The organism is Cupriavidus sp. HPC(L) (assembly GCF_000307735.3).
Classification (GTDB): domain Bacteria; phylum Pseudomonadota; class Gammaproteobacteria; order Burkholderiales; family Burkholderiaceae; genus Cupriavidus.
Map to the genome: position 1 here is coordinate 1 of NZ_AMPR02000334.1, position 57,671 is coordinate 57,671.

Here is a 57,671-nt window from a genome sequence, read left to right on the forward strand (position 1 = left end):
GCCAGTTGCGGGGCGTCAGGGTGCCATGCCGGCCGCCGCGAACGTCCCGGCCACCGTCCCTGGCGCGATCGGGGCCACGTCGGTTTCCGGCGCTGCAGCCGGAACCGGCCCGAACGGTGCGCGGGCGCGTATTGGCGCCCAGCTCGGTGGCCGCTTCGACGAACGCTGGCTCGCCAGTCCGCTTGGCAAGGCCATCGTCGGCCCCGAGGAGATCCGCTTGCTGGAGCAATGCGGCTGGTATGGCCCGAAGGCGCGCGCCATGTTCGGCGGGCTGCGTCTGTGCGTGCCGCTGCTGATCGCCGTGGTGCTGATGCTGTGGCGGTTGCCCGAATCGCTGCAGGGCGCGGTGTTTACCGCGTTCGGCGGCTTTGCGGTGTCCTTTCTCGCGTTCAAGTCGGTGCTGCGCCGGCGTGCCGCCGGCCGGATGCGCCAGCTTGACGACGAACTGCCGGTGCTGGTCGACATGCTGCGGCTGCTGCAAGGCGTTGGCATGTCGATCGACCAGAGCCTGCAACTGATCGTCACCGAGTTCGGCAGCATGCTGCCCGTGCTGGGGCCCGAACTGAAGCGCGCCAACGATCAATTCGCCTCCGGCCGTTCACGCGAGCAGACGCTGCAACGGATCGGCAAGCTGTTCGAGAGCGAGGACCTGCGCAATCTGATCATGCTGCTGAACCAGGTGGATCGCTTCGGCGGCGCGGTGCAGGAGCCGCTGAAGCTGTTCGGCCTGCGGCTGCAGGAGGCCCGCAAGATGCGCCTGAAAGAACAGGTCGGCCGCCTGACCGTCAAGATGACCGGCGTGATGGTGGTCAGCTTGCTGCCGGTACTGCTGATCGTGACCGCAGGGCCGGGGTTTCTCGGGGTGATTCGGATGCTGGCGAAGTTTGCGGGAGATGTGCAATGAAGGGCTTTATTCGGGAAATCCGCTCGGCAGCATGTTTTCTCCCCTCTCCCGCTTGCGGAAGAGGGGCAGGGGGAGAGGGCAAGGGCGCTCGTCATGCTTCCGACGGTTGCGATGCGGCCGCCGTCCCCTCTCCCCCGACCCCTCTCCCGCAGGCGGGAGAGGGGAGCCTTCTGCGGGCGGCGGCAAGAATTAAGTGGCGCCAGGCAATGACAGCCGGAACGATCGCCGGCGCCGGCTGGCTCGCGGCCGGCTGCGCCACCAGCGATCCGGCCGCGCTGATGAGCAAGCAGGCCGACGCGCAGATCGCGCTGTCCAAACTGCAGGACAAGCAGGCGCAGGAGCAGTACGACGATCGCGCGGTGTACCGCGGCCTGATCGAGCGGATGCAGCAGCAAGGGCTGTACTACGCCTCGCTCGCGCATCTCGATGCCTACCAGCAGCGCTTCGGTGACAGCGCCGACGTGGCGATGCTGCGCGCCGATGCGCTGCGCGAAACCGAGCAGGACGAGGCCGCCGCCATCGCCTACCGGAACCTGCTCGGCAGCAGTTACGCCGCCCGGGCCTATCACGGCCTCGGCCTGCTGGCCGGCCGCAGCGGCGATTTCGGCGAAGCGGTGACGCAGCTGGAGGCATCGTTGTCGCGCGATCCGACCAATGCGCTGGTGGCCAGCGATCTCGGCTATGCGCTGATGCGCGCGGGTCAGTTGCAGCAGGCCCGCGTGCCGGTGATGCAGGCCCTGCAGCTCGATGGCGCCAATCCTCGCATCGTCAGCAACGCCGCGGTGTGGATGCTGGCGACCCGCCAGCGCGAGCAGGCGACGGCGTTGATGGAGCGTGCCTCGATGTCGGCATCGACCCGCAAGGCGATCGCCCAGGAGGCGGACCGCATTGCACGCGAGGCAGCGCGGCAGGAGCGCGCGGCGTCGCGTACCAACGGCACGCGGCCCAAGCCCCAGCGCGTCGCGCTGACACCGCCGCGCAGCCCGGCGAGGCCGCGGCAACGAACACGAGCAGCGCGCCATGACGAGCGCTGGACGATCCCCGATCGCCTCCAGGCGGAACAGCAACAGGAGAAGGGCATGAACTTCAGTAGACCGCCGCGGCTATTGCGCATCGCCAGTACGGCCGCGGTCGCCTTGTGCGCCGCGAGCTGGATGCCCGTTGCTGGCGCGCAGACCACGGCCCCGGCCAACACGAATGCGAGTACACCCACAAAGGCGCGGAAGCCCGCGAACGGCGCGATCGGCACCGACACGCGCAGCCTGCTGGCGATCCAGCGCGACGGCAGCCAGGCCGGCGCCACGCTGCAGATGCCCGGCGAGCAGGCCGCGCTCGCGCATGCCCGTTATCTGAAGAGCTTCGAGCATCCGATTCCCGAGCGCTTCGTCGGGCAGTCGAGCGGCGGCGGCAATGTCAGCCTGCCTGGATTGACGCCCTCGAAGTAATGACGATGGCTCGGCGTAGGCGGACACACCGGACACGCGCGCAAGCGCGCGGTGCGGTCAGCATCCTGATGGTGGTGTTGCTCGCCACCATCGGCATGGCCGCGCTGGTGTCCATCGACGTCGGACATGTCTTCTATCGGCAGCGGCAATTGCAGTCCGTTGCCGACATGGCGGCGCTGGCCGCTGCCCAGCAATTGCGGCGCGCCGATAGCAACGCGGTGATGACCGAACGGGCGCTGGCGGCAGCGCAGGCGTCCGGGACCCAGAACGGCTTCAGCGGTGCGGCGCGTGAAGACTGCGGCGCCAGCCCCGGCGGCGAAGACGGCATGGCGGTATGTGCCGGAGTCTGGGACCCGAACGATGCGGCAGCGGCCGCTGGCGGCCGCCATTTTCGCGGCAGCTACGATCCGGCCCGAATGTCGCCGAACGCCGTGCGGGTCGTCGTCTCCCAGACCGTGCCGATCCTGTTCGGGATACCAGGCGGTGAAGGGCGGCGCCTGCGCGCCGAGGCGATCGGCAATGCCAGTCCCCCTGTGGCGGCGTTCTCGGTCGGCAGCGGTCTGCTGAACTTCGAATCGTCGAGAAGCGCGCTGGCGCTGTTGCTCGGCAATACCATCAGCCTGTCGGCATCGGATTGGCAGGGGCTGGTCAATACGACGGTCACGCTCGACCAGCTGCGATTGAAGGCCGGTGTTGGCACGGTCGACGAATTGCTGAACGCCGGCCTGTCGCTGTCCGAGTTCTATGCCCTGGTGCTCGGCGCGGCAAACAAGGAGTCGCTGCTCAACGCAATGCTGGGCGGGATGCCGGCGATCATCGATGCCAGGGCGCTGGCGGCGGGGCTCAATGTCGGACGCGTACTCGACCTCGGCGTGCTGGCCCCGGCAATGTCGTCAGCGGCGGACGTTGGGCTGAATGTGGCTGAGCTGTTGATGCTGGCGGCGCAGGTGGCGAACAGGGGCGCAGCGGTTGATCTGGCTGGCGCGGTGCCTCTGCTGCCAGGCTCGCAACTGGCGCTGCGGATCGTCGAGCCGCCGCGCATGGCGGTAGGGCCGGTGCGGCCCTCCACGACGGATCCGATGGGGTGGGAGACGACTGCGAGGACGTCGCAGATGGATCTCGGTATTCAGTTGCAACTTGGAGCGAACCTGGTCGATAGTCGCGTGCTGTCGGCACTCACACCGACATTGGTTCTGCCACTGCGCGTGCAACTTGCAACTGCGCAATCCGCGCTGACCGGACTGCGATGTGCCGCAGCACCCGCGGATCGACGGGCAACGCTCAACACCGTGACGACGGTGTCCAGCATCTGCCTTGCGCGCAAGAACGACCTGGGCCAATGCGCCGGTTCCGACGTGGAACTGGCCAACGTTCCTCTGGGGGTGGCACACGTTGCCGTCATGGCCAGCCCGAGGCAGCAAACGGTGCCGGGAAACAGTATTACCTCGGTGCTCGCGCCCGGCGATCATCAGGAGGTCAGCTCTCGTGGCCAGCTTGCCGCGCTGGTCGAGGATCTGGCGCGAAACCTCGACCTCAAAGTGACGGTCAGCCTGCTCGGCATTCCGCTGACGACCGAACTCAAACTCGGCGGCATCGTCAGCGCCCTGAGCTCCGTGATATTCGGCCTGCTTGGCCCCACCCTCGACGGCCTGCTCGCCGCCCTTGGCATCCAGTTAAGCAACGCAGACCTCTGGGTTCACGACGTCGATTGCGACAACACCAGACTCGTCTATTGACCCGCGAGAACCGCGACATGAATACGACCAGCCGCCGTGCGGCCATTGCAGCATCGCCATGAAAACAGACCGCTGGGCCTACGAAAATCTCGAAGTCTACGTATGGGAGGGCAAATACGAATTTGCCGACCGCGTAGCCCGCTTTCTCGCGCCGCTCGGCGCCGAAGTGATCCGCGCCGGCGGGCTCGAAGGCCTGCCGACCGAGCCGCGCCTGAAACTGTCGGTCGCGATCATCAGCGTGTCGGTGATCGGCGCGGCCAAGTTCACCGCGCTCGATTGGGAGGCGGTGCACGGCATGCCTGTGATCTGGGTAGCCGCACCGACGAGGGACAATGACCCCGGCCGCTTCCCGCCGGAATACGCGCACATCCTGTCCGACGATTTCACCGGCGCCGACCTGCGCGCCCAGCTCGGCAAGCTGCTGCCGCAACTGCTGGCGGCCAGTGAGGTCCAGCCGGACATCGCCGAACTGGTGGCCGGCTCGCCGGCGATGCAGCAGTTGATGTCGCACGTCGATACCTATGCGGACTTCGACAGCAACGTGATGCTGTATGGCGAGACCGGTGCCGGCAAGGAACGGATCGCGCGGCTGTTCCACGAGCGGCACAGCCTCTATGGCAAGGGACCGTTCGTCGCCGTCAACTGCGGCGCGATTCCCGATGGACTGTTCGAATCGCAGTTCTTCGGCCACGCCAAGGGCGCGTTCACCGGCGCGATGTACGCGCACCGCGGCTACTTTGAGCAGGCCAACGGCGGCACGCTGTTCCTCGACGAAATCGCCGATCTGCCGCTGTTCCAGCAGGTCAAGCTGCTGCGCGTGCTCGAGGAGAACGTCGTCACGCGGCTCGGCTCGACGCTGCCGGTCAAGCTCAATTTCCGCCTTGTTGCGGCCACCAACAAGGACCTGCGCGAGGCGGTCGGGCAGGGCAAGTTCCGCGCGGACCTGTATTTCCGGCTGGCCGTGATCGAACTGCGGATTCCCAGCCTGGAGGAGCGCGGCGCCGCCGACAAGGTTGGACTGCTCGAGGCCTTCCTGCGGCAGATACTCGGCCGGTCCGGCTACGACGCGCTGCCGCCGATGCCGGATTGGCTCAAGGGCGCGGTCGGTACCGCTTACTTCGCTGGCAACGTACGCGAGCTGCGCAATCTGGCCGAGCGCGTCGCGATCGTCGTCCAGCACGACGGCCTGTGGGACCAGGATCGCATCCGCCCGTTGTTCCGCACGCTGCGCCCGGGCGCGTTCGAGGGCAACGATCGCGGCGTCGACTGGCGCACCGAGGTCGAAGAACGCCGCCGCATCATCGCCGCCCTCGATGCCAATGGCTGGCGTCGCCAGGACACGGCCGCCAGCCTTGGCATCAGCCGCAAGGTGCTGTGGGAGAAGATGCGCAAGTTTCAGATTGCCGATAACGAGGCGGAACCGGCCTGACGAAGTGGGCTGCGGTCTGCGTCGCCGCGCAGCGAAATTGCGCAGAACTTCGCAGCCTTGGCGAACCCCTAGCGGTTCCGCTTCGCCGCCTCATGCTCGAGCAACTGACGCAACTCCGCCCGGATCGTCCGCAACAGCATCACGCGCTCCTCCGGCGTGGGATCGCGCAGAAAGGTGTACGCGTGCAGCGTCAGAGGATGCAGCTCAAGGACGCTGGCGATCTGCGCCACCTTGTCCAGCGTCGGACTCTTCTGCCCGCGCTCCAGGCTGCTGACATAGGTGCGGCTCGACACGGTGCCGAACTCGCCCTGCGACAAGCCTCTGGCAGTGCGCGCCGCCCGCAGCGCCGCACCGAAGTGCAAACGCAACCTCGTCTTTTCCGGGTTCAGGGGGACGTCTGAGTCTGAGCCTTGCTGCATCTTCAATCACTGTCATCACATTCATCGTGCGCCCGCCGTCGGTTCGCGCACGGTCAGTCCGCCGCCGAAGGCGAAACCCTGTCCGAAGGGCAGGGCCGGTTGCTCGGGCGCCTGCCGCGGGCGGGAGGCCGTGTCGGAAACCCGGTGGCCTTCTGCCGATGAACCGGACAGGATCTGCCGGATACGCGCCAGATACCGCTCGCCGACAGCCCGATTGGTCCGGGCCGCTTCCATGCGGAAGGCGCTGCGTGTCGGCGGACGGATGTCCAGCGCACGGCAGACTTCGGAGACATAGGGCTTCGATTCGCCGTTCAGGCGCCTGGCAGCCAGCCGCACCGCGTCGTCACCGACCTGTTGGCGCAGCCACCGAAGGACAAGACGGTCGTATTCGTTCTGAATCCGGATCAGGTCTTCCATGGGCACTCCCGCAACTGTATGTTTGTACAGGTACTGTAAGGATATACAGTATCAGCGGGGATGCAAGAAAAATGTTGTGAACGGGTCCCCAAGGGAGCGTTGCTCGGGTTTTTCACTCGTGATGCGTTGTATTCTTGTTTTACTGGGAATGACGAGTATCAGGGAAATACATAAGATACGAAGTAAATGCAAAACACAACGAACTTGCTGTAAATGCACACAGCCTCGAGGGAATGTATGAGCAACTTCACCGTCCGCACCGCGGAGCAACTGCCGCAACTGCTGCAGGCCTTTCGCAAGGAGGCGGGCCTGACGCAGGCGGAGGCGGCGCTGCGCATGGGGGTCAGCCAACAGACCTTGTCCGCGCTGGAACGTAATCCGGCACGGGTCAGCGTCGACAAGCTGATGCGCGTGCTCAGCGTTCTCGGCGTCGAACTCGTGCTGCACAAGCCGGCTCCGCAACCGCGTAAGACCGCATCCTCCAGCCCGCAGGTCTGGTGATCATGGGACGGCGATCCCACACCCGCACGCTGACGCTTTGGATGAACGGCGCATTCGTCGGCACCTGGCACTTCAGCCCGCGTGCCGGTGATGTGCTGCAGTACGCGCCGGAGTGGGTGGCCTCCGAAGCCGGGCGGCCCTTGTCCCTGTCGCTGCCTTTCACGCCGGGCAACGCGCCGCATCGCGGAGACAAGGTGCGGGCCTACTTCGACAACCTGTTGCCGGATACCCGGGAGATTCGCGAGCGCATTGCGCGGCGGTATCGCACCGGTTCGACCGATGCCTTCGACCTGCTCGCCGAAATCGGCCGCGATTGCGTGGGCGCGCTGCAACTATTGCCGGACGGCACCGTGCCTGAAGGTGTGCAGCCGGTCGAGGCGGAACCGCTGACCGAGGCTCAGGTCGCGCAGGTGCTGCGCGGCACGCTGCGATCCGCGCCGCCGGGCTTCGTGGACGAGCAGGACGAGTTCCGCATCTCGATCGCCGGTGCCCAGGAAAAGACCGCGCTGCTGTACGACAACGGCGCCTGGTGCCTGCCGCACGGGCAGACGCCGACCACCCACATCCTGAAGCTGCCGCTTGGCCTCGTCGGCGGGCTGAAGCTGAACATGACGGAATCAGTAGAGAACGAGTGGCTGTGCTCGCTGATCCTGCGCGAGTTCGGTCTGCCGGTCGCGCACTGCGAACCGGTGCAGTTCGAGGACCTGAAGGCGCTCAGCGTGCAGCGGTTCGACCGCATGTGGTGGCAAAGTCCGGACGGCGATCGTCGCCTCGTCCGGCTGCCGCAGGAGGACATGTGCCAGGCCAAGGGCGTGCCGCCGGCGAGCAAGTACGAAGCCGATGGCGGACCCGGTATCGACACCATCATGGAAACGCTGGCGGGGTCCATGACGCGCGACGAGGACCGCCGAACGCTCTTCCAGGCACAGGTCCTGTTCTGGATGCTGCGGGCCACCGATGGCCACGCGAAGAACTTCAGCCTGTTCCTGCGCCCGGAGGGCCGGTATCAGCTGACGCCACTCTACGACGTGCTCTCCGCATACCCGATCATCGGGGAGACGCCCGGCAAGCTGTCGCCGTTCCGGGTCAAGATGGCGATGGCCGTTCGGACGCGCAATGCGCATTACCAGATGCGGGAAATCCAGCGCCGCCATTGGGTCGCCGTCGGCGAGCGGCATGGCGTGATCACGCCCGACGGACGTCCCGCACGGTACGTGGTCGACGATCTGGCCGAACGCGCACCGCGGGTGGCACAGGCGATACGGCAAGCGCTGCCGAAGCGCTTCCCGGAACCGCTGGCCGACTGCATTCTCGATGGAATGCTGGCCGAGGCGGAACGGCTGGCCGGCTGATCCGCGGGCGGGCCATGCCAGGCCAAGCCGACGTTCCACCGCAGCCGCTCTGCCTCTCCTAGAAGTCCACCGTCATCGCAACCTTGAACGTGCGCGGCGCACCCATCGTCAGATAGCCGCCGTATGCGGATGCCCAGTACGCCTTGCCCGCCACGTTCTCGATGCCGGCGCGCAGCGTGTAGCGCTGCTGCGCCGCCTTGAAGGTGTAGCGGGCGCCCAGATCGAAGCGGCGCCATGACGGCAGGCTGACCCGGTTCGCCACGTCGAGATACTGGCGTCCCGTCTGCAGATAGCGGCCCGAGACCGTGAAGCCCGGCACGCCGGGGATGTCCCATTCCGCGCCGACATTGAGCGTGTAGTTCGGTACGCCGACGGCCTTGTTGCCGTCGGTCGCCGGTGAAGCGGTACGGTCCAGCTTGGCGTCGATATAGGCCACGCCAGCCAGCAGACGTACGCCAGGCAGCGGCTCGCCGAACCCGCTCAGTTCGATGCCACGATTGCGCTGTTCTCCGACCATCGAATAGACATTGCCCTGCAGGATGCCGGACGGTTGCTCGATCTGATAGACGGCGAGCGTGGTGCCGAACTTGCCTGCGTCCCATTTGACGCCGGCCTCGACCTGCTTGGACTTGATCGGCGGGAACACTTCGCCGCGGTTCACGGCGGTATTGGGCGCGGTCGGTCCCTGCGCCAGGCCCTGGATGTAGTTCACATACAGCGAAACGTTGCGCACCGGCTTGACCACCAGGCCGAAGGCGGGCGACGTGGCCGAGTCGTCGTAATTCGATTGCTGCACGCCCGTATAGCTGTAGCCACGCACGCTCAGGTTCTGCTGCCGCACGCCCGCGGTCAGCAGAACGCGATCGTCGAGGAAGGACAGCGTGTCCGAAATCGCGAACCCGCTCAGGTTGGTCCTCCCGGTGACACCCGGGTGTGCCATGTCGCCGCCGATCAGCGTCGTCGCCGGCCTCGGCGTCTGCACCGGGTCGTACAGATCCGTAGCGAAACGGCCCGTCATCTCGTAAGCGGTGCGCTTGACCGTCTGCATGCCGGACCACGCCAGGTTGACGCGATGCTTGATCGGCCCGGTATGGAAGGTGCCGCGCACGCCCACTTCCTCGGCCGTGGTGTTGGACTTGTACGGTACCGTCAGCCGGGCAGCGGTACCGGCGCCGCTGCCGTCCACCGTCAGCGACGAATAGTTGCCGAACTCGTTGGTGTGGTGGGCGCCGACCGCGAGATAGGTCGTCCAGTCCGGCGCCACCTCATATTCGGCGCGCAAGGTCCCGTAGGTGTCCTCCAGCATCGAATCGGTCCACGCCTGCGCGAAGTTGGCGCTTGCCGATGGCACCGCGGGCAGCGTGGTCCCGGTCAGCGACACCATGGGCCGCCCCTGGCGAATGGTCTGCTTCTGGTAGCCGAAGTCCGCCGACACGCGCAGCTTGTCGCCCTGGTAATCGATCCCCGCGGTGAACAGCCGCTGCTGGCGGCGCTCGTCGTCGATGGCGGTTTCACCGCCGCGCGCCAGCGCGTTGATGCGCACGCCCCAGCGCTGGTCCTCGCCGAAGCGGCGGCCGATATCGACATGGCCGCCGGCCTGGCCCTGGCTGGTGTAGTCGATGGTGGCCTGGGTCAGCGGCTGGTATGGCGCGAATTTCGGCACCAGATTGATGCCGCCGCCGATGCCCGAACCGGTCGGCGTGACGCCGTTCAGGAACGCGCTGGCGCCGCGGAACACCTCGACCCGATCGAGACCCTCGACCGCCACGAGCTGGCGCGGTGCGATGCCATACAGGCCGTTGTAGCCGATGTCGTCGCCGTTCAGCTGGAAGCCGCGGACCACGAAGGTCTCGGAGAAATTGCCGAATCCCAGGCTGCTGCGTACGCCCGGATCGTTGGCGAGGACATCGGCGACGCTGCGCGCCTGCTGGTTCTGGATCGCTTCGGCCGTGTACGCGGTGATGCTGAACGGCACGTCCATCATGTCCTGGTTGCCGAGGATGCCGAGCCGGCCACCGCGCGCAACCTGGCCGCCGGCATAGGCTGCGGGCGGCTGGTCAGGGGCCGACTCCGCGCGTACGGTCACCTGGGGTAGCGTTTCGGCAGATTGGGCGGCTTCGCCGGCGGTGTTGGACTGCGCTTGCGCCAGGGCCGTCAGCGGCAGGGTGCCGGCAACCGCCATGGCCAGCAGATTCGGCCGGATTCGGCGTGGGCGGTATGGGCAGGACGGCGCGGCGTGGCGGGCCGAGGTTCCGGGAGAAGGGAGGCGGCGGGGAAGACGGAGCGGAGACACAGTGCGGCAATGTCATATTGAAAGCAAATAATGATAATCGTTTTCATTATCATTTGTGCCGACATAGCCGCGTTGTGCAAAGGGTCGTCGTCAGGACTCCACAGCCCGCGGCTTACTGCGCCTCGAATCCTTCCTTCAACGCTTCGCGCAGATAGTCCACCAATAGCCGCACCGGCCGCGGCAGCAGCGGGCTATATGGGCGGATCGCATAGATCGCATCGCCAAAGGCCCCCGAAGGCCGCCAGCCGGGCAGCACGCGGACCAGCTTGCCCGCATACAGATCGGCCTGCGCGGTGAAATCCGGCACCAGCGCGATGCCGAGGCCGCCCAGCGCCGCATCGCGCAGCGCCTCGCTGTTGTCCGCCGCGAAATTCCCCCGGATGCCGACGCTCTGCCGGGCCGCACCGCCTCGGACCGGCTCGAAGCTCCAGGTCGGCTGCTCGCCGCGGCGGAAGTAGTGCAGGCAGTTGTGCGCCGTCAGGTCGGACGGCGACGCGGGCGTGCCGTGGCGCCGCAGATAGGCGCGCGTCGCCACCAGGACGGTACCGGTGCGGCACAGCGTCCAGGCGATATGCGTGTCGGGTGCCCGCGAGGCGTGGCGTACCGCCAGGTCGAACCCTTCGCGCGCCAGCGAGGCGAAGCTGTCCGACAGTTCCAGCTCGACGCGGATCTGCGGATACATCGCCAGAAACGGCGGCAGCCGCGGCACGATCTGCTGGCGGCCCAGCGCGACCGGCGCCGTCATCCGAACCAGGCCGCGTGGCTCGCCGCCCATGTCCTTGACGTCGCCGAAGCTGCGTTCGATCGACTCGAACGGTACCCGCGTCGCGTCCACCAGCCGCTGGCCTGCCTCGGTCAGCCGGACACTGCGCGTGGTGCGCTGCACCAGCGGGATGCCCGCCGCGCGCTCGAGTTCCGCAATGCGCTGGCTCATCGCGCCCTTGCTGATGCCGAGCTGCGTTGCAGCAGCGGTATAGCTGCCGACGTCGCCGAGCACGACCAGCGAGTGCAGATGCACCCACAGCGATTCAATCTTTTGCTTGTCCATCGGGCGATTGTTTAGTTCATTGAACAGTGAGTCAAGCGTGGCGCTATTGAATGGGCCGGGGAGCGACGCCTACACTGGGCCCATTCCACCGATTCCAGAACTGATTCCGGAACTGAATCCCGGAACTGAATCCCAGTACCAAGGAGCCCGAGATGACCCAAGCGCATGCCTATACCGACCGTGCCGACGTCGGCCACTACATCGGCGGCCAGCGTACGAGCGGCAGCAGCCAACGCCGGCAGGACGTGTTCAATCCGGCCACCGGTGAAGCCCCGCGCAAGGTCCTGCTCGGTGAAGTCGCCGATGTCGACGCGGCCGTCGCCGCGGCCGCCGCTGCGTTCCCGGCCTGGGCCGACACGCCGCCGATCCGCCGCGCCCGCGTGATGCAGCGCTTCCTGCAGCTGATGAACCAGCATCGCGACACGCTGGCGGCGATCATCACCGCCGAGCACGGCAAGGTCTTTTCCGACGCGCAGGGCGAAGTCATGCGCGGCATCGACGTGATCGAGTTCGCCTGCGGCATTCCGCAACTGCTCAAGGGCGACTACACCGACCAGGTCAGCACCGGCATCGACAACTGGACCATGCGCCAGCCGCTGGGCGTGGTGACCGGTATCACGCCGTTCAACTTCCCTTGCATGGTGCCGTGCTGGATGTTCCCGGTCGCGATCGCCGCCGGCAATACCTTCGTGCTCAAGCCGAGCGAGCGCGATCCGAGCGCGAGCCTGTTCATGGCCGACCTGCTGGCCGAAGCGGGTTTGCCGGCCGGCGTGTTCAACGTCGTGCAGGGCGACAAGGTGGTGGTCGACGCGCTGATCGCGCATCCGGAAGTGAAGGCCGTCAGCTTCGTCGGCTCGACGCCGATCGCGCAGGCGATCAGCGAGCGCGCCGCGCAATTCGGCAAGCGCGTGCAGGCACTGGGCGGCGCCAAAAATCATCTGGTGGTGATGCCCGATGCCGATCCTGAAATGGCCATCGACGCGCTGATCGGCGCGGCCTACGGCTCGGCCGGCGAGCGCTGCATGGCGGTGTCGGTCGCGGTGCTGGTCGGCGATACCGCCGATCGCCTGATCCCCAAGCTGGCCGAACGCGCCCGCGCGCTGAAGATCGACAACGGCATGAACCCGGAAGCCGAAATGGGTCCGGTGGTCACACGGCAGGCGCTGGAACGGATCGAAGGCTATATCGGCCTGGGCGTGGAAGAGGGCGCGACGCTGGTGCTCGATGGCCGCAACCATCGCGTGCCGGGCCATGAAGGCGGTTTCTTCACCGGCGCCACGCTGTTCGACAACGTCACGCCGCAAATGCGCATCTATCGCGAGGAAATCTTCGGCCCGGTGCTGGCCTGCGTCCGCGTCAAGGACTTTGCCGAGGCGGTCGAGCTGATCAACGCGCATGAGTTCGGCAACGGCGTGGCGTGCTACACCAGCGATGGCGGCATCGCCCGCGAATTCGCGCGCCGGATCCAGGTCGGCATGGTCGGCATCAACGTGCCGATCCCCGTGCCAATGGCCTGGCACGGCTTCGGCGGCTGGAAGCGCAGCCTGTTCGGCGATACCCACGCCTATGGCGAAGAGGGCGTGCGCTTCTACACCAAGCAGAAGTCCGTGATGCAGCGCTGGCCGCAGAGCATCGGCAAGGGCGCGGAGTTCGCGATGCCGACGGCGAAGTAAGGCGCGCCGAAACGGCGACATCAGGCGGCGCCGGCGGGGTGAATACCCGCCGGCGCCGCTTTTTTTTTTGGCCGGACGCTTCAACGCCGGGACGCTGCCCTTGTTCAAGATAGCGAAACATGCGTGGCATGTATGAAGCCCCCCGCGTTAGTTTGCACGTGCTGTTCCCCGCGCTGGATTGACGTCAACGCCGGAATGTCTCGAACGCGAGAACACCGGCATTCGAGCACGCCGATCCCGCCAGCAGGAAGCACCGCGAGTATCGGCAGATAAAGGGAGACAAATCATGAACACGCGCAGGCAATGGCTGGCCGCCATGCTGGCACTGACGGCTTCATCGATCGCTTCATCGATGGCGTTTGCCCAGGATAACGAAGGCTGGCCGAACCGCCCGGTCAAGCTGGTCGTCGCCAGTGCGGCCGGCGGCGGTACGGATACGCTCGCGCGGCTTCTTGCCGAGCAACTCGGCTCGGTGTTCGGCAAGCCGTTCGTGGTCGAGAACAAGCCCGGCGCGAACGGCTTGATTGCCAGCGAAACCGTGGCCGCCGCGAACCCGGACGGCTACACATTGCTGCTTACCTATGCCGGCGCGATGGTCGTCAACCCTGCGCTTTACACGCGAGCGCCCGATCCGCTCAAGCGTTTCGAACCGATTGCGCAGATCGGCAGCTTCGGCAACCTGATGGTGGCCTCCCCCAAGGTGCCGGTCCACAACCTGAATGAGCTCGTGGCCTACGCCAGGCAGCGCCCGGGCCAACTCAGCTACGGATCGTGGGGCATGGGATCGGGTGGGCACCTGACCATGGAGAGCTTTCTGAAGAAGGCGAATCTCGCCATGGTTCACGCGCCGTACAAGGGCACCGCCGCCGTGGCGACGGACGTCCAGAGCGGTCTGTTGCCCGTCGGCTGGGTCGACGTCAGCTCGCAGATCGGCCTCGTCAAAGCCGGCCGGCTGGTGCCGATCGCCGTCAGCGGCTCCAGTCGGTTGCCGCAGTTCCCGAATGTGCCGACCATGGGTGAGCAAGGCTATCCGTTCCCGACCACCAGCTGGTACGGCATGTTCGCGCCGGCGGGCACATCCGGGGCGCTGGTGGAGCGGTTGAACAAGGAGGTGGTGCGCGCCATCGCGACGCCGGCGTTTCGCGACCGCCTGACCGCGCTGAACCTCCCTGTCGCTCCAGCCCTGACGCCGGCGCAGTTCCGGAAAGTGGTCGCCGACGATACGGTGGCATGGCAACGCATTGCACAGGACGCCGGCGTCAAGCCGGAGTGAGAAGGCATGCAATCCAGCAGTTCGTTCGATAAAAGCGGCGTGGATGCGGCCATGTTGGCCGGTCTGCGCGTCGTCGATTTCGGCCAGTTCATCGCAGCGCCGTCGGCAGGACAGGTCATGGCGGATCTGGGCGCCGACGTGATCAAGGTCGAGCCTCCGGGCGGCGATGCAAGCCGTCGCTCGGGCTGGCAGACGGATGCCTGTGGCCCCATGTTTTCCGCTTATAACCGCGGCAAGCGTTCGATCGTCCTCGATCTGCGCCGCGCGGAAGATCGTGGCGTGGCGATGGATCTGGTGCGCCGCGCCGATGTGGTGCTGCAGAACGCGCGTCCGGGCGTCATGCAGAAGTACGGGCTTGGCGCCGAGCAGCTTCGAGGTCTGCTTCCTCGGCTTGTCTACGGCTCCGTCAACGGCTTCGGCGACAGTGGGCCGGCGGCGGCGCGTCCGGGCCTCGATATCGCCGCGCAGGCCGAAAGCGGAATGATGAGCATGAACGGCGATGCCCACGCCGATCCGACACGTGTGGGGTTCACGGTCGTCGATGTGCTGGCCGGCCGTACGCTGGCGACGGGCGTGCTCGCCGCGCTGGCGCGCCGTGGCATCACCGGACAAGGTGCCCACGTCAAGGTGTCGCTGATCGACGTGGCAGCCGATGCGCTGAGCCAGCAATGGGCCGAGTATCAGTTGCTCGACGCGGCGCCGTCACGCTGCGGCAACGGCCAGCCGACGATGGCGCCGGCGGCGGATGTGGTGCCGACTGCCGACGGCAGAATCGTGATCTCGGCCTATTTGCAGGACCACTTTGCCCGCTTGTGCGAATGCCTGGGGTTGCCGGAACTCGCGCAAGACCCACGCTTTCACGACAACGCCTCGCGCGTGGCGAATCGACGCGCCTTGCTCCGGATGCTTGCCGGCGCGTTGTCGGCGCTGACCACCGAGGAAGCTTGCCGAACGCTCAATGCCGCTGGGGTCGTCTGCGGCGCGGTGCGCGACCTGCGCGATGCCATCCAATACGCGCAGGCCGCGACACCGGAACGAGTGATCAGCGTGCCGTCACCCGGCAACCGGACACTGCGCATGCCGGCCTTGCCCATGACGATCGACGACGGAAGTCCGCGCGATGCTGCGCTTCCCGATCTCGGCCAGCACACGGCCGAGATCCTTGCCGAGCTGGACCGGCAGCGGGAAACGATGGCGTAAGTCGCTTCAAACGAGCGCCTCGCGATGAATGTCACGCGGCGCTCGTTTGGCGTTTGGCTTCGTCCAACAGCCATCGCAGAAAGCTGGCAATGGCCGGCTTCTGCTCCGCCTTGGGCATGGTGACGGCGTAGTACGCGAATTCCGTCGGCCAGGGCCGATCCAGCGCAATCGCAAGCCGACCGCTGGCAATTTCCTCTCGCGCATAGAGATCGCGAACCAGCGCAATGCCCTGGCCGGCTTCCGCCGCGCGGATCAGCAGGAAATCGTCATCGAAGGCGGGGCCGCGCTCGATGCGCGGATCGCTTTCCACGCCCAGCGCCTTCAGCCAGAGACGCCAGTCGGACCGATCCGAATCCTGCAGCAACGGATAGTCGAGGCAATCGATGGCTTCACGGATCGGCGGCCCCTCGGCCAGCAATTTCGGACAGGCAACCGGAATCAGTACCGGTGCCATCAGATAGTGCGCTTCCAGTCCAGGGTAATTGCCCAGGCCATGCCGGATCGCGATGTCGACGCGGTCGCGGCGCAAGTCGGCCAATGCGGACGACGCTTCGACACGCACTTCGATATCCGGGTGCCGATCGGTAAATGTGCCCAGCCTTGGCACGAGCCACGATGCGGCGAAGGTGGGCACGGCACTGACGGTCAACGTCTGGCGCGCATTGATGGCGTCCAGCGTGGCAAGGCTGGCTTCGATCTGGTCGAACGCCCGCAACAGGGCCGGATGCACCTGTGCTCCCGCGGGCGTCAGTTCGACGCCGTAGCGTGTACGGCTGAACAGGCTGACACCGGTACGCTCCTGCAACAGCTTCAATTGCTGGCTGACCGCGCCGGGCGTCACGCCCATCGCGTCGGCCGCCCGTTTCAGGCTGCCGTGCCGGCCGGTTTCGACGAAGGCGCGCAATGCCAGCAACGGAAGTACCGAGCCCATGTATTGAGGTTTTCTCTTGTCGGAGTTCAGGGAAATCGAGCATGCAAAGCGGATCGCTGGCATCGCCGATATATGGGGTTTGTGTGTTTAGTCTAGCTGACTTCCAAAGGAAGGCAAACGAGGTGCTATCCAAGGCCGCCATGTGTGCGGATTCACGGCATGGATTGTGGAGGTGGTTGGCCGCTGAATTTAGCTGAGCTATATACACGAGCCAGATTAAATCGTTTCTTGTCGCGCTTGTTTCGCCATAGAGTTTTCTCTGTTTTACCAATGAGGAAACCGCAATGACATTGAATCCTTTCCCCGACGAGAATCTCCCTGCTGCCGGCATGCCCGGCGCTTCCGCGCCAGCGTTTTCCATGCATGCGGGTTACCGCCGCATGTTCAGTCCCGATGCGCTGACGGTCGGGATCTTCCTTCCCTTGCGGTTCTATCAAGGGGATATGACCGTCCTTTCCGGCCAGGCCGATCTGGTGACCAGGATCGATCGCCTCGGCTTCGCGGCCGTGTGGGTTCGCGATGTTCCGCTGTTCGACCCTAACTTCGGCGATGCGGGGCAGGTATTCGATCCCTTTACCTACCTTGCCTTTCTGGCGGCCGGCACCCGGCGCGTCGCGCTCGCGACCGGAAGCGCGATCTTTACCTTGCGACATCCGATCGATCTGGCGAAAGCCGCCACGACAATCGACCAGCTTTCCGGTGGCCGGCTGGTGCTGGGCATTGCGTCCGGCGATCGGCCGGTCGAGTTTCCGGCCTACGGCATCGATCATGATGGACGTGGCGAGCGTTTTGCCGAGACGGTTGCCTGGTTCCGGCAGTTGATGCAAGGAGGAAGGCTCGACATACGTTCATCGCTGGGAGCGATGCGGAATGTCGAGCTGCTCCCCAAGCCGGTGTCGGGCGCGATTCCGCTGATCGTGACCGGTAGCTCGCGCCAGTTTCTGGAATGGGTCGGTCGACACGCGGATGGGTGGCTGACGTATCCGGGACCGACATACACCGGCGCCGGTCCGCAACGGCTGGCCGAAAAAATCCGCGCATGGCGAGCGCTGATTCCCGACGGTGGCTTCCGGCCCCATATGACGAACGAATGGATCGAGCTGGTGGACAACCCGGATTATCCGCGCACACCGATGAACGGCGGGTTCATCCTGAAGACCGGCCGCAAGGGCCTGATCGATCTGCTTCAAGAGTGGAAAGCGGCTGGCGTCAACCATGCCGCCCTGGGCATCCAGTATTCGTCGCGTCCCGCCGCCGAGATCATCCAGGAGTTGGCCGAAGAGGTGCTGCCGTTGTTCCCTTCGCATGAAGGCCCGGAGCCAGCGAACGCCGATTGGTAGCCGGTCCGGGCGCCGCGCATCCATAACAACGTTTTTGTCAGGGTTAATGCCCGCCGTCGCCGATGCTGGCAAAATCCGCACCGTGGCCCGTTGGGGCAAGCCTTGAACCTGCCGAATCGCTGAATTGCATCGCGCAGGTTTTTTACATCGTAATTTCGTACTGATCGATATAAAAATAACCGCTATAACACCAATGACAAGCGTGTCCACCACACCCTCCTCGACTCGCACGATGGCGGCCATGCCGTTCGCCGTCTATATCCTCGGACTGACCGTCTTTTGCCTGACCACCTCGGAGTTCATGGTGGCCGGCATGATGCCGTCGCTGGCCGCGGCCTTCGGCGTGCCGGTCGAACGCATCGGCTATCTGGTGTCGATCTATGCGGCGGGCATGGTGCTCGGTGGACCGGTGCTGACCGTGGCGCTCGCGCGCGTACCGCTGCGCCCGGCGCTGCTCGGTTTGCTGGCCACGTATATGGTCGGGCAGATCGGCTGCGCGATGGCGGATGATTACCTGGTGATGGCGATCGGCCGCGCGGTGACGGGGATCGCCGCGTCGGCGTGCTTCGGCATCGTGCTGTCGATGTGCGCGGAGATGGTGGCGCCGGAAGTTCGCGGGCGCGCTGCGGCGATCGTGATCGGCGGCCTGATGATCGCTACCGTCGCAGGCTTGCCGCTGGCTACGCTGGTCGACCTGCACCTGGGCTGGCGAGCGAGCTTCTGGCTGCTGGTGGTGCTGACCGGCCTTTGTGTGCTGGCGGTGCGTTGGAAGATTCCCGCGACATTGACCACCAGCACCAACGGCATGCGCAGCGAACTGGCCTCGCTGGCCAATCGCGAGCTGTGGGCGGCCTATACGACCAGCGCGCTGATCATCGGCGCGACCTTTGCCGGCTTCAGCTATTTCGCGCTGGTGCTGACCAAGGTGTCGGGATACTCGCCGTCTTCGATTCCCGCTCTGCTGGGCCTGTATGGCCTGGCGACCGTGATCGGCAATGCGGTGATCGGCCGCTTCGCCGATCGGCATACGATGCGCATTCTGCTGTGGGGATTGGTCGTGCTGGCAGGCGCGTTGGCCTTGTTTGCCGTCTACGCGGATCAGCCGATGGTTGCGGTCATGGCGATGCTGCTGGTCGGACTGACCGGTGTGTCGCTGAACCCGGCGATGGTGGTGCGCGTGATGCGCGCCGCGCCGCCGGGGCCGCTGGTCAATACGATGCATACCGCGGTAATCAATATCGGCCTGATGTCGGGCTCGTGGCTCGGCGGCGTGGGCATCAGCCATGGCTGGGGGCTGCGGTCGCCGCTGTGGGTCGGCACGGTATTGGCCGTGGCCGGCGTAGTGGCGGTGCTGCCCTATGCGCTGCGGCGATCGCAGGTGTCTGGTGCGGGCTTTCAGGCGGAGTGCGCGAAGGGATAGACCCGCTTCGCGCGTCCGTTTCCAGTCAATCGCGCGAGAACACGGCACCCTTGCCAGGCCGGATATAGCGCGGCGTCGGAAGGCCCATGGCTTTCGCGGCATTGAGGATGCCGTCCTCGATCGCCCCGGCGTCGCGCACGCCTTGATATTCGCCGTCCTTGAAAATCACGTTGGCGCCGTAGACCACCATGAATCCTTCCGCTGCCTCCTTGGCGTCCGCCGGAACGGAAAAGGTATGGACCGAGCCGCCGGGCTCATACAGATAGCTGCCGGCGGTCTGGCGATCGTCCGGGTATTCGACGTAGTTCCATTCGCCTTTCGTCGTAAAGAAGTGGACGGTGCCGGTGTGGAAGTGCGGGGGCAGCGTCGTGCCCGGTTCGAACTTGCCGTACAGCACCCAGACGCCGTTCTCGCGGTCGAGGAAGAGCGGAATGATCGTCGAGCCGGGCTCGGAACCGGCGAATTCCACCGCGTCATGGATATTCACCGTCAGCAGGCGGTCTTGATGTGTGACGACCTTGGGCAAGGCCATGATTTGAATCTCCTCTGATGTGGGATGGTTCTGCTGATACCGTTCACAGAAGACCAAGCGCGCGCAACTTGGCATCCGGCGCGGAGTACGGGCGCTCGCAGATGATCTTGTCCGAGCCCGGCGCGAATTCGAACGTGGCGGCAATCCGGATGCGGAAGGTGCGGCCGGTCGGCTCATAGGTCTTGCCATTGGCCTTCAACGGGCCAAGATGCGTGCCCTGCAGCCAGAATTCGACCAGCACGGTATCGCCATCGGCCGCAATGGCAATGATCTCGTTCTTCAGATCCGGAAAGGGCACCCGCGACGAATCGAAGTACCCGCGCACCTCGGCCTCGCCATCGAATACCACCCCACTGCCGTGCATCTCGTAGCGCGGATGCGAGAAGGTATCGATCACGGCGTCCCAATCGTGGACGCACTCCAGCGCCATATGGTCGCGTACGGTCTGGATGCGGGCTTCATTCAAGGTGGAAGACATAGACGATTCTTGTGGTGATGTCATGGAAGGGGAACCGCCCGCGTTTGGGCGGCAATGCATCAGTCGAGCGACATGTGCGCCTGTTTGGCGATCGATTTCCACATCGGGATATCGCGCGCATTGATGGCTTGCTGCTCGGTGCCGGAAACGTACTTGGCCGTAATGCCCAGCGACAGCAGCTTGCTGACGACCTCGGGTTCCTTCAGCGTCTTCTCGAGCACGGTCGACAGCTTGTCGACGATTGGCTTCGGGGTCTTGGCCGGGACATACATCGCCCATGTCAATTCGCGGTCGAAGTCGACGCCTTGCTCCTGGTAGCTGGCCACGTTCGGCAGACTCGGCGAACGCTTGGTGCAGACGGCCAGCGCCTTGACCTTGCCTTCCTTGACGAACGGCGTCGCGGTCACCATGTCGACGAAGGCCACGGAGATATGGTTGCCGAGCAGATCGGTGATGATTTGCGAGGTGCCTTTGTAGGGCACGTGCTGCAGCGGGATGCCGGCCTTCTGGCTCAGGATCTCGCCGCAGAAATGTCCGGTCGAGCCCGATCCCCAGCTGGCGTATTGAATGGGCGCCTGCTGTTTGCGGGCCAGGGTCATCAGCTCTTTCAGATTGTTTGCCGGATACGAATTCGACGCGACCATGACAATCGACGAATTGCCGATGGTTCCCAGGCTCTGGAAGTCGCGCACCGGATCGTAGGGCAGCTTCGCGTAGGTCGCGGCCGCCAGCGGATGCGTCGACATGCCGCCGATCATGATCGTGTAGCCGTCGGGCGTTGCCGTCGCCACCGCCTGAGTGCCGATCGTGCCGGCCGCGCCAGGCTTGTTCTCGACCACCACCGGTTGCTTCAGCTGCGCGGCAAAGCGCTCGGCCAGGAAGCGGCCCAGCGTATCGCCGCCACCGCCGGCGGAGAAGGGCAGCAGCATGCGGATCGGGCGCTCGGGATAGGCGGCTGGATCGGCTGCCTGCGCGGTGGCGGCCGCCACGGCCAGCAACGCGGTGGTGAAGAGCTTCTTCATGTCTTGTCTCCAAGGGTGTTCGCCCGTTCTGCGATGCGGGGGTTCGGGAGTGGCGTTTCCTTGCGTGTGGAAACGTTTCCATTGCAGTGTCGTCGAGCGTGGAGCGGGCAGCAATCATGGTTAACGCTATGCTGCGCCGAATCGGCGCATCGGCTACTGTGTCTTTATGGAAACGTTTCCAATATTCGATGACATGGAGCCAAGATGAGCTTGCTGTTCGGAGGCGTATGCCAAGTCGGCTACGTCGTGCGGGATATCGAGAAGGCGATGCGGCACTGGAGCGAGGTGCTCGGCGTCCGGCCGTGGTTCTACAAGAAGGAAGTGGGCACGACCGAGTTTCGCTACTACGGTGAAGCGTCGGCCTTGCCGGATCTGTCCATCGCGCTTGCCAATTCCGGCGGCGTGCAGATCGAGCTGATCCAGCAGCGCAATGATGCGCCGTCGCTCTATCTCGATTCGCTGAGGCACTTCGGCGAAGGCATGCAGCATATCGCGTACTGGACCAACGACCGCTTCGACGAATTCGCCGAACGACTGCGTGCCAGCGGCTATGTCGAGGGGCACGGAGGGCGTATGGGCATGCGCGGCCGATTCGCCTATTACGTCCATGCGGACTTGCCGGGCAACATCGTCGAGATTTCGGAAATGTCCGGCGGCAAGGGCGAATACTTTGCGGCGATTGCCGAGGCGGCGAAAGGCTGGGACGGCGCCGATCCGATTCGGCGCATTGGAGCGCCGCAATGAGCGCGGCCGAGGCCACGGCGGCGGGCCGGCACGTTGCGGTGGTGACCGGCGCCGCGCGCGGCATCGGCCTGGCAATCGGCAATCGGCTTGCGGCCGACGGATATGCAGTCGCCCTGTGGGATCGCGACCGAGCGCTGTTAGATCAGGCCGCTCGGACATTGCGAAGCAATGGCGCACGGGTGTTGCCGGTGTCAGTCGACATCACCGATCGCCAACAGGTCGAGCGGGCATTTGCACGGACGGTCGAAACTCTGGGCGCGCCCACAGCGCTGGTGAACAATGCCGCCATCCTCGGACGCAGAGGGCCGACGGTGGAGGCGTCCGTCGACGAATGGAAGCTCGTCTTCGACGTCAATGTGTTCGGCGCATTGCAATGCGTGCAGGCAGTCGTGCCTTCGATGGTGAAGAACGGCTGGGGGCGCGTCGTTAACGTGGCCTCGGTCGCCGGCAAGGAGGGCAATCCCTTTGCCGGCGCCTATGCGGCATCGAAGGCCGCATTGATCTCGATGACGAAAAGCCTGGGCAAGGAACTCGCGGAGACCGGCGTACTGGTCAACTGCATCACGCCCAGCGCTGCCGATACCGATATCTTCGGTCAGCACGACGAGAGCCAGCGGGCGCAATTGCAGGCCCGCCTTCTCGAACGCGTGCCCATGAAGCGGTTCGTGCGCGTCGAGGAGGTGGCGGAAATGGCCGCATGGCTGTGTTCCGCGCGCTGCAGCTTCAGTACCGGGGCGGTATTCGATATCAGCGGCGGCCGCGCGATGTACTGATGGGCGGGTAGGGCAGGGCCATCGGATCGACGATAATAGCGGCCCCAGGGCCCGCTACGATTACCGCCAGCTCAGATCTTCAAGCCGGACCATCGATGACCAGCCGAACGCGCACCCCCAGCTCCGACACGCCAGCCCGCGTCACGATCCGCGACGTGGCGCGCGCCGCCGGCGTCTCCGTGGGTACGGCATCTCGCGCACTGAACCGCAGCGGACCTGTCAGCGAGGCCGCGCTCCAGGCCGTCGAACGGGCCGCGAAGGCGCTGGCCTATGCGCCCGACCCCATTGCGCAAAGCATGCGCACCGGTACCTCCGGCGTCGTCGGCCTGCTGGTGTCCGACCTGGCCAATCCGCTCTACGCCCGCATCATCACCGCGGTGGAAGCGCGCCTGCAGCGCGAAGGCTATGCAATGGTGGTCGGCAACACGCATAACGACAAGGCGCAGGAAGAGCTGATGGTCGACCTGTTCCGCCGCCGCCGCGTCGACGGACTGATCCTCGGCCCCTGCGAAACCGAGCGCCCCGATTACCTCGCCCAAATCTCCCGCGATCTCGCCGTCGTCGCCATGGACCGCGACTTCGGCGCCCAGGGTTCCGGCGTCCACGTCGAACACGCCCGCGGTTCCTACGAAGCGACGCGTTACCTGCTCGACCTCGGACACACCCGCATCGCACTGATGACATCCGACGGCGCCCTGCGCCCCGGCCGCGAACGCATCAGCGGCTATCGCAAGGCACTGGAAGAGCGCGGACTGACCGTCGATAGCGAGCTCGTGCGCTCCAGGCGCTCGGCGATGGATCTGTCATTCAGCGATGCACTGGCGCTGCTATCCGCCAGGGACCGCCCGACGGCCTTTATCTGCCTCGGCACCCGGATCCTGTCCGGTGTCCTGCAGGCGATAAAGCAGACAGGGCACCACATGCCGCAGGATGTCAGCCTGATCTGCGTGGGGGATAGCGATCTGGCACAGCTCTATACGCCGGCGATTACCGCCATCGATTGGGATCTGGAGGCGGTGGGGACGGCGGCGGCGGAGATGTTGTTGCGGTCTATAGGGGCTGGGTCCAGCGGGGACGATATGAACGCGGCAGCGGGGCGGGAGATTCGGCTTGGTACGCGTGTCGTTATGCGGGAATCATGTGCGCGGCCTTTGGATGACGGAAGGTAGCCGTCGGCATCAGCGATGCGGCGTTGTGGTGGCCATTCCCGACGGGAGGTCCCGTAGACCCACCCCGACGTAGAGTTATTGGTCAACGCCGGTGGCGCGGAGCATACGCTACGTCGGCCGTCTTCATTCCCCACTTGAGGCCAACGTGCTCGAAAGCCGAGATCTACTCGAGCACGTTTTTTTTCACGATGGTGTCAACGACCCTGGACAAATTCGATATCCCAATATTGGCTGGTAAAGGAAAAATTCTCGGCAAATCCAGCAACGCTCCCCAGCTTTGAGGTCCACGTCTGTGGCACTACCCGCGAGCAGCACGACTCCGGTGTCCATTAGAGCCAGTACCCCACCGTGGCCAAGTCGCTGAGTGCACCACAGCTGGCCCTCCTTATGAACTGCCGTCGCCCCGGCAAGCAGAGGGTGACGATATGCCCGCACAAGCAAGAACAATGGAATCGGGCACGAGAACAAGCAATAAGTCGTTGGAGAGAACTCCTGGAGACCAACATTTGGTAAGGCGACACAATGACATTGTATGACTCGAACCAAGACACCGCCTAGGGTTTGCACCGGCCGGCGAGATGGTGCTGCAGGAGGCGAGGCACTGGGCCGGTGCAATCAGTATTGGATTTATCCCGAGCAGGACGATAGCGGATGATCTCTTACCACAAGAGTTGACTAACTGGAATACGTAAGGGCCCTTCCCAGAGGGGTATGTTCGATAGTGTAAGGTAGTGATAGTGTGCGTCCGTGCCGCGAGGCAATCGAGTGATTATTACTGTCGATTCATCGAAGACTCGTCATTCCTTGCTCTGCAAGCGCCGAACTAGAAATATTTATGTGACGTAGAAACTCGAAATGAAAAGAAATATTACAATAAATGATCTTTCGTCAATTAGAACAAGAAATCTGGTCCGAGGATTAATTTCTGCCGAGGACGCGACGGAATCGGTTCGACTCATCAAGAAAATACGCGCGACCTCCTCTGAGCAGGATTTTCATAAGGTCCTTGAGATACTTCGAACAAGCGCGATCTTTAAGAACAACGCCATTGGCAGAGACTTCAATAAGACTTTCCCGCGTATTGTGGGAAAGCGCCCAATATATTCGCTTGACGAGATCTGCGGAAAAATAGATAAAAATAAAAGTAAATTAATATTTCTTACCGAGTTGGCGGCGCAAATAGTTTCGTCGATTGCTGCGCTAGATTGGCAGCAAGCGGTCAATGGCTGCCGAGCACTCGCGGGAAACGAAGGTGTGTCCATCTTTCTCTTGCGGGTACTCCATTTCATACGTGCGAGAGCGACAGAGGATCCGGACGTTCCTGAAGCTGTGGACACATTGCTACTCGAAGTCGGATTGAGCAACGTTCGGTATTTGTCGTTGGCAATCAAAGAGTTAAGCAGTGAAAAAACCGATTTTTTCAATATTTGTGAAAAAATTCACGGTCTCGAAGAAAGCCTCGTATCCGCCATCGCAAGGAGCTTCGTCGACCATATTCCAAGAACATATGAATCGTTCCTCGAAACACTCGTTGCATACTATTACATTTCGGTGTTCGATGCTTTCGTATATCTGTGTGGTACGAATCGCTTGGAGCTGCCGTTTGTGCCGGCTGTCCCTGAGGGACTAATTTCCGCTTATAAAAAGCTCTCAAAAATTGAAGTCGATCCATCTCGATATTACGACACCTGGGATCCATATGTCGGCATCGACTACTTCAGAGAGTCGTTTCTCCTTATAGAAGTTGAGTCATTCTTTAATTTTAGAACGCTCCACGCTGCGGTATTTAATCGACAAGAAGCTAAGGATATACAGAGAATACCATTTGAGCGTCGATTGTTGAATCAATATTATTCGAAGATCACAGAAATTCGGGATATTGGGATAGAAAACGCCAATATTTCACTGCGACAATCAGAGTTCAATAAACATGAATCTTGCCATTTCCAAAATTCCTGCGCTCTGGTGTACCTTCTCGAGAAGCGGGACGGTGATATCGGGGAAGATCAGCTAGGCTTCGTGCGATTAATGTCCCTTACAAGAGACATTGGGCTTATTTGTCCGCCCCAGTATATCGAAGCTGTAGGTGCGTGTGCGGATATACCAGAGTTAAAGATTGTAGTCACCTGCCTCTCACATATAAGGCAAAAAAGCCAGCTTAAGGAGCATGAGCTTAGGGCTGTAATTCAGGAAACAGCCGTTTTGCAGTTCGCGGGTAAGCTTACTGATCTTGTAGGCTACATTTATGACATATCTCCGGCGGTCGCCGAGCACCTCATATTGACGGCGGACGAAACGTTTTTAAGCAAACTCTTTCAAATCATAAAAAATCCGAATGCGGCGATTGAAGAGCGGGCGAATATCTTAGAATGGTATGGAAACCTCACCGCAGATAGTGCATACATTGAGCGTGCCAAAAACCTGCGCATCGATGTGCAGATTAGCAGAGAAAAGGGGACGATCGATGACTCTCGGATTTATGTAGACCCAGTCCGGTTCACACAATGGGTAAACGATCAAGTTATCGATGATATAAGCTTACTCCTCGAGGTCATTCCACAGCAGCCCGAGCTTACACTAGTCTCCCTGAATTGGGACAAGGTGAAAACTGGGATGACAGCACATGACCAGATCGGCAGTCTGCTGTTGAAGTGTTATGAGGAATTTTGTACGAATAAAATATTCGGAATTGCATCATATCTAGGCCGCCGCATTCGCCATGGAACCTTAAAGGGAACCGGTTTCAGTGATGTGAATGTTTTTGCGAAGGATGTCAGGTACAAAAATCTGTTCGCAAACAAAGAGTTTGATGACGCATTTCGTGTTTGGGTCAAAGAGTACGAGTCTACGCTGGATAAGTTGCGAGACTCCTTCTTGCATGTGCACGATAAAAAGAAGCCCGAGGGAATGATATTTAGAGATTTCCGCTCTGTGAATAAGCGGAACACGGCCAATCATATGCTGCACGACATAACGAAGTCCTTTAAGATTAATAAGACAGCCATTGAGCTGCCGTATATAATTACGGAATATTGCTGGAGATTAATCGAGGAGGATCTGGCTGCCATCAGAAAATTTTTGATGGAACAAAAAGCAAAATATGCGGTATTCCGATTTGAGTCGGGATATCAGGGTTATTTGAGGCACCGAGAGGTACAAGAGTTCTGTCAGGAATTAAATTCCCTGACTGCGGAAAAATTCAGGATAATTTCATCTTGGTTTAATAAGCCGTCTATAGCGTCGCCTAGTGCAGATATAACGCTTCTTTTCAGGGCGGTCGTTTCCGAGATAAGGGGATTTTTTCAGGACTACAACCCTCGGATTGAGGTTGAAAACCATGAATACACTTTGAACGGCGGAGCCTATTTCGTAATCTACGATGCGTTATATATTCTGATATATAATGCTGCAAAATATGGAAAGAAGGACGGAGTGCTTAGCATGGTGATTTCCCCGGGCGCCTTTCCGAACAAGATTGGGGTTAATATATCCATTCGTTCTCAATTGGAAGACGGTACGAGAATGGAGGACGTAGAGCGCTCTATTTCTATGGCTTTGGAAGGAGACTGCGAGGACGCACTCATCGTTGAGGGTAGAAGCGGGATAAAGAAACTTCGTCGTATGGAACAAACAGGATATATCGGTGGGGTGGCTTACCATTTTGAAGGTGATTCGGTTATTGCCTCCTTTAATTTTGGTATTGATTATCAATCATGAGAGTCCTTATAGTCGAAGATGACTATTTTAAGTTTTCAAAAATATCTACTGTCATTGCCGCGGCATTTCGGGGTGTTGATTTTCGTCATTATGATAATGTTTTTGGCGCCATAAATTACCTGAAGAGCGAAACTCCGGACGCAATTGTCTTGGATATGTCGCTGCCTAGTCATCCTGCGGTTGCTGGACAGGGCAGCCCAGTTTCAATGCCTGCCGGGGGAATCGAGATAATCTTGGAGATAAGGCGATTGCGTATGAGCAGGATACCGATCCTCGTTTTGACGCAATATCCCGATGTGGAAGTGGAGTACGAATATTATTCAATTGAGGAATCGGGGCGTGTTATCAAAGATCTTTACGGGATAGAGAATCTGAAGGTGGTCCACTACGATAATGACTCTGTTCAATGGGTTCACCAAACTGAGCGTTTTTTGGAAAGTCTATGAAATATTTGGTGATTGAAGACGACGTCGAAAAGCTTGCCGCCATTCGAGAGGCGATAAGGTCCGAGGACTCTTTCCCCAGTATTGAAACTGCCGATAACCTCGTCGATGCTCGTAGGCTACTTCTAACAAAGGCATACGACCTCGTGGTCTTTGATGTCTATCTTCCTCCGCGTCCTGGGTCGAAGGAGGAGCAGGATATCTCAGAGGATTTATTGATAGATTTTGCAAAGAGCAAAAACTATCACAGCGTGTCTATAGCGATTACCCGATATGCGGACGATTCACTTTCTCGCTCCAGGCTGTTTAACGACAATGGTGTGACGCTTGTTGTATACTCGGAGGATAACCAATGGAAGCGGAGTCTTTCGCAGCAGATTCGGAAATGCAGTGAAAAGAGCCGTTTGGATTTCGTGATATTTTGCGCACTAACAAAAGAACGCTTAGGTTACGGAAGTACAGATGCAAAATTGGGGGTGTTGAAAAATATCGGTGGTCTGAATTGCCAAGAAATGACCATTGGGGATTTTCGGGGGATGTGTGTGAAGCCTCAGCATATGGGCTTGGTTAATATGGCTATCGCGGCTACGAAGGCCATCGAACTATTCAAGCCAAAAATCGTCGCTATGAGCGGCATATGCGCGGGGGTGGAGGGTGAATCTAAGTTGCTGGATATTGTGGTAGGTCAGGTATGTTGGGAGTGGCAGACCGGAAAGTTCAAAGATGGTAAATTTCGCCAGGAACCTTATCAAGTTTCCGTCAATGCGAACTTTAAGACTGCCATTGAGCAGATTTCCGAGCAAACCGATTTTCTTCGACGGATAAAGTCGGACTTATTTGATAGCGAGTTAAGAGAATCGGGCATAAAGATCGCTCCCATCTCTTCTGGCTCCGTCGTTGTTGCTGATGGAAATATGATGTCGAGCATCGGCATGCAACATCGCAAGTGGGCTGCGCTGGAAATGGAGATGTACGCATTGTATGAGGCGGCCAAACAGTCGGTCCCGGAACCGTTGTTCTTTGGTGCTAAGTGCGTAGTCGACATGGGGGATTCCGCTAAAGGAGATGCACTACATGCGACAGCGTGTTCGCTGTCAGCTCGGTTCGTCATTGAAGTGTTAAAGCTGCAGCTTCCGAAGCTTGTTGACGACTGACCGTTACTCAGACTGGTTGTAATTCGCAATGCGCGGCTCGGATTGTTTTCCGTAGCAGGGGGGCGGTTCGATAAACCCAAAGTGAGATGACCCTTGTAACCTGTTGCCACATTGTAGGCGGCAAGGCGAGGCGGAAGCCAACCTGCGGAATCACGGTGTTGCCGGATACGCAGCGAACGAATCGACAAGGACGAAAGATCGGTCAGGCAGAATCGCGCTTTCCTGGATGCCTTGCTGGCAGCCGTGAATGACGAGCACACAATAAGGAGCCCTGCTGAACCATCGTCCAGCAGGGCTTTTTATTGGCGAGATTGCGATCTAGTCGATCAGCGTTGCGCCGATTGACTACCCTTCGCGTACACCCGTTCACCGGCCACCCAGGTCTCCAGCACCTGAATCTTCCAGATGTCCGCCGGTGCGACCTTGAACAGGTCGCGGTCCACCAGGATGAAGTCGGCCCACTTGCCTTTCTCCAGCGAGCCCAACGTCTTTTCCTGATGCTGCGCGTAGGCGGCATCGAGGGTGAACGCGCGGAATGCCTGCGGCAGCGTCATCGCTTCCTCGGGATGCCAGCCGTTGATCGGGCGGCCTTCATGATCTGTGCGCGTGACCGCGGCGTGCAGACCGTAGAACGGGTTCGCCGATTCCACCGGGAAATCCGAGCCACCCGCGATCACGGTGCCTTGCTTCAGGAAGGTCTGCCAGGCGTAGGCGCCTTTGATGCGCTCCTTGCCGATGCGGTCTTCCGCCATGTTCATGTCGCTGGTCGCGTGCGTGGGCTGCATCGACGCAATCAGGTTCAGCTTCTTGAAGCGCGGGATATCGGGCAGCGAAACGACTTGCGCATGCTCGATCCGATTGCGCAGGTCGCGGCCGCCGACGTCCTTGTAGGCGACTTCCATCGCGTCGAGCACCTGATGGTTGGTCTTGTCGCCGATCGCGTGCACATTGACTTGATAGCCGGCCTTCAGCGCCGTCTTCACGTTGGCCTGCATCACGGCATCGCTCATGAACAGCAGGCCGCTATGCGCGTGATCGTCGGTGTAGGGCTCCATCAGTGCGGCGCCACGGCTGCCGAGCGCACCGTCGCCGTAGAGCTTCACGGCGCGCAGATCGTAGCGGTCATTGCCGTAACCGATCAGCGGTCCCTTGGCGGACAGCGTCTTGAAGTCATCGCCAGTGTCGCGAATCATCCCGTAGATGCGCGTGGTCAGCTTGCCCTGGTCGGCGAATTCACGATAGATGCGGTCATCGGCGACGGTCACGCCGGCATCGCCGACGGAGGTCAGGCCCAGCGCATTCAGATGCGCGACGGCGGCGGCCAGCGCGGTGCGGCGATCATCGTCGGAGTAGGGCGGAATCACGTTGTTGACCAGCGCCATCGCCTTGTCGATCAGCACGCCGGTCGGATTGCCGTTCGCATCGCGCTCGATACGGCCGCCGGCCGGGTCCTTGGTGTCGCGCGTGATGCCAGCCGCCTGCAGCGCCTTGGTGTTCAGCCAGGCAGCGTGGCCATCCACCCGCACCAGGCGCACCGGACGGTCCGATACCGCGGCATCCAGCTCGGCGGCAGTCGGGAAGCGGCCGAGCTTCCAGTTCACCTGATTCCAGCCATAGCCGAGCAGCCATTGGCGCTGCGGGTTCTTCTGCGCGTAGTCGCGGATCTGGCCTTGCGCTTCCTGCAGGGTTTTCGTTCCCGACAGCGAAATCTCGGTCGTCTTGAAGCCCAGCCGGAACACGTGGCCGTGCGCATCGATCAGGCCAGGCAGCAGCGTCTTGCCCTGGCCGTCGATGCGCTTGGCATCGGGATATTTCGCGCGCAGCGCGGCGGCGTCGCCAGTCTCCAGGACCTTGCCCTGGTCGAACACCAGGCCGCTGAAGCTGGCGATCTTGTCGTTCTGCAGCGTGTAGCCCTGTACGGACTCGACCAGCGTGGGAGCGGCGTGCGCATGCACGGCGGCCATGGCGGCCAACGCGAGCAGCCTCGTGCGGATGGACTTCTTCAAGATGACTCCTTGTTGTTGTGCTGTGTTTTCTTATGGTGTTGCCGATGACGCCCGGGGCGGCGCCGATTCGCGGCATAGTGCCGCGAGTCATGGACAGGCGGTGGTCTGCCTTCTACTCGCCCGCATGACGGGCGGCATCATAAGAGAAAACAGGGGTGCGGGAAAGGCCAAGGGAATGCCTGACCGGGAAACGCAGTACCATCGCCATATCACGTGCCAAGGAGTGCCAAGGAGCGCGGCATGCAGTTTCTCTGGCCACAAATGCTCTGGCTGCTGCTGGGTCTTCCGCTGCTGGTAGCCGCCTACCTGTACCTGATTGCGCGGCGCAAAAAAGCCGCGCTGCTGTATTCCAGTGTTGCGCTGCCGCGCGCCGTGCTCGGTCGCAGGCAACGAATGCGGCGCCACATCCCGCCATTCCTCGTGCTGCTGGGGCTCGGCGTGGCCCTGTTGGCCTGCGCGCGTCCTACCGCCACCGTGACACTGCCCTCCGACACCGTCACGGTGGTACTTGCAATGGATACCTCTCGCAGCATGGCGGCGGCCGACGTGGCACCCACCCGCATCGCCGCCGCGCAGCACGCCGCCCGCGACTTCATCATCGGTTTGCCGGCCAGCGTGCGCCTGGGCATCGTGTCCTTTGCCGCCACGGCGACCGTGGTGCTTTCTCCGACTGACAGCCGGCAGGACATGCTCGATGCGATCGACCGCTTTCAACTGCAACACGGCACGGCCACCGGCAGCGGACTGATCCAGGCGCTGGCGGTGCTGCTGCCCAACGATGGCATCGACCTCGAAGCGATCATCTTCGGCGGCGAGTCGCTTGCGCCCGGCTCCGGCGGCAGATCACTGTCAGAGGCTGCCGCGGCGGAGGCGGTCCGCAAGCGCGAACAGGAGCAGCCTTCCCCGAGCCCCGGGTCCTATCGGCACGGCGCAATCATCCTGCTCAGCGATGGCCGCCGCACCACTGGCCCCGATCCTCTCGACGCAGCCCGGATGGCCGCGCAGCGGGGAGTCCGGGTCTATACCGTGGGCTTTGGTACGCCGCTGGAAGAGGGGGCGCCGGTGCCGGGCCTTTCCTCGCCGGTGCAACTGGATGAGGCTACCTTGCGGCAGGTCGCGATGTTGACCGATGGGGAGTACTTCCAGGCCAGCTCGGCGTCGGATTTGACGCAGGTTTATCGGCGGTTGAGTAGCCGGTTGGCGTTGGAGCGGAAGGAGGTTGAGGTTGGTGCGTTGTTGGCGGCGGGGGCGGTGGTGTTGCTGGTGGTGGCTTGTGGGTTGTCGGTGGTTTGGTTTCGGAGGTGAACTGGAGCGGTGGCAAGCGGTTGGGCTTCGGACAATTTTTCGTGTTCATATGTTATCGCTCGTGCGCGATCGCAGGCGATTGAAGCGTCGTTGCCTCGCTTTCGGCCGGCCCATTCGGCCTTATTCTGTCGGCGCTTCTTCCAGCGCAGTCCCTGCACGAACGACACATTCGAGTTCTACGTAAGAATTTCCCATCATCATCTTGTAGTGGGACTCGTGTCCAGACAACTTGAAGATTAGATGGAAAACCTTAAGATAACTTTGGACCGCGCCTTGGTCCATACTGACGTAGATATCGTCTTGGGCATAGTGCGAACCGTCGTTTAGCCATGACAAAAGGCTGTTGCAGATCATTTGATCTTTGCCTGGTAACCTTGTGCAAATATCTCTCGGCTCAATTCCTCCGAAAAACTTGAAGTAGTTTTCTAGGATTCTTCGCATGACGTTCCGAATGGTGAGCAGCGACGGATTCGGATTCTTCACTTCCGACCATAGCAGCTCATACGAAGTATGAATTGGATTTATCTCGTGGTTTTCAAGTTTCGAGTGCTTGGCTGGTTTGCGCACAACCCAAAACGTTTCGTCTTTAAGAGCCTTATCGATTCTGGAATTGTTGAACGAAACCTCCTTGTGGAAATAGACATTGTGCGTCAAAACAAAGACTTGTTTGACCGGGCTCGCCCCGCTACGAGCCTCATCGAAAACCCTCTTTATGAGGCTTCCGACAATGAACAGAATCTCGCTGTCCAAACTGGAGACTGGATCGTCGAAAACGACAATTCGATCCGTAGTGATGCCGCTTTCCGTCTCGCTACCTTTAAGCAGATGGTAGAAATACAGAAAGGTCACAAATGTCTTCTCCCCCTCGCTCAGCGTCTCCTTGGCGTCCGACTTGTCCTCCCGGATTAGCTTGTAAGAAGTGCCGTTATCAGCCATCGAAAGCGAGAAGCCGTGAAACCCAAATGAGGAAAGCAGGGAATTAATAGCATCAATTGTCGGCTTTACGCTCGTTGTCTGTTTTTCCAGCTCGCGAATTGCAGTCTCGCGAGTCAGAATTTCTTGGTTGAAATTATAAACCCTTTCCTCAATTGTTTTGATGGTCCTTTCCAGCTCAGCCTTTTTGCTCTTATAACTAGAGTATGCTGCGCTCAAATCCGCCTCAACCAGGTGCTTCCAGACATCGGAAGTCAGCCTTGTCCTTTCCTTGCCGATGTTTTTCACCAATGCGTTATGTTCGACAATCTTCTTGTTGGCGTTGGCTATGAGCTCGTGGATTGTGGCGGTGATGTTTCGAATTGATTCAAGCTCAAAAATCTGGCTCGGCTCTTTGGCCTTCTTGATAAGCTGCTGTGCATTGAGTTGGAGCTTTGCTTCGAGTAAGTCGCGCTCACGTCGAAAGTTATCGACGTCCAGAAACTTTGAGGGGGCCTCCAAAATCTGTCCAAGCTCTTGCAGGACGCGAGCCGCTTCGGTTTTGTAGTTGTCGAGCAGCAACGCAATGGCCTTGCTGTCACGCTCAAATGACTCGTCGAAGTACTCGCTGAGGCTCATTTCAAACGCTTTATCTGTCTTTTGCTGGCAGAAGGGACACACGCGATCATTGACCTCGTAGTAACTTCTGCCCGCCTTCACCCAGTCGCTGTTGCCGAGCTTTTTGATCATCGCTGCGATATTCACGTCCTCCTTGCCGATCACCATTTTTTTAATGATCGTATCGGATTCGTAGTCCAGTAATGCAGCAAAGCCCACATTGGGCACAGTGCCCGCCTCGCTTAGGCTCTGGCCGAAAATCGTTTCTGCGCGATTGTGTAGCTCGTCCAAAGGTACAATCGGTGATGCATTGGTTTCGGCTTCGCGCAGGACCTTAGCCTTGAAGTCTTTCTTGCTGTTTCTGAATCCCTCAAACGCAAGGGAGAGCCGCCGTTTATGCTTTCCATAGGCCTCCCAGCACTGCTCTTGAAATAAATCTTCCAGTGTCGCCAATTCGCCGCGTTTTCCCGATGTGCCATCTTCCCCGTCAAGAACCCCTTTTAGGTTGGCCACCTTGTCTCTGTAGCCGTCGGCCTGCTGCTTCTTCTCCTTGATTTCGTCCTGTGTCTTGACCTGCTTTTCTCCCAGGGTGAAGACGCCTTTGAGCTCAGTGGACCGGCTGAAATTGCGCTCAACAAAATCCCGGTTATAGACCAAAGCCTGTAGCGGCCGGTCATCCTTCCAAGCAATCCCGCATAGTGGGTACCGTGTAGCGTCTGCTATCACTCTGCTGATCGTTGTTTTACCGGTACCATTGGCGCCAAAGATGAAATTTACGCGTTTGAGCGGCCCTAGAACCTCTGGCTGATCACCGTAGGTCGCCGTTTTCGATAGGGAAATGTTCTCGATCATCTTGCCGCCCCGTTGTTTATCTTGGTTTTCGCGTCACAGGATGCCAAAGGTATCGCGCATAGACAAGCCTGCGCCGCAACGATAAGCGTGACGAGGAGAGGCCATTACGAAGGCATTCGATCACGCTGCCAATATTCTTGGCTTGGGAGCTCAGCAGTTTTACGCCCGATGCAGAACCATCCCTCTAGGTGCGAGGGTGATGCAGTCCTTTGAGGGGGAAGCGGTTATGTCGCACGTCGAACTTCGGGCTTCTGGCCGAAGAGGGCGAGCGCCAGCTAGCCCTTAATCGTCCGTCACGGCTGGCGATAGCCGGACGTCAGCGTTTACATGGTCGCCCGATCAGCTCGATATTTCGGGGACCCGCTACATCTGGCCCTCAAGGCGCGCTCCGATTCCATGCTTGCCTTCCTTTCTTGCAAAGAAAGCGGTGCCCTTTCAAGCGTCTACTCCTTTGCCGCCAGCATATGACCGGAGTTCGTATCGCAGAAGTGGTCAGCTATCGCGGATCGAAACTCAGTTCAATTCGCGTGCCACCCGGTTCCATCACCATGGCATGCCACTTGGGACCGTTGCCGGAAAGCTCCGGCGCAAACTCGACCCGAACACCGGGATAAGCGCGGACCCGTGCGAAAAGGCTATCGAGCGAAGACCGATCCGGCACCTTCAATGCAAGGTGGTGAAGGCCAACGGTGTTCTTGCGATCGAAGGGGGCGAACGCCGTTGTATCCGCGACTTGCCACAGGGTGATCTTCGACGTCCCATCCGTGACGTACGCCGCAGGATAAGCCGGGTTGCTGCCGAATACGCGCCACCCCATGCATTCGGTAAAGAAGCGCGTCGAGGCCTCCAGGTTGGATACGGTAAGGCCAATGTGGTCGATGCCTAAAGTCGCGGCAGTCATTGCGTCTACCTCCATTCTTTATGTTGGCTGGCGGAGATTGTGGCATGGCCGAATGGCCTCGAACAGGCGAACTACTTGCGTTGTCAACGGCATCGCGCATATGATCCATATACGTTTCATATATGGCATTGGAAATGGGCATAGTAAATATCGACGACGATCTCCACGATCAGATACGCAAGGCGAGCGCCGTGTCGTGCCGGTCGATCAACGCGCAAGCGGCCTTCTGGATCAAGATCGGCATGCTGTGCGAAATGAATCCGACGCAGAGCTTCAATGAGATCGTGGCTGGCGAATTGCGCGCGGCTGGTGTGGTGCCGCAAGGCGTCAAGGTCTCCTCGACATGACGAAGCGGCCTGAAGAAATTGCCATCATGGCGGAGTCGGGCAGATTGCTGGCGCAGGTGTTCAGCCATCTGGATCGGCTCAATTTGATCGGTATGTCGACCATGCAGGTGAACGACCTGGTCGACAGCTATATCGTCAACGAACTGCAAGCGCGCCCGGCGAGCAAAGGGCAGTACGGCTATGCCTACGCGCTGAACTCATCTCGCAATAGCGTGGTCTGCCACGGTGTTCCTTCGACGTCGGACGTCTTGCAGAACGGCGATATCGTCAACTTCGATATCACGTTGGAGAAGAACGGCTATATCGCGGATTCCAGCAAAACGTACCTCGTTGGCGAGGTGTCACCGCTAGCCAAGCGCCTCGTGCAGGTTACCTATGAGGCCATGTGGAAGGGAATCCAGACCGTTCGGCCCGGCGCCAGGCTTGGCGATGTCGGACACGCGATCGAGCGGCACGCCCGCAGGCATGGCTATTCGGTCGTTAGGGAATATTGCGGCCATGGCATCGGCCGGGAAATGCACGAGCCTCCAGAAGTCCTGCACTGGGGACGGCCGCGAACGGGGTTGGTGCTGCGCGAAGGCATGGTGTTCACCATCGAGCCGATGATCAACCAGGGAGGGCACGCCGTTCGGACCGAGGAAGACGGCTGGACGGTGGTGACGCGCGATGGCCAATTGTCCGCGCAATTCGAGCACACGGTGGCTGTCACGGGAAACGGCGTACGCGTTCTGACATTACGTCCCGGTGAAAGAGTGCCGGATTTTGGCTGATGAGGGTCGTGGTAGAGTCGGTCGTTGTCCTCCACCGACTCCCGCAGCGATCAACCCGATATGGAAAGTACCGCCGCTACGTCAAATATGACTACGCAGATTCCGGCAATCGTTCCAGCAAAGACAGCGCTGTTGGTCATGCACTATCAGACCGACATCCTCGAGTTGTTTCCCTCGGTCGCGCCTACATTGCTCGCCAATACGCGCAGGCTGTGCGACGCTGCCCGGGACAAAGGCGTCAGCGTCTATTTCGCGAAGTTCCACTTCAGTTCCGGCTATCCGGAAGTAAGCCCGCTGAACAAGAACGGGCAGGGCGTCAAGCAACTTGGCCTTTTCGTCGAAGACCAGATCTCGCCGGAACTCGGCCGGCAAGCCGATGAGCCGATCATCATCGCGCACCGTGCCAGTGCGTTCTTTGGTACCGATCTGCAGGTCAGGCTATCCGCGCAAGGCATCGATACGCTGATCATGGTCGGCATTGCGTCGACCGGCGTGATGCTGTCTTCGGTCGCCTACGCCAGCGATGCGGATTTCCGTTTGTTCGCGGTCAAGGACTGTTGCTACGACCCGGATCAGGTCGTGCACGATCATCTCTTTGCGACAGCGTTTGAATCGCGTACGACGGTGCTGACGTTGGCGGATGCGTTGGCATTGCTTGCCTGACATCGCGGGCAGGCCGACGGCGGGTAGTCGGTCAAAGATAGAAACGCGGTCGCCCTTACCGCCGCAAAAAACACGGGCAACGCAAGACGGCGATATCGCTCAGTCAACCACAAATAGCTTTGCCCCGGTCTCCGTATATGAACGGTGCGCTTCGGCGTTATCCGCGACTTGGTAGCTCATGCCCGGTCTGAGGATGTACTCCCTACCGTCCGCGAGCTCCGTATGCAGTTCGCCTTCCAGGCAAAACAAGATATGTCCCATGGAACACCAATGATCGGCGAGGTAGCCGGGAGTGTAATGGACTAGGCGAACCCGAATCTGGCCGAATGTACGTGTGTGCCAGTATGCCGATCCGCTTTCTCCGGGATGCTCCGTACGCTCAACGGTTGACCAATCGGTCGTGCCGAAAGGTATGTCGCTCATCTGCATTGATCTGCTCCAGGCTGATTCACTCAAAAATTTGACTGCTCTGCGTCTGAGTGGCGGCATATTCGTACGGCCCCGCTCCGTCCCTCCTCAGTTGGTTCACGGCCTATCGGCACATGCTTTAAAGCTATGGCTCAGTAGGCCCGGAGGCGGCCTTCGGCGGTGCGTGGCGTGCGAGAAACCGATCCAATTGTCCGGCAAACCCCTTGCTGTCCTGGGCGGAATACGGCGCCGGCCCACCGGTATCGATTCCTGAGGCGCGAAGCTGATCCATCACCTCACGCATCGTCAACCGCTCCTGAATATTCTCGCGCGTGAACCAGCTTCCTCTGGGATCCAGTACGTGAGCACCCTTGTCTAGGGCAGCTGAGGCAAGAGGTATGTCGGCCGTAATCACCAGGTCACCAGCAGTGACCAGCTCGACGATGCGATCGTCGGCAGCATCGAAGCCGGCCGGCACCTGTATCGATTTAATGAAGCGTGATGGCGGCGTGCGCATGTACTGATTGGCGACCAGCGTGACGCACACCTCGACCCGCTGCGCCGCTCGGTACAACATTTCCTTGACGACGGCGGGGCAGGCGTCTGCGTCAACCAGTATTTGCATCGCGGTAGTTCGGTTGGGGTGAAGACGGTCATGATACTGCGTGCTTCGGCTGACACTCTCCCAAGAACTGGCACAATTGCGCCTTTCCCATGAAGCATCAAAGGATTCCCATGAAGTCTTCCCGCCGCTACAACCACCGCCAACGCAAGAAGCTCCATATTGGCGAGTATCAGGAACTGGCATTCGAAGTAATGGCCGACGTCGCCGCGCCGGCTCGCCAAGGCGACCCCGAGGCCCTGCTTGACCGGTTCCTGAAAGAGGCGATCGAGGCCAACGGGCTGCTGATGGCCGGCGCCATCGATGATGGTCAGCTGTCCGCCTATATCCTGCTGAACGCCGCGCGCGGTTCGGTCAGCGCCGAGCAGCGCGAAGCGGTCGAGAAGTGGTTGCAGGCATCTGGCGACTTCGAGAACGTTCGCGTTGGGCCGCTGCGGGATGCGTGGTATGGCGTGGACCAGGAGTGATTGGGGCAAGGGCAAAGGAAGCATGGCTCGGCATATGCCGAGCCATGTCTCATATTGTGCGGATTGCCGAGCCCGCGTCCGCACCGATGGCGGTAGAGGCGCTGCAACATGACCGCGATAGCACCAAGGGAAAAAGCCCCGGCGGGGTAACGATGGCAGGTTCCATCGACGATCAACTGGTCCCGATCCAAATCCCAGCTCTTGTCTGCTGCTCCTAAATCTGGAGCAACAAAAAGGACTGACGTGTGGCGAGCCTTAAAGAGATCCATTCTCTCCGAGTGATGCCACCCGTTGTTGTGCCCAAGATCTTATTGTCGGCATGGCGTATTAGGCCGGACGGAACGGCGCAATCGCCCAATTCAGTCAGCCAGATGCTGGGAACCCTGACGTCTGCATTCAAGCCGGAGGCGCCACTCGGCAGCTAGAAGGGAGCGAACGGCTGCCGCAATCGGAGCGACGGAAGAATTGTTTTCTTAGCTCAATACTAGGGAGAATGTGCGGGGCTCGACTGCTTTCGAGTCTTCGAGAAGCGAAACAGTATGGTTTCCGCAAAAGCGCTCTTAGATGTGATAGCGTATTTCATCAACTATACATGGAGACTACGCTGTGGCTGATGTCGTTGTCGCCAACCCAAGCTGGACGCTGGAAGTGGCGAAGATCGCAGTACCCGTTGTGCTGGGAGCTATCGTCTGGGCCGCGCAACTGCTTGCACAGCGCGCATGGACAGCATATGAGCAGCGGCGCGATGTTTACTTGGAAGTTGTCAAGCTGATCGATAGTCTATTTCTTGCCACTAGTACGCCCGCGTATCGCGCAGAGTATCTTCGGGCGCTCCGCAAAACGTGGCTCGTTGGATCCGACGAAGTCGTCTTAGCCGGGAACCGGCTTTCAGAAGCAATCAGGATGGGACGTTCTGCAGAGTACGAAGCGCTCTATCGAGCGTTCATAACGGCAATGCGGCAGGATCTAAACAAGCGAAAATGGCTACCCCCTGGGCGAACGTTCCTGACAGAAATGAATTTCCCGCTCGAGGGACCTGGGCGGTGAGATGGCCGACTCGAATCAGTACAATGTTCCATATACTCCCACCGTTCAGGAACTTTTCCTCTGTTCGCTTAGCCTCGATTGTAGTTACCGTGACTAATTTTGGACTGAATTGGAGCTTACTCTTGGAAGCAGAGGTGGCGCAGGAGGTATTGGTGTGAGACCATTTTCGCTGCGAGTCTTCGTACCCTCGGGTGATCCCACCGGAGTTTTAATTGCCACCCGTGATGATGGTATCGGTAAGGCGACGATCTTTTCTCGGGCACTTCTAGGCGAGGTCAAAGGTCGGAAAGAGTGGAATTTGCCCGGGGTTTACTTGCTCGTTGGCCCGTCCAGGCTTTACATCGGTGAAGGCGACCCGGTAGGCAAGCGTCTTGAGGACCATGCCGCGAAGAAGACCTTTTGGGAGCGAGCGTTGTTCTTTACTGCGGAGACGAGGCTGAACAAAGCACACATACAGCATCTCGAGTCCAAGCTTGTCAAGCTTGCGCAGGAAGCTGGCGTTGTGACTCTTGATAACGGAAACAACCCTCAGACTCCCGCATTGGGAGAAGAGGAGTACGCGTTCGTAGAAAACGTGCTGGCCGATCTTTTGTTGATGCTACCTTTGTTGGGATATCCGCAGTTTGAAGCTTCGCAAACTGCAGTTGCAAGTGTCGATGAGGAATCGGAGGCTCCCAATGCGTCCGCTACAGGGAAACGACGAGCTGTTTATTCGGCCTTGCCCCGGGGCTTGGTGTTTCACAGCACATCGAAGGATGCCCGCGCAACGATCGAGACGGTGGACGGAGGTGTGCTTCTGAAAGCTGGAAGCACCGTGGCAAGAGAGCCTGCTCCGAGCTTCGATGTATGGATGCCGAAGTACGCACAACTGCGCCGACAACTCATCGAATCTGGTGTGATCGCCGCAGAAGGCGGACAGCTAGTCGTGAAGCAGGACCAGTTCTTCTCTTCGGCATCTGGTGCCGCCACGGTCGTACGCGGGGTTAGCAGTAATGCAGATGGTTGGATTTCCGAAGATGGTAAAAGCCTTGGTGACCTTCTGCGACAGTGGAAGCAGAAGACCCCTTAGTGGCGCGAGGCGCGATGACTACATCGCGGATGTCGGACCTCTTCGTGGGGCGTGGGTGCTGGGCTGGAGGTTAGAAGCCGGAAGTTTTCAATCGACCCGTGGAGACGTTCGGCCGCTACGAGACGAAAGCGAACGTTGCTCTCGGATTGGAGGCAGTCCTCGTCTCTGAGGCTGGGATGGTCTGTGGACTAGTCGCAGTAGTTGCTCCGCCTCGGCACAACCGGCGTAGAGCGCGGAGGCGATACCAACCACCGCGCGACCCAACAATGGCTCAGGACCACCCATGTTCGACCACATAAAATTCGGCGTAACGCACTATCCCGCCAGCAAAGCCTTCTACCTAAAAGCCCTAGAACCCCTCGGCGTAACGATAGCCTCGGAAGGCCCCCCGTCCTACGGCGTCGAACTTTGCCCCCCAGGCAAGCCCTCCCTCTGCCTCTTCCAAACCAACGAAAAGCCCGCCCACCTCCACCTAGCCTTCAAAGCCGAAACCCGCCAGCAGGTCGACGCCTTCTATCGCGCAGCGCTCCAGGCCGGCGCCAAAGACAACGGCCCACCCGGCCTACGCCCGCAATACCACCCCAACTACTACGCCGCCTTCGTCATCGGCCCAGACGGCCACAACATCGAAGTCGTCTGCCACGACCCTTAAGCCGAAACCCTAGTCAAACCTACCGCTGCACCAAATCCCTGACCCCCTGCCGGCAAAGGCTGACGAAATGTTGCGCCGCCGATGACTGGCCCCGCCCGGGATGGAAGGCCAGGATCGCGCGAAATCGCACCGTCCCGGCGAACGGAACGCTCCTGAGCCCAAGGGCCAGATAGGTTCGTGCGACTAACGGATTGGTAATCGCAAGCCCCGCGCCCGCCAGCACCAACGCGCATTGCGTATGGCTATACGGCGTCGTCGCGACGAAGCGGGGCGCGATTTGGTGTTCGGCGAACGCGGCTTCCAGTTGCCGTTGGGCCGGGTCCGCGGCGTCGAGGCCAATCAGTGGGGCGTCGGCCAGGTCGGTGACGCTGACTCTGGCGCGGGCCGCGAACGGATGGGTTGCCGGCACGATGCAGACGGCTGGTACGGCGTAGAACTCGGAAGCCGTGAGGCCGCTGGTATCGACCTCATCGCCCATGAAGGCCAGGTCGAGTTCGCGTTGGAGCAGGCGTTCGCGCAGCGCGCGAGAGCTGTCGACCTCGAGCCGGCAATGGCTGCGCGGGTAGTTGTGCGAGAAGCTGGCGACGGCCATTGGCATCACGCTGGTGGCCATCGCGTGCAGGGCACCGACGCGCAGCACCGTGTCTTCGTGCTGGCGGAGGAGGTCGATCTTGCGTTGGACGGCGTCGAGGCCGATATAGACGCGCTCGACTTCGTCCATCAGCGCGGCGGCTTCGGCGGTCGGGACCATGCGGCCCTTGCTGCGGTCGAACAGGCGTAGCTGCGCGATCTTCTCGAGTTGCAGCACGGTCTGGGTGACCGCCGGCTGGCTGATATGCAACGCCTCGGCGGCGCGGCGTGCGGAGCCGAGGCGCATGACCATGCGGAATACCTCGATCTGCCGGGCGCTGATGGACGGTTCGCCGGTGTCTCTGGTGGCCTCATTCATGTGGACCCTATAAGTTCGTCTTATCAAAAAGCCACGACAGCTGTCATCGCTGGAGCATGGCGCGCCGTAGACTTTGGCCTATGCAATCGTTGTCTATCGCCATGTCCCTCGACCGTTCATCGACGCCGCTCCCTGCCTTGCCACCGACCCTGAATCCGGCGCTGCACGCGCTGCAATGCATCAGCTGCGAGGCGATCTATCCCGTTTCCGATCTGCCGGAAGGCTGCCCGGCCTGTCACAGCCAGGGCCGGCCAAGCAGTGTCGAGGCGGTCTATGACGCGCGAGCGTTCGATTTTGCACCAAAAAGCGCAGGTTATCGCTGGGGGCATTGCCTGCCATATCTGAATGGCGTGACGCTGGGCGAGGGCGACACGCCCTGCCTGCCGGTGCCCGCGCTGGCCGAGGTGGCGGGCGTCGCGTCGGTGTGGATCAAGAACGAAGGCGCCAATCCGACCGGCTCGCATAAGGACCGCATGTCGTCCCAGGCCGTGAGCCGCGCGTTGGCGATTGGCGCCCGCGAAGTGGTGCTGGCCTCGAGCGGTAATGCCGCGGTATCGGCCGCGGCTTACTGTGCGGCGGCAGGCCTGGCCTGCGAGGTCGCGACTTACCGGGATTTGCCGGCGATATTCGATGCGGCGCTGCGCTATTACGGGGCGCGACGCATCGTCTGCGAGACCGGCCATGCGCGATGGGAGCATGTGCGCCGCCGCGTGCAGGACGATGGGGCGTTCGCCTTGACCAACTACAGCATTCCGGCGGTGGGCAGCCCGGTGTTCGGGGTCGAGGGCTATCGCGCCGCGGCGCTGGAATGGGCGCACCAGGGCTGCGAGCCGGACCACGTGATCGTGCCGACCGCGCGTGGCGATCTGCTGTGGGGCATCTATAGCGCGCTGCGCGATCTGGTGGCGGCGCGGCGGCTCTCTCGCGTGCCGAAGCTGTGGGCGGTCGAGCCGTTTCCGCGACTGTCGCGGGTGCTGGCCGGCGAGCCGCAGCAGGGCGATTTTGCCGGCGCGACGCAGCAGTTCTCCACTGCGGGCTCGACGGTGACCGCGCAGCAGGTTCAGGCGGTGACGCGTTCGGGTGGTGGCGCGGTGGTCGTTGGCGACGAGGCGGCCCGTGCCGGCACGGCCGCGTTGGCGGCGGCGGGATTCTGGGTCGAGCTCTGCGCGGGGGCAGGACTTGCCGCGGCGCAAATGCTGCGCGCCGACGGGCGCATCGACGCATCGCAATCGGTTCTTCTGATGTTGACGGCACGGGGCGATCGTGACCCCGCGCAAGGCTGATCCCTACACTGGCTGGAGTCTTCCCATGACGTTGCGCTATCTGATCGCCTCCCTCGCAATCTGCCTGACTGCCCATGCGCCGGCGGCAATGTCGGCCTATCCCGAAAAACCCATTCGCATCGTGGTGCCCTGGGCCGCGGGCGGCAGTACCGATGCGCTGGCGCGCGCCGTGGCGCAGCGGATGAGCGAGTCGATGGGCCAGCCGGTGGTCGTCGAGAACCGGGCAGGGGCCTCGGGCCGCATCGGTGCCGAGGCGGTCGCCAAGGCGGCGCCGGATGGCTACACGCTGGGCGTCATCGAACTGGCGCATACGGTGGCGCCGGCCGTGTTCCGCCAGATGCCATACGACCTGCTGCGGGATTTCACGCCGGTTTCGCTGCTCGGGGAATCGCCGCTGGTGCTGTTCGCCGATAGCACCCGCTATCGGGCCGGCGAGGCGCAGCGCTTTCTTACCGATGCGCGCAAGCAGGGCAAGCCGCTGCAGCTGGCCACGAGCGGCAACGGCACAATCAGCCATCTGGCGGCCAAGATGTTCGAGGCGCAGGCCGGTGTGCCGATCGATGCGGTTCCCTATCGCGGCTCCGCGCCTGCGCTGACCGACGTGTCGGCCCAGCTGGTCGCCGGCCATTTCGCCACGCTGGCAAGCGGCAGCAGCCTGCTTGGCGCGGGCAAGATCACGGCGTTGATGGTGACAGGACCGGCGCGCATTCCGGCGCTGCCCAATGTGCCGACGGCCGCGGAGGCCAAGCTGCCGTCGCTGCAGATCAGCCAGTGGTGGGCCATCGTGGCACCGGCACGCACGCCGTCGACCGTGGTCAGCAAGCTGGGCGACGAGGTACGTGCGGCGCTGGCCAATCCGCAGACCAAGGCCCGCCTGGATAGCCAGGGCATCGATCTAAAGGCGTCGTCGCCCGCGCAACTTGGCGACCGGCTGCGTGGCGAGGTCGATCGCTGGGCGGCGCTGGTCAAGCAGGCGGGAATTCAGCCGGAATAAGTCAGCCGGAATAAGTCAGCCGCGTCGGCCGGTTTCGGCGATCGCGGCCAGCAGATCGTCCGCGTGGACCATGAGCTCTCGTACTTGCCGCAGGGTCCGGTATTGGTTCAGCACGGCGCTCCACTGCGGCGATTCGATCAGTTGATGCCAGACCGGCTCGAGGTCGCGCGAATCCGCATGCTGCTGGTCGATCAGCTTGCTGGCGAATGCGAGGGTGGCCGGTGCGGACAACAGCTGCATCCGGCTGGCGGCACTCAGCATGCGTGGAGTGGTTTCGGCAGGCGCATCGCTGCAATACAGAATCCGATTCGAAAGATCCGCTTCGTCGGTCGGCAGGGCACGCAACGCGGCACCACGAAGGCGTACCGCTCCTTGCTCGGTCTGGAAGGTATAGACGACGTGCGGCTCGGCATGCGCCAGCAGGCGCAAGCCGCGCAGCAGCCGGGGCAGGTCCGTGGTGGCGGCGTCCGCCGAGGCTTTTGCTTCGACGAGCAGGCAAACGTCCCAGGCCGGCGTATCGTCGCCGGCGTCGTCGGCCGTTTCGCGCGCTGTCTCCGCGCGCCTCAGCAACACCGCATCCCATTCGGTCTTCGCCCGCTCGTGGCTGGCCGGCAGCGATGCCGGCACGCGCATCGACGTGACGACGCGATAGGTTGCCGACGAGCCCTCCCGTTCGTTGAGCCGCTGCGCCAACGCGCGCAGCGCCTGTGCGGCCAGCGCTTCGACGGCGGCCCCGCGCTGCCGCGAGGAGACGCCCTGCGCCGTCGCGGTAGCGGTTCCCGAGCGCGGACCCTGACGGTCCCACAGCGTTCGATATTGGCGGACGAGCTCGTCCGAGAGCAGCGCTTCAAGCCGCCGCAAACGCTGCAGGGCGGGGCTTTCCAGCAGTTGCATCAAGCCGTGATGATATGGCGTGTCGTTCGCGATCTCCGGCATCGCTAGCAGAGTGCGAACGGCGTCCTGCAGATCGGACCACGCTGACGCGGACGCAGCAGCATGGAGCTTCGCCATTGCCTCCCGCAGCCGACGCGCCGCGATCCGCTGCTGCTTGTTCGGGTGCGCCACCGCGTTGACGGCCGCCAGCACGGCCCTGCGGTCTTGATCCGCGAGCGCCGCCAGCGACGCGTACTCGCGCACATGGGCCACCCGGTGGCGAAGCACCATCGCTTGGAAAGCCGGATCGCCGGCATCCGGCCGGATCGCTTCGCGCACCATGCGCGCGAGCGATTCGACGAACAGATGCTTCAGCGCCGCGCCAGGGACTTCGCCGTTCGCCAGCGCGAGGCGAGCCTGTTCGATGGTGATCGACAGCGCTGTCGCCGGATTGGCCTCATGAATCCGCTCCGCTACGGCACCGATCGGCGGCAGGCGATACCGCCGTGCGACGGCGCGCAGCGTGTCATCAAGCAAGGCGGGCAGTGGCGGCAGGGACATGAGCGCAATGGTAACAACGACGCCGGCCCCGGGACGCGCCGCGCCGTCCCGGCGGCCGCCACACCGCTTGGCTCAGCGTGCGCGCGCGAGGTTGCCCAGGTGCCCCAGCACGTCGTCCAGCTCGGCGTTCAGCGTCGCGATCAGCTCTGCCGCGGGCAGCGAACGTGCCAACGGTGCGGCCTGGCCGGCCCATTGCGCGGCGAAGTCCGCGCTGCCCTTCGCCTTGGCCGCGGCGTGCAGCGCCTTGCCGGCGTCGTAGGTGATCGGGTAATCGGGGATCGGCGGCGCGTCGGCGGCGATGCCAAGTTCGGTGAATCGATTGACGAAGCCGCGCGCGGCGCGTCCGGAGATAGCGCGTGTCAGCGTGGTCGGGCGCGTCTGGTCCGCCAGCAGCGCTTCGCGATACGCGGCGTCGGCCACCGTCTCGGGGCAGGCGACGAACGCGGTGCCCAGCTGCGCGGCCACCGCGCCCAGGGCCAGCGCGGCCGCGATGCCGGCACCGTCCATGATGCCGCCGGCGGCGATCACCGGCAGGCTGGTCTTGCGCACCAGCAGGCGGACCAGCGCCATCGTGCCCAGGCCTTCGTCGAAGGCCTGCGTGTCGACCACACCGCGATGGCCGCCAGCCTCGATGCCTTGCGCGACCACGGCGTCGATGCCGGCCGCTTCGACCTGGCGTGCTTCGGCAATCGTCGTCGCCGACGCCAGCAGCACGATGCCGGCCTCGCGCAGCGCGTCGATCCATGCCTGATCCGGCAGGCCGAAGTGGAAGCTGACGACGGCGGGCTTCTCTTCGAGCAGCATCTCGTACATCGCGTCGTCGGCGACGAAGCTGCGATAGATCTCGCGCAGCGAGGCCGGCGGGGTCGCGCCGAATTCGGCAAAGCTTGGGGCCAGATAGTCGAGCCAACCGCGCTCGCGCTGCGCATCGGCCCGGGCCGGCGCATGGCAGAACAGATTGATGTTGAACGGGCGATCGGTCAGCGCGCGCGTGTCGCGGATGGCCTGGCGGGCGGCATCGGCGTTCATCGCGCCGACGCCGAGCGAGCCAAGGCCGCCGGCGTTGGAGACGGCCGCGGCCAGTGCCGGCGTGCTCACGCCTGCCATCGGGGCCTGGATGATCGGCGTCGACATGCCTAGCCGGGCCAGCAGGCCGTTTGCAGCGGAAGAGGGGGACATCGGATGCTCCTTCGGGATCGGGCCGCTCAGCCTTGGCGCAGCTCGTGCAGCAATGCCTCGTAGGCGGCGGTGGTGAAGCCGGCGCGCTTGACCAGGAAGGTATGCGCGGATCGCACCGGCACGGTGTGAAAGTCGTCGCGGTCCGGATGCAGGGCCAGCAGGGACTTCGGCAGGATGGCGAAGGCCGAGCCGGCGCTGACGCAGGCCAGGATCGCGTGGTAGGACGGCATCTCGCGCACCGTCAGGTTGCGGCGCAGCGCTTCGTCGGCTTGCGCGAGCCATTCCTCCGCGCAGCGGCGGTAGGTGCAGCCGCGCGAGAAGCCGGCCAGCGTGCGCAGCGTGACGTCCTGTGGCCGGCGTACGCGCGGATGGCTGGCGGGCAGTACCAACACCAGTTCTTCGGTGAACAGGAATGCGCCTTCGAGGCCCGGCGCCATGTCTTCCATCGACAACTGGCGCGGCGAACCGATGCCCGGGTGCGCGACGATCGCGCAGTCCAACTGGTGCGAGGCCACCGCATCGGCCAGCGCCTGGGCGGTGCCGGTGCGGATCTCGACGTCGACCAGCGGATAGCTTGTGTGATAGCGGGCCAGCGGCTTCGGCAGGCGGGCGGCCGCGGCGCTTTCCATGCTGCCCAGCCGCAGCTTGCCGTTCGGCACATCATGCCGCATCGCTTGCCGCGCTTCCTCGGCCAGCGCCAGCAGCCGCTCCGCATAGCCAAGCAACTTTTGCCCTTCGGCGGTCAGCGTCATCCGCTTGCTGTCGCGCTGGAACAGCGTGACGCCGAGGCTGTCCTCCAGCTGCTTGATGCGGGTGGTGACGTTGGACTGCACGCGATCGAGCGCGCGCGCGGCGCGCGTGACGCTTTGCTCCTGCGCCACGGCGCGGAAGATTTCCAGTTCGGCCAGTTCCATCGGATGCGGCGCGGCGTATCGAGCCGTTCTCAATTAAGGAATGAATACGGATTAAATATCCTGTATCGAGAACGATAAGTCAAGGCGGCCCACAAAGCAAAAAGGGAGAACGCAGTACGCGTTCTCCCTCCTGAAGCAATCGGCAGGGTGGCCCGGCGTGGCCGGCCCCCCTAGGCCCGATCAGAAATCCTCCGCATCCACATCGTAGTTCGCCGGCTCCCAGCGGATCGCCAGCAGCGCCAGCAGGCCGGCCAGCGGGGCCAGTGCGATGACCCAGAACACCTTGGTGCTCAGTGCCGCGGCCAGTACCGGGAACAGGAACAGCGACAGCGTGGAGCTGGCGCGCATCAGCGTCTGGTTGAAGCCGACGCCCACGCCGCGCAGCGAGGTGGGGTAGCTCAGCGACGCATAGGTCATCGTATGCGCGCCCGGACCGAAGCCCTGGCCCAGCAGGAACACGGCCAGCAGCGCGATCGCCGCCACCACTTCGGTTACGCCGTCGGGCTTGCCGACCAGCGCCAGGCCGACCAGCGCGGCCAGCTGGAACGCGTAGCCGACCACCGTCAGCTTCCACGCACCGACCCGCGGCACCAGCCGCACGCCGATCAGCCCGCCGACGAAGGCGAACAGCAGGTTCAGCGCCAGCGAGATCAGGATGGTGTTCAGCATCGTCTGCGCGAGGAAGCTGGCGATGATCACCGGCAGGCCGAACGCGACCGCGTTATAGGCGAACGACGAGGCGATCGACATGATCGTCGCCAGCACCGTGCGGCTGCGGTAGACGCCCTGCAGCAGCACCGCGTAGTTGCCCCAGGACGCCGCGCGCTTGGCCGGTTTGGCCACTGCATCGGGCGCGACCACCGCGTCGATGCCATAGGACCGCTTCAGGATCCGCGCCGCGCCTTCCAGGTCGCCCTGGTTGGCCGCCCACACCGGCGATTCGCTCATGTACTTGCTGCGCACCGCGATGATCACCAGCGCCGGCACCGCGCCGAAGCCAAGGATGATGCGCCAGAGCAGGCCGCTGTGCGACTCGGGCAGGACCGCGTAGCACAGCAGCACCAGCAGATAGGACACGCAGATCGCCGCATACCAGGTCGGGCACCACATCGCCACCCGCGCGGCCTTGTTGCCGCGGCCCTGCAGCTTGGAAAACTCGGCGAGGAAGGCCATCGCCACGGGAAGGTCGATGCCGACGCCCAGGCCCATCACGAAGCGGGCGCCGGCCAGCACGTATTCATTGGGGGCCAGCGCACAGGCAATCGCCGCCACCACGAAGAACAGCATGTCGGCCATGAAGACGCGATAGCGGCCGATGCGGTCGGTGAAATAGCCGCCGAGGAAGGCGCCGACGATCGCGCCGAAGGTGATCGCGGACGCGACCATGCCGGTGCCGGCCGGCGTCAGGTTGAACTCGCGGGTGACGTCCTTCAGGCCGAAGGCCAGCGCGCCGAGGTCGTAGGCGTCAAGAAACACGCCGCCCAGCGCGATCGCGACCACCATGCGGGCGTTGCTGGCCTGGGCGCCGCCCTGGTTGACCAGTTGCGAGACATCGGCGGCGGAGCGGATGACGGCTTTGTTCGGTGGAGCAGCGCTGGCGGTCGCCTGTTGCGCTTCGGCGGGGGAGAGGGTGAGGTCGACGGACATGGGAATCGTGATGGGAGCATGCGCCGCACCGGCAGGGCGGCGGCGCGGCGAATGCTACGCCAGCACGATCGGTGATCCAAATGACTTATTGTTATATCTTTAAGGACGCGGGAATTCTCGCCTCGGCGATTCGCGTCCCATGTCTCAAGCCCTGCCGCCGCTGCCTGCCTCGAAGGCCGAGCGCAGCGCCGCGACATCGAGCTTCTTCATCGGCAGCATCGTCTGCACCAGCCGATCGATGGCCGCCTGGTCGCCGGAACGCATCAGCGTTTCCATCTCGGCCGGCACGATCTGCCAGGAGACGCCGAACGGATCCTTGCACCAGCCGCACGCCTCGGCTTCCGGTACCGCGGATAGCTTGGACCAGTAGCGGTCGATGGTCGCCTGGTCTTCGCAGTGCACCATGAACGAGATGGCCTCGTTGAAGCTGAAACCATGCGGAAAGCCGCTGTCCATGGCTGCCATCCAGGTATTGCCGAGCCGGAAATCCGAGAACATCACCGTTCCCGCCGGATTGGGCTCCATGCCGGGACCGTAGCGGACCAGTTGCCCGGCCTGCGAGCCGGGGAAGATCTCGCGCCAGAACTCGCCTGCCGCCTCGGCCTTGCCGCAGGCTTCGCCGGAAAACATCAGCGCCGGCACGATCGGCGGACGGGATTCGCCGGAGGGATCGGTCAGCATCAGCTGCCAGGACAGGCCATAGCGGTCCTGCACCCAGCCGAATCGTTCGCTGAACGGATAGGCGTCGAGCGGCATCAGCGCCTGGCCGCCGTCGGTCAGCTTGTCCCACATGGCGTCGAGGCGCTCGCGGGCCTGCGGGTCGCGGCCCGGATCGAAGTAGACAAAGAAGGAAATCGACGGATTGAAGCGGAACATCGGCCCCGCGGAGATCGCCATGAATGGCTGGCCGCACAGCGTGAACCGCACGATATCGCAGTCTCCGGAGGGCGTATTGTGGATCTGCGTGACGAAATCGACGGCTGAATCCGGAAATACCGATACATAGAAGCGCGCCGATTCCACTGCCTCGCGGTCGTACCACAGGTGCGGAATAAGAGTGACAGGCGCGGTGACGGGCGTGGTCATGTCCCCAGGCTCCTTTTCAGGCGTTTCAAAATGCGAAACGGCGCCATGTCGGCCGCCGTTTTTCGCGACAAAACTCCAGAGTAGTCGCCCCTCGTGCGATCGACAAAGCCGCCTCATAAAAAAATCCCCAGGGCGGGAGGTCCCTGGGGATTGCCAGTTTGAGCTTGCCGCGCCGTGCTACTTCTGCACCGCCGGCGCCGGCGTGCCCAGCGTCGTCTGGTGGCTGGCCGAGGCCGAACGCCGGTGGTCGATCATCGAGACCGCGAGCGCGGCGATCACGGCGGGAATCGCGATGGCGACGAAGTTCTGCTGCAACGGCAGCGCCATGCCGACCAGCATGCCGATCACGATCGGCGCGAGGATCGCGCCGCTGCGGCCCACGCCCGAGGCCCAGCCGATGCCGGTGCCGCGTGCGGCCATCGGATAGAACTGCCCGGCATAGGCGTAGGTCACGATCTGCGTGCCGATCGTCGATGCGCCGGCCAGGCCGACCAGCACGAACAGCACCGGCGTCGGCACGGGATAGCCGAGCAGCGTGATCGATACCGCCGCCAGCGCATACATGCCGACCAGCACGTGCTTGATATTGAAGCGGTCCGCCAGCCAGCCGCCGCCGACCGCGCCGATCATCGCGCCGAAATTGAGCACCAGCACGAAGGTCAGTGCCGAGCCCAGGCTGTAGCCGGCGCTGGCCATCAGCTTGGCCAGCCACGAGCTCAGCGCGTAGACCATGAACAGGCACATGAAGAACGCGACCCAGAACATCACGGTGCTGAAGCCGCGGCCATCCTGGAACAGCTTGCCGATCGGCGCCTCGCCGGCCTTCAGTTCGGGCAGCGCGAAGCGGTCGTCGGTTTGCGGGCGATACGCCGGTTCGAGCCGGCTCAGCACCTGCTTGACCTCGTCCAGGCGTCCGGCGCGGATCAGGAAGGGCATTGATTCCGGCAGCGACTTCATCACCATCGGGATCAGCAGCACCGGCAGTCCGGCGGCGATAAACACCGATTGCCAGCCGTAGCTCTCGATCAGGCCCTTGCCGACCACCGCGGCCAGCATGCCGCCGACCGAATAGCCGCTGAACATCAGCGTGACCATGGTGCCGCGGATCTTGCGCGGCGAGTACTCGGTCATCTGCGCGACGACATTGGGCATCACGCCGCCGATGCCAAGGCCGGCCAGGAAGCGCGTGACACTGAACGTCACCGGATCGCTGGTGAAGCCGGCGGCCGCGGTAAATACGGAGAACAGCAGGATGCAGATGGCGATGGCCCAGCGCCGGCCGATCCGATCGGCGATGGTGCCGAGGAAGATCGCGCCGAACATCATGCCGAACAGCGCGGAGCTGACCATGAAGCCGGCCTGCGTCGCATCGACGCCCATCGACTGCATGATCGACGGCAGCGCGATGCCGGCCACAGCCAGGTCATAGCCGTCGAAGATGATGATCAGCGCGCACCAGAACAGCACGAGCCCATGAAAGCGGTTGAAGCGGGCCTCGTCGGCCAGCTGGTGGACGTCGATTTGACGCATGGTTGTCTCCTTTGCCGAGCTCGGACGGCTCGCTTGTCATCGTGGATCTGAATACGCCGTCGTCCCCGCGCAGGCGGGGAATCAGCGGCTCTGCTTCGGCCGTGGTTGAAGCCACTGGGCCCCCGCTTTCGCGGGGGCGACAGTCAAAGTCGTTGATGCACCCATTCGTCGTCCCCGCGAAGGCGGGGACCCAGCGGCTCTGCTTCGGCCGTGGTTGAAGTCGCTGGGCCCCCGCTTTCGCGGGGGCGACAGTGGGAATCGCGGGGGCGACAGATGTAATGGGCCCTACTGCACCGTCTCGCCGACGAAATCGACGATCGCCGCGATCAGCGCGTCCGGCTGATCGCGATGGGGCGAATGGCCGCAGTCACGCAGCTCGAGCAGGCGCGTCTGCGGTACGCGGCGCGCGATGCCGCGGATCTGCTCGAGCGTGCCGTACTCGTCGTCGAGCCCCTGCACCGCCAGCAGCGGGCAAGTTATGCCGGCGATCTCGGCCTCGATCGACCAGTGGCGGAACGGCGGATGCAGCCAGATGCCGTTCCATCCCCAGAATGCCGAGTCCGGGTCGTCGTGATAGCGCGCCAGCCGCTGGCGCAGATCGGTGTTCAGATAGGCTTCGCGCGCCTTCTCGATGCTGGAGACCGACAGGTCCTCGACCAGGATATGCGGCGCCAGCACGATGGTCCCGGCCACGCGCGACGGAAAGCGGGCGGCGTACAGCAGCGCGATCGAGCCGCCATCGCTGTGTCCCAGCAGCCAGGGTGGCTCGGCCTCGGCATCGATGCCGAGTGCCGTCAGCAGGGCAGGCAATACCTCGTGCGCCTGTCGGTGCATGAAATCCGGGTGCCACACCTCGTCGGCGGCCCGCGGCGTCGAGCGCCCATAGCCCGGCCGCGAATAGACCAGGCCACGGCAGCCCAGCGCCTCGCAGACGCGCTGCGGAAAGTCCCGCCACATCGCCACCGAGCCCAGGCCCTCGTGCAGGAAGATCAGCAGCGGAGCGCCGGCGTTCCGCTCGCCCAGCCGCTGGTATTCGATCCGCACCGGGCGGCCGGCCCAGTCGATCTCGGCGAATTCGACCGGCGCGCTCATTGCAGGCCCGCCAGGGCCAGTTGCCCGTCGGAAGAAATCAGCACGTTCGATCCGACCGCGTCGGCGCCGCACTGGCCTTGCCACCGATCTTGTCCTTGCTCTTGCTCCCGCTCCCGCAGCCGGAAGCGCTGGATCTTGCCGGTGGCGGTCTTCGGCAGGCTGTCGACGAACTCGATCAGCCTCGGGTACTTGTAGGGCGCCAGCCGTTCCTTGACGAAGGCCTTCAGTTCGTCGTCGCCGCACTGCGTGCCGGGCTTGAGCACGACAAAGGCCTTGGTGCGCGTCAGCCCTTGCGGGTCATTGACGCCGATCACCGCGGCCTCCAGCACCGCGGGATGCTGCATCAGCGTGGCCTCGACCTCGAACGGCGACACATAGATGCCGCTGACTTTCAGCATGTCGTCGCTGCGGCCCGCATAGCAGTAGGTGCCATCGGCGTTGCGCACGTACTTGTCGCCGCTCTTGGTCCAGCTACCCTGGAAGGTTTCGCGCGACTTGTCGCGGTTGCCCCAATACATCAGCGCCGCGCTCGGTCCCTGGATATAGAGGTCGCCGACCTCGCCATCGGGTACCGGCCGGCCTTCCTCGTCGCGCAGTTCGACGGTGTAGCCGGGCACCGGCCAGCCGGTGGTGCCGTAGCGGACCTGGCCCGGGCGGTTCGACAGATAGATATGCAGCATCTCGGTCGAACCGATGCCATCGATGATCTCGCAGCCGAAATGCGCGGTGAAGCGCTGGCCCAGCTCCGCGGGCAGCGCCTCGCCGGCCGAGGAGCACAGCCGCAGCGCCACCTGTTCACGCGCGGGCAGCGCGGGGGAGGCCAGCATGCCGGCATAGCCGGTCGGCGCGCCGAAGAACACCGTGGCGCGGTGGTCGAGCCAGCGCCGGAAGATTGCCTCGGGCGTGGGGCGCTCGGCCATCAGCACCACGGTGGCACCGACGCTGAGCGGGAAGGTCAGGCCGTTGCCCAGGCCGTAGGCGAAATACAGCTTGGCCGCCGAGAAGCAGATGTCGTGCTCGTTCAGACCGAGAATCGGTTTGGCATAGAGCTCGGCCGTCCAGTACGGATTGGCCTGACTGTGCAGCACGCCCTTGGGCCGGCCGGTCGAGCCGGAGGAATACAGCCAGAAGCCGGGGTCATCGGGGCCGGTGGCCGCCGCCGAGGTCTGCGGCGCGTGCCCGGCGATCAGCGCATCGAGCGAGCCCGTGCCGGCGGGCAGGGCACCCTCGGCGTGCGACACGATCACGTGATCGACCTCATGGCCGCCTTCCGCCATCGCCTTCGCCATCGCCTGCTCCAGCACCGGCAGCAGCGCCGCCGACACCAGCGCCGCGCGGGCGCGGCTGTGCCGCAGCATGTAGGCGTAGTCATCCGGCGTCAGCAGCGTGTTGACCGCGACCGGCACGATGCCGGCATAGATCGCGCCGAGGAAGCAGACCGGCCAGTCGCTGCAGTCGTGCATCAGCAGCAGCACGCGTTCCTCGCGCCGCACGCCGAGGGTTTGCAGCGCGGTCGCGAAGCGCCGTATGCGTTCGGCGAGTTCGTCGTAGCGCAGCCGGCCGTGGTCGTCGATATAGGCGGTCTTGTCGCCGCGATGCTTGTTGGCGTCCAGCAGGTACTGGGCGAAGTTGAAGGGCGTGGTGGGCGCCACCACCGGCGGCGGGTCGGAGCCCGGTGCGCCTGTCGTGATCGTGGTCGCGGTAGTCGTCGTCGCGGCTGCCATGCGTTGTCTCCCCATCTGTTCTACGAATGCTTGCGATACGGCAAATACTGGTACTGGTACTGCGTGTCTCCTTACAGCCGATCCAGCACCGCCGTGCTGGCCTGCACGGCGCTGCGGCGATGGTAGAAGTTCAATGCGCGCAGACCGCCCAGCTCTTCGCCGCCACCGGCGCGGCCGGGGCCGCCATGCAGCGATTGCGGCATGACGTTGCCGTGGCCGGTCTGAAGTTGCGCGACATCGGGCGAGATCACGTGAACACGGCCGTGGCTGTCGGCCAGCTGAAGCGCCGCGGCGGCCAGTGCCGCGGGCTCGCTGCCATAGAGCGACGCCACCAGCGAGCCTTCGCCGCGGCGTGCCAGCTCGAACGCATGGCCGGCGTCGATGCCATCCTCGCCTTGCCGCTCGCGATAGGGCATCAGCGTGGCGACCGGGCCGAATACCTCAATCTGATGGACCAGCGCGTTGCCGTCGGGATCGCGCGTGCCCAGCAGCGTGGGGCCAATGCAGCAGGCCACGGCCGGGTCGGCGTCGATCAACGGCTGGTTCGCGCCATCGTGCAGCGTTTGCGTCTGCGCCTGCAATTGCGCCAGGCCCTCGCGCACGCTCGCGAGCTGCGCGCGGCTGACCAGCGCCCCCATGCGGACGTCGGCGTTGCGCGGGTTGCCGACGGTGATCTCGCGCAGCCTGGCCGCGATGGCTTCCGCAGTCGCGTCGTACAGCGACTCGGGCACCAGCACTCTGCGGATTGCCGTGCATTTCTGTCCCGACTTGACGGTCATCTCGCGCACGACTTCGGCGGCCAGCAGCGGCAGCGCATCGTCGCCGCCGGCCTCGCGCGGCAACAGCAGCGCCGAATTGACGCTGTCGGCCTCGATATTGACGCGCACCGAGCGCTGCGCGATCGCCGGATGCGAGCGGATCTGCGCGGCGGTCTGTGCCGAGCCGGTGAACGACACCACGTCGAAGGGCTCCAGCGCATCGAGCAAGCCGTCGGCACTGCCGCAGACGATCGACAGCGCGCCCGGCGGCAGGATGCCGGCCTCGGCCACATCGCGAACCATCCGGTGCGTCAGCCAGGCGGTCGACGTGGCCGGCTTGACGATCACCGGCACGCCGGACAGCAGCGCCGGCGCGGCCTTCTCCCACAGGCCCCACGAAGGGAAGTTGAAGGCGTTGATGCACAGCGCGACGCCCCGCGTGGGGACCAGCACATGCTGTGATTGGAACAACGGGTCCTTGCCGAGCCGCGCCGCCTCGCCATCGAGCAGATAGCGCCGGTCGCCGAGCGTCTCGCCCAGCTTCGCATAGCTGCCCAGCGTGAAGATCGCGCCATCGATATCGACCGCGGAATCGCGCTTGACCGTGCCGCTGTTGGCGGTCGCGATCTCGTAGTAGGCGTCGCGGTGTTGCTGCAGCACCTGCACGATCGCGCCCAGCAGTTGCGCGCGCTCCCGATACGTCAGCGCCCGCAGCGCGGCGCCGCCTTGCTCGCGTGCAAAGGCGAAGCCCTCGGCCAGATCGAGCCCGGTGGCATCGACGCGCGCCAGTTCATCGCCGAGCACCGGGTCGAACAGCGCCGCGCCCTTGCCGCTGCCATGCTGCCAGCGGCCGGCCAGATAGCTCGGTAGCGACCCGCTCATGCTGCCTCCTGTCGGGTGAACTCGATGCGCCCTTCGGGCAGCAGATAAAGGACCAGCGCGCGCCCGTTCGACACCGTGGGGCGATGCGCGCTGCCGGGCGGGCAGACCAGCCAGCCGGCGGGCCGTCCGTCGAAGCGGGCCTCGCCC

General features: G+C 62.7%; 50 protein-coding genes and 2 pseudogenes (1 of these 52 running past the window's edge). 28 read left to right on the forward strand and 24 right to left on the reverse strand.

The features are described from left to right. From B551_RS16805 to B551_RS16820, 4 genes are all read left to right on the forward strand, one after another. Nucleotides 1-904 (forward strand): type II secretion system F family protein (locus B551_RS16805; RefSeq protein ID WP_157072013.1); only part of this gene is annotated, 904 nt, incomplete at its 5' end. A 206-nt stretch (nt 905-1,110) separates the two neighbouring features. Further along, nucleotides 1,111-2,349, forward strand: coding sequence for a DUF3613 domain-containing protein (locus B551_RS26910; RefSeq protein WP_006575381.1), 1,239 nt, complete (start codon nt 1,111-1,113; stop codon nt 2,347-2,349). Between the two features lie 5 nt (nt 2,350-2,354). Continuing rightward, nucleotides 2,355-4,085: a TadG family pilus assembly protein gene (locus B551_RS16815; protein ID WP_083492649.1), complete on the forward strand. Its 1,731-nt coding sequence runs from the start codon at nt 2,355-2,357 to the stop codon at nt 4,083-4,085. A 58-nt stretch (nt 4,086-4,143) separates the two neighbouring features. Then, entirely contained in the window at nt 4,144-5,514 is a 1,371-nt protein-coding gene (locus B551_RS16820; protein ID WP_023264610.1) for a sigma 54-interacting transcriptional regulator, read from the forward strand. A 68-nt stretch (nt 5,515-5,582) separates the two neighbouring features. Here the strand turns inward: B551_RS16820 and B551_RS16825 are convergent, their stop codons facing one another. Further along, entirely contained in the window at nt 5,583-5,933 is a 351-nt protein-coding gene (locus tag B551_RS16825; protein WP_023264611.1) for a helix-turn-helix domain-containing protein, read from the reverse strand. Between the two features lie 21 nt (nt 5,934-5,954). After that, on the reverse strand, nt 5,955-6,350 hold the full coding sequence (locus tag B551_RS16830) for a hypothetical protein (RefSeq protein WP_006575378.1): 396 nt from the start codon (nt 6,348-6,350) through the stop codon (nt 5,955-5,957). Between the two features lie 237 nt (nt 6,351-6,587). On the opposite strand from B551_RS16830, the gene B551_RS16835 reads away from it, so the two are divergent. After that, a complete protein-coding gene (locus B551_RS16835; RefSeq protein WP_006575377.1) occupies nt 6,588-6,851 on the forward strand; it encodes a helix-turn-helix transcriptional regulator in 264 nt (87 codons plus the stop codon). Nucleotides 6,852-6,892: 41 nt separating this feature from the next. Beyond that, nucleotides 6,893-8,203, forward strand: coding sequence for a type II toxin-antitoxin system HipA family toxin (locus tag B551_RS16840; protein WP_006575376.1), 1,311 nt, complete (start codon nt 6,893-6,895; stop codon nt 8,201-8,203). A gap of 58 nt (nt 8,204-8,261) precedes the next feature. Here the strand turns inward: B551_RS16840 and B551_RS16845 are convergent, their stop codons facing one another. Further along, a complete protein-coding gene (locus B551_RS16845) occupies nt 8,262-10,385 on the reverse strand; it encodes a TonB-dependent siderophore receptor (RefSeq protein ID WP_006575375.1) in 2,124 nt (707 codons plus the stop codon). A 223-nt stretch (nt 10,386-10,608) separates the two neighbouring features. Continuing rightward, entirely contained in the window at nt 10,609-11,544 is a 936-nt protein-coding gene (locus tag B551_RS16850; protein WP_043440487.1) for a LysR family transcriptional regulator, read from the reverse strand. A gap of 152 nt (nt 11,545-11,696) precedes the next feature. On the opposite strand from B551_RS16850, the gene B551_RS16855 reads away from it, so the two are divergent. The 3 genes from B551_RS16855 to B551_RS16865 all read left to right on the forward strand — a co-directional run bounded on the left by B551_RS16855 (nt 11,697) and on the right by B551_RS16865 (nt 15,690). Beyond that, nucleotides 11,697-13,217, forward strand: coding sequence for a CoA-acylating methylmalonate-semialdehyde dehydrogenase (locus B551_RS16855; RefSeq protein WP_006575374.1), 1,521 nt, complete (start codon nt 11,697-11,699; stop codon nt 13,215-13,217). A 286-nt stretch (nt 13,218-13,503) separates the two neighbouring features. Continuing rightward, a complete protein-coding gene (locus B551_RS16860; protein WP_006575373.1) occupies nt 13,504-14,490 on the forward strand; it encodes a tripartite tricarboxylate transporter substrate binding protein in 987 nt (328 codons plus the stop codon). Nucleotides 14,491-14,496: 6 nt separating this feature from the next. Further along, on the forward strand, nt 14,497-15,690 hold the full coding sequence (locus B551_RS16865; RefSeq protein ID WP_023264614.1) for a CaiB/BaiF CoA-transferase family protein: 1,194 nt from the start codon (nt 14,497-14,499) through the stop codon (nt 15,688-15,690). A gap of 31 nt (nt 15,691-15,721) precedes the next feature. Here B551_RS16865 and B551_RS16870 read toward each other — a convergent pair whose 3' ends face one another. After that, nucleotides 15,722-16,621, reverse strand: a complete 900-nt coding sequence (locus tag B551_RS16870; protein ID WP_006575370.1) for a LysR substrate-binding domain-containing protein — start codon at nt 16,619-16,621, stop codon at nt 15,722-15,724. Nucleotides 16,622-16,980: 359 nt separating this feature from the next. On the opposite strand from B551_RS16870, the gene B551_RS16875 reads away from it, so the two are divergent. Together B551_RS16875 and B551_RS16880 are read left to right on the forward strand one after the other, a co-directional pair. Next, nucleotides 16,981-17,961 carry an LLM class oxidoreductase gene (locus tag B551_RS16875; protein WP_006575369.1) on the forward strand — a complete coding sequence of 327 codons (981 nt, stop codon included), beginning with the start codon at nt 16,981-16,983 and terminating at the stop codon, nt 17,959-17,961. A 202-nt stretch (nt 17,962-18,163) separates the two neighbouring features. Further along, nucleotides 18,164-19,381 carry an MFS transporter gene (locus tag B551_RS16880; protein ID WP_253281373.1) on the forward strand — a complete coding sequence of 406 codons (1,218 nt, stop codon included), beginning with the start codon at nt 18,164-18,166 and terminating at the stop codon, nt 19,379-19,381. Nucleotides 19,382-19,406: 25 nt separating this feature from the next. Here the strand turns inward: B551_RS16880 and B551_RS16885 are convergent, their stop codons facing one another. From B551_RS16885 to B551_RS16895, 3 genes are read right to left on the reverse strand one after another with little or no spacing between them, the layout of a single operon-like run. Beyond that, complete coding sequence (locus B551_RS16885; protein WP_006575367.1) at nt 19,407-19,913, reverse strand: 2,4'-dihydroxyacetophenone dioxygenase family protein; 507 nt, start codon at nt 19,911-19,913, stop codon at nt 19,407-19,409. A 43-nt stretch (nt 19,914-19,956) separates the two neighbouring features. After that, nucleotides 19,957-20,391: an ester cyclase gene (locus B551_RS16890; RefSeq protein WP_006575366.1), complete on the reverse strand. Its 435-nt coding sequence runs from the start codon at nt 20,389-20,391 to the stop codon at nt 19,957-19,959. Nucleotides 20,392-20,450: 59 nt separating this feature from the next. Next, a complete protein-coding gene (locus B551_RS16895) occupies nt 20,451-21,413 on the reverse strand; it encodes a tripartite tricarboxylate transporter substrate binding protein (protein WP_006575365.1) in 963 nt (320 codons plus the stop codon). A 204-nt stretch (nt 21,414-21,617) separates the two neighbouring features. On the opposite strand from B551_RS16895, the gene B551_RS16900 reads away from it, so the two are divergent. From B551_RS16900 to B551_RS25710, 6 genes are all read left to right on the forward strand, one after another. Then, nucleotides 21,618-22,157 (forward strand): VOC family protein, encoded by a 540-nt coding sequence (locus tag B551_RS16900; protein WP_006575364.1) that lies wholly within the window; start codon nt 21,618-21,620, stop codon nt 22,155-22,157. Then, complete coding sequence (locus B551_RS16905) at nt 22,154-22,930, forward strand: SDR family NAD(P)-dependent oxidoreductase (RefSeq protein ID WP_006575363.1); 777 nt, start codon at nt 22,154-22,156, stop codon at nt 22,928-22,930. The genes B551_RS16900 and B551_RS16905 overlap by 4 nt, the downstream gene beginning before the upstream one ends. 95 nt (nt 22,931-23,025) lie before the next feature. After that, a complete protein-coding gene (locus tag B551_RS16910; RefSeq protein ID WP_023264615.1) occupies nt 23,026-24,099 on the forward strand; it encodes a LacI family DNA-binding transcriptional regulator in 1,074 nt (357 codons plus the stop codon). 855 nt (nt 24,100-24,954) lie between these two features. After that, nucleotides 24,955-27,816, forward strand: coding sequence for a hypothetical protein (locus B551_RS26165; protein ID WP_157072014.1), 2,862 nt, complete (start codon nt 24,955-24,957; stop codon nt 27,814-27,816). Continuing rightward, a complete protein-coding gene (locus tag B551_RS25705) occupies nt 27,813-28,262 on the forward strand; it encodes a response regulator (protein WP_083492644.1) in 450 nt (149 codons plus the stop codon). The genes B551_RS26165 and B551_RS25705 overlap by 4 nt, the downstream gene beginning before the upstream one ends. After that, entirely contained in the window at nt 28,259-29,413 is a 1,155-nt protein-coding gene (locus B551_RS25710; RefSeq protein WP_083492645.1) for a response regulator, read from the forward strand. Before B551_RS25705 ends, B551_RS25710 begins: the two co-directional genes overlap by 4 nt. Nucleotides 29,414-29,739: 326 nt before the next feature. On the opposite strand, the gene B551_RS16920 is transcribed toward B551_RS25710, so the two are convergent. Further along, nucleotides 29,740-31,419 carry an amidohydrolase gene (locus tag B551_RS16920; protein WP_006575359.1) on the reverse strand — a complete coding sequence of 560 codons (1,680 nt, stop codon included), beginning with the start codon at nt 31,417-31,419 and terminating at the stop codon, nt 29,740-29,742. A 252-nt stretch (nt 31,420-31,671) separates the two neighbouring features. Here B551_RS16920 and B551_RS27350 point away from each other — a divergent pair. Both B551_RS27350 and B551_RS16925 read left to right on the forward strand, forming a co-directional pair. Continuing rightward, nucleotides 31,672-31,872 (forward strand): annotated as a pseudogene (locus tag B551_RS27350) (ABC transporter ATP-binding protein); the annotation flags it as partial. Between the two features lie 60 nt (nt 31,873-31,932). Then, a pseudogene (locus B551_RS16925) lies at nt 31,933-32,724 on the forward strand (VWA domain-containing protein); the annotation flags it as partial. A gap of 120 nt (nt 32,725-32,844) precedes the next feature. Here the strand turns inward: B551_RS16925 and B551_RS16930 are convergent. Further along, entirely contained in the window at nt 32,845-35,106 is a 2,262-nt protein-coding gene (locus B551_RS16930) for an AAA family ATPase (protein ID WP_043440495.1), read from the reverse strand. A gap of 496 nt (nt 35,107-35,602) precedes the next feature. Next, nucleotides 35,603-36,007 carry a VOC family protein gene (locus tag B551_RS16935; RefSeq protein ID WP_006575356.1) on the reverse strand — a complete coding sequence of 135 codons (405 nt, stop codon included), beginning with the start codon at nt 36,005-36,007 and terminating at the stop codon, nt 35,603-35,605. A 134-nt stretch (nt 36,008-36,141) separates the two neighbouring features. Here B551_RS16935 and B551_RS16940 point away from each other — a divergent pair, with 134 nt between their 5' ends. Genes B551_RS16940 through B551_RS16950 form a run of 3 tightly spaced genes read left to right on the forward strand, consistent with a single transcriptional unit; the run spans nt 36,142 to nt 37,787 of the window. Beyond that, the gene (locus B551_RS16940) at nt 36,142-36,354 is read left to right on the forward strand and encodes a ParD-like family protein (RefSeq protein WP_006575355.1); all 213 of its coding nucleotides are present in this window, start codon (nt 36,142-36,144) and stop codon (nt 36,352-36,354) included. After that, nucleotides 36,351-37,124 (forward strand): type I methionyl aminopeptidase, encoded by a 774-nt coding sequence (gene map, locus B551_RS16945; protein WP_006575354.1) that lies wholly within the window; start codon nt 36,351-36,353, stop codon nt 37,122-37,124. Before B551_RS16940 ends, map begins: the two co-directional genes overlap by 4 nt. 60 nt (nt 37,125-37,184) lie before the next feature. Then, on the forward strand, nt 37,185-37,787 hold the full coding sequence (locus tag B551_RS16950; protein WP_083492646.1) for an isochorismatase family cysteine hydrolase: 603 nt from the start codon (nt 37,185-37,187) through the stop codon (nt 37,785-37,787). Between the two features lie 99 nt (nt 37,788-37,886). Here the strand turns inward: B551_RS16950 and B551_RS16955 are convergent, their stop codons facing one another. Beyond that, nucleotides 37,887-38,216 (reverse strand): DHCW motif cupin fold protein, encoded by a 330-nt coding sequence (locus tag B551_RS16955; protein WP_006575352.1) that lies wholly within the window; start codon nt 38,214-38,216, stop codon nt 37,887-37,889. 124 nt (nt 38,217-38,340) lie between these two features. Then, nucleotides 38,341-38,820: a YaiI/YqxD family protein gene (locus tag B551_RS16960; protein WP_006575351.1), complete on the reverse strand. Its 480-nt coding sequence runs from the start codon at nt 38,818-38,820 to the stop codon at nt 38,341-38,343. A 110-nt stretch (nt 38,821-38,930) separates the two neighbouring features. On the opposite strand from B551_RS16960, the gene B551_RS16965 reads away from it, so the two are divergent. From B551_RS16965 to B551_RS16970, 4 genes are all read left to right on the forward strand, one after another. Beyond that, nucleotides 38,931-39,284 carry a YggL family protein gene (locus B551_RS16965; protein WP_006575350.1) on the forward strand — a complete coding sequence of 118 codons (354 nt, stop codon included), beginning with the start codon at nt 38,931-38,933 and terminating at the stop codon, nt 39,282-39,284. A gap of 606 nt (nt 39,285-39,890) precedes the next feature. Then, nucleotides 39,891-40,331, forward strand: a complete 441-nt coding sequence (locus B551_RS26170) for a hypothetical protein (protein WP_157072015.1) — start codon at nt 39,891-39,893, stop codon at nt 40,329-40,331. Nucleotides 40,332-40,485: 154 nt separating this feature from the next. Beyond that, complete coding sequence (locus B551_RS25715; RefSeq protein WP_006575349.1) at nt 40,486-41,400, forward strand: GIY-YIG nuclease family protein; 915 nt, start codon at nt 40,486-40,488, stop codon at nt 41,398-41,400. A gap of 283 nt (nt 41,401-41,683) precedes the next feature. Further along, complete coding sequence (locus tag B551_RS16970; protein WP_023264619.1) at nt 41,684-42,052, forward strand: VOC family protein; 369 nt, start codon at nt 41,684-41,686, stop codon at nt 42,050-42,052. Nucleotides 42,053-42,071: 19 nt separating this feature from the next. Here the strand turns inward: B551_RS16970 and B551_RS16975 are convergent, their stop codons facing one another. Then, nucleotides 42,072-43,001, reverse strand: coding sequence for a LysR family transcriptional regulator (locus tag B551_RS16975; protein ID WP_023264620.1), 930 nt, complete (start codon nt 42,999-43,001; stop codon nt 42,072-42,074). Nucleotides 43,002-43,102: 101 nt separating this feature from the next. Between B551_RS16975 and B551_RS16980 the strand changes: the two genes are divergently transcribed. After that, entirely contained in the window at nt 43,103-44,284 is a 1,182-nt protein-coding gene (locus B551_RS16980) for a pyridoxal-phosphate dependent enzyme (protein WP_043440541.1), read from the forward strand. A 25-nt stretch (nt 44,285-44,309) separates the two neighbouring features. After that, nucleotides 44,310-45,278: a tripartite tricarboxylate transporter substrate binding protein gene (locus B551_RS16985; protein ID WP_006575346.1), complete on the forward strand. Its 969-nt coding sequence runs from the start codon at nt 44,310-44,312 to the stop codon at nt 45,276-45,278. A 15-nt stretch (nt 45,279-45,293) separates the two neighbouring features. Here the strand turns inward: B551_RS16985 and B551_RS16990 are convergent, their stop codons facing one another. The 10 genes from B551_RS16990 to B551_RS17035 all read right to left on the reverse strand — a co-directional run. Further along, on the reverse strand, nt 45,294-46,712 hold the full coding sequence (locus B551_RS16990; RefSeq protein WP_006575345.1) for a hypothetical protein: 1,419 nt from the start codon (nt 46,710-46,712) through the stop codon (nt 45,294-45,296). 72 nt (nt 46,713-46,784) lie between these two features. Beyond that, entirely contained in the window at nt 46,785-47,891 is a 1,107-nt protein-coding gene (locus tag B551_RS16995) for a nitronate monooxygenase family protein (protein WP_023264621.1), read from the reverse strand. A gap of 26 nt (nt 47,892-47,917) precedes the next feature. Further along, nucleotides 47,918-48,805: a LysR substrate-binding domain-containing protein gene (locus tag B551_RS17000; RefSeq protein WP_006575755.1), complete on the reverse strand. Its 888-nt coding sequence runs from the start codon at nt 48,803-48,805 to the stop codon at nt 47,918-47,920. A gap of 180 nt (nt 48,806-48,985) precedes the next feature. After that, nucleotides 48,986-50,452, reverse strand: a complete 1,467-nt coding sequence (locus B551_RS17005) for an MFS transporter (RefSeq protein WP_006575754.1) — start codon at nt 50,450-50,452, stop codon at nt 48,986-48,988. Nucleotides 50,453-50,596: 144 nt separating this feature from the next. Further along, nucleotides 50,597-51,538 carry a VOC family protein gene (locus B551_RS17010; RefSeq protein ID WP_023264622.1) on the reverse strand — a complete coding sequence of 314 codons (942 nt, stop codon included), beginning with the start codon at nt 51,536-51,538 and terminating at the stop codon, nt 50,597-50,599. A 177-nt stretch (nt 51,539-51,715) separates the two neighbouring features. Continuing rightward, entirely contained in the window at nt 51,716-53,068 is a 1,353-nt protein-coding gene (locus B551_RS17015; protein ID WP_006575753.1) for an MFS transporter, read from the reverse strand. A 285-nt stretch (nt 53,069-53,353) separates the two neighbouring features. Continuing rightward, entirely contained in the window at nt 53,354-54,160 is an 807-nt protein-coding gene (locus tag B551_RS17020) for an alpha/beta fold hydrolase (RefSeq protein ID WP_006575752.1), read from the reverse strand. Then, nucleotides 54,157-55,884 carry a benzoate-CoA ligase family protein gene (locus tag B551_RS17025; protein ID WP_023264623.1) on the reverse strand — a complete coding sequence of 576 codons (1,728 nt, stop codon included), beginning with the start codon at nt 55,882-55,884 and terminating at the stop codon, nt 54,157-54,159. The genes B551_RS17020 and B551_RS17025 overlap by 4 nt, the downstream gene beginning before the upstream one ends. Before the next feature lie 71 nt (nt 55,885-55,955). After that, entirely contained in the window at nt 55,956-57,524 is a 1,569-nt protein-coding gene (locus B551_RS17030) for a 3,4-dehydroadipyl-CoA semialdehyde dehydrogenase (protein WP_043440500.1), read from the reverse strand. Next, nucleotides 57,521-57,671 carry the final stretch of a DUF4863 family protein gene (locus tag B551_RS17035; RefSeq protein WP_006575749.1) on the reverse strand. The gene runs 344 nt beyond the window's last position, so only the last 151 of its 495 coding nucleotides appear in the window; its start codon lies beyond the right edge, outside the window; the stop codon is at nt 57,521-57,523. Before B551_RS17035 ends, B551_RS17030 begins: the two co-directional genes overlap by 4 nt.

Excerpts from the sequence above, each read along its gene's own strand:
- B551_RS26910 (WP_006575381.1), top strand. The coding sequence starts at position 1,111 with ATGACAGCCGGAACGATCGCCGGCGCCGGCTGGCTCGCGGCCGGCTGC.
- B551_RS16815 (WP_083492649.1), top strand. The coding sequence starts at position 2,355 with ATGGCTCGGCGTAGGCGGACACACCGGACACGCGCGCAAGCGCGCGGT.
- B551_RS16820 (WP_023264610.1), top strand. The coding sequence starts at position 4,144 with ATGAAAACAGACCGCTGGGCCTACGAAAATCTCGAAGTCTACGTATGG.
- B551_RS16825 (WP_023264611.1), bottom strand. The coding sequence starts at position 5,933 with ATGCAGCAAGGCTCAGACTCAGACGTCCCCCTGAACCCGGAAAAGACG.
- B551_RS16830 (WP_006575378.1), bottom strand. The coding sequence starts at position 6,350 with ATGGAAGACCTGATCCGGATTCAGAACGAATACGACCGTCTTGTCCTT.
- B551_RS16835 (WP_006575377.1), top strand. The coding sequence starts at position 6,588 with ATGAGCAACTTCACCGTCCGCACCGCGGAGCAACTGCCGCAACTGCTG.
- B551_RS16840 (WP_006575376.1), top strand. The coding sequence starts at position 6,893 with ATGAACGGCGCATTCGTCGGCACCTGGCACTTCAGCCCGCGTGCCGGT.
- B551_RS16845 (WP_006575375.1), bottom strand. The coding sequence starts at position 10,385 with ATGGCGGTTGCCGGCACCCTGCCGCTGACGGCCCTGGCGCAAGCGCAG.
- B551_RS16850 (WP_043440487.1), bottom strand. The coding sequence starts at position 11,544 with ATGGACAAGCAAAAGATTGAATCGCTGTGGGTGCATCTGCACTCGCTG.
- B551_RS16855 (WP_006575374.1), top strand. The coding sequence starts at position 11,697 with ATGACCCAAGCGCATGCCTATACCGACCGTGCCGACGTCGGCCACTAC.
- B551_RS16860 (WP_006575373.1), top strand. The coding sequence starts at position 13,504 with ATGAACACGCGCAGGCAATGGCTGGCCGCCATGCTGGCACTGACGGCT.
- B551_RS16865 (WP_023264614.1), top strand. The coding sequence starts at position 14,497 with ATGCAATCCAGCAGTTCGTTCGATAAAAGCGGCGTGGATGCGGCCATG.
- B551_RS16870 (WP_006575370.1), bottom strand. The coding sequence starts at position 16,621 with ATGGGCTCGGTACTTCCGTTGCTGGCATTGCGCGCCTTCGTCGAAACC.
- B551_RS16875 (WP_006575369.1), top strand. The coding sequence starts at position 16,981 with ATGCATGCGGGTTACCGCCGCATGTTCAGTCCCGATGCGCTGACGGTC.
- B551_RS16885 (WP_006575367.1), bottom strand. The coding sequence starts at position 19,913 with ATGGCCTTGCCCAAGGTCGTCACACATCAAGACCGCCTGCTGACGGTG.
- B551_RS16890 (WP_006575366.1), bottom strand. The coding sequence starts at position 20,391 with ATGTCTTCCACCTTGAATGAAGCCCGCATCCAGACCGTACGCGACCAT.
- B551_RS16895 (WP_006575365.1), bottom strand. The coding sequence starts at position 21,413 with ATGAAGAAGCTCTTCACCACCGCGTTGCTGGCCGTGGCGGCCGCCACC.
- B551_RS16900 (WP_006575364.1), top strand. The coding sequence starts at position 21,618 with ATGAGCTTGCTGTTCGGAGGCGTATGCCAAGTCGGCTACGTCGTGCGG.
- B551_RS16905 (WP_006575363.1), top strand. The coding sequence starts at position 22,154 with ATGAGCGCGGCCGAGGCCACGGCGGCGGGCCGGCACGTTGCGGTGGTG.
- B551_RS16910 (WP_023264615.1), top strand. The coding sequence starts at position 23,026 with ATGACCAGCCGAACGCGCACCCCCAGCTCCGACACGCCAGCCCGCGTC.
- B551_RS26165 (WP_157072014.1), top strand. The coding sequence starts at position 24,955 with ATGAAAAGAAATATTACAATAAATGATCTTTCGTCAATTAGAACAAGA.
- B551_RS25705 (WP_083492644.1), top strand. The coding sequence starts at position 27,813 with ATGAGAGTCCTTATAGTCGAAGATGACTATTTTAAGTTTTCAAAAATA.
- B551_RS25710 (WP_083492645.1), top strand. The coding sequence starts at position 28,259 with ATGAAATATTTGGTGATTGAAGACGACGTCGAAAAGCTTGCCGCCATT.
- B551_RS16930 (WP_043440495.1), bottom strand. The coding sequence starts at position 35,106 with ATGATCGAGAACATTTCCCTATCGAAAACGGCGACCTACGGTGATCAG.
- B551_RS16935 (WP_006575356.1), bottom strand. The coding sequence starts at position 36,007 with ATGACTGCCGCGACTTTAGGCATCGACCACATTGGCCTTACCGTATCC.
- B551_RS16940 (WP_006575355.1), top strand. The coding sequence starts at position 36,142 with ATGGGCATAGTAAATATCGACGACGATCTCCACGATCAGATACGCAAG.
- map (WP_006575354.1), top strand. The coding sequence starts at position 36,351 with ATGACGAAGCGGCCTGAAGAAATTGCCATCATGGCGGAGTCGGGCAGA.
- B551_RS16950 (WP_083492646.1), top strand. The coding sequence starts at position 37,185 with ATGGAAAGTACCGCCGCTACGTCAAATATGACTACGCAGATTCCGGCA.
- B551_RS16955 (WP_006575352.1), bottom strand. The coding sequence starts at position 38,216 with ATGCAGATGAGCGACATACCTTTCGGCACGACCGATTGGTCAACCGTT.
- B551_RS16960 (WP_006575351.1), bottom strand. The coding sequence starts at position 38,820 with ATGCAAATACTGGTTGACGCAGACGCCTGCCCCGCCGTCGTCAAGGAA.
- B551_RS16965 (WP_006575350.1), top strand. The coding sequence starts at position 38,931 with ATGAAGTCTTCCCGCCGCTACAACCACCGCCAACGCAAGAAGCTCCAT.
- B551_RS16970 (WP_023264619.1), top strand. The coding sequence starts at position 41,684 with ATGTTCGACCACATAAAATTCGGCGTAACGCACTATCCCGCCAGCAAA.
- B551_RS16975 (WP_023264620.1), bottom strand. The coding sequence starts at position 43,001 with ATGAATGAGGCCACCAGAGACACCGGCGAACCGTCCATCAGCGCCCGG.
- B551_RS16980 (WP_043440541.1), top strand. The coding sequence starts at position 43,103 with ATGTCCCTCGACCGTTCATCGACGCCGCTCCCTGCCTTGCCACCGACC.
- B551_RS16985 (WP_006575346.1), top strand. The coding sequence starts at position 44,310 with ATGACGTTGCGCTATCTGATCGCCTCCCTCGCAATCTGCCTGACTGCC.
- B551_RS16990 (WP_006575345.1), bottom strand. The coding sequence starts at position 46,712 with ATGTCCCTGCCGCCACTGCCCGCCTTGCTTGATGACACGCTGCGCGCC.
- B551_RS16995 (WP_023264621.1), bottom strand. The coding sequence starts at position 47,891 with ATGTCCCCCTCTTCCGCTGCAAACGGCCTGCTGGCCCGGCTAGGCATG.
- B551_RS17000 (WP_006575755.1), bottom strand. The coding sequence starts at position 48,805 with ATGGAACTGGCCGAACTGGAAATCTTCCGCGCCGTGGCGCAGGAGCAA.
- B551_RS17005 (WP_006575754.1), bottom strand. The coding sequence starts at position 50,452 with ATGTCCGTCGACCTCACCCTCTCCCCCGCCGAAGCGCAACAGGCGACC.
- B551_RS17010 (WP_023264622.1), bottom strand. The coding sequence starts at position 51,538 with ATGACCACGCCCGTCACCGCGCCTGTCACTCTTATTCCGCACCTGTGG.
- B551_RS17015 (WP_006575753.1), bottom strand. The coding sequence starts at position 53,068 with ATGCGTCAAATCGACGTCCACCAGCTGGCCGACGAGGCCCGCTTCAAC.
- B551_RS17020 (WP_006575752.1), bottom strand. The coding sequence starts at position 54,160 with ATGAGCGCGCCGGTCGAATTCGCCGAGATCGACTGGGCCGGCCGCCCG.
- B551_RS17025 (WP_023264623.1), bottom strand. The coding sequence starts at position 55,884 with ATGGCAGCCGCGACGACGACTACCGCGACCACGATCACGACAGGCGCA.
- B551_RS17030 (WP_043440500.1), bottom strand. The coding sequence starts at position 57,524 with ATGAGCGGGTCGCTACCGAGCTATCTGGCCGGCCGCTGGCAGCATGGC.